Below are 42076 nucleotides of genomic sequence, written 5' to 3'. Positions count from 1 at the left end.
TCCGCAGGCCAACCAAGGTTGGCCACTACCGGTTCATGCGGGGCCGGAGAGTGCTTTGGTAGATGCCAACCTTGGTTGGCACACGGGAATTCCGCAGGCCAACCAAGGTTGGCCACTACCGGTTCATGCGGGGCCGGAGAGTGCTTTGGTGGATGCCAACCTTGGTTGGCACACGGGCACTCCGCAGGCCAACCAAGGTTGGCCACTACCGGTTCATGCGGGGCCGGAGAGTGCCTTGGTAGATGCCAACCTTGGTTGGCACACGGGTAGTCCGCAGGCCAACCAAGGTTGGCCACTACCGAGTACGATCGCTCAGCGCAGCGCGCCCAACCATGCCACGCACGCTTCGCTCGGGCTCTGCTTGGCCTTCACCGTCATCCCGCTTACGCGCACGAAGGTCTGCGCGGCCTGCGCCACCACCTGGCGTGCGATCAGCGCCGCCTGCTTGGTCGCGGCCTGCTGCTTGCGCAACTGCACGATGTTGATCGAAGGCCGGCCCACCGGCGCGTACTTCTGGTCGCGGCGCAGCACATCGGCCACCTGCGCCACTTCGAACTCGGCCTGCAGGTAGCGGTGCTGTGCCTCCACCAGCTCACGCAGTGGCGTGCGCAGTGCAGCGGTGTCGGCGAAGGCGGCCAAGGCCGCATCGCAGGCGGCGTCATCGGCAAAGCGGGTACGCAGCGCATCCACGCTGGCCAGGGTCAGTTTGGCCATGTGGGCCTCGTTGCTGCAGGAAAGGAGCGCGATTGTCGCATTGCTTGCCGGGTAAAGCGTTGAACCGGGTGTCGAAATCCCTGTAGAGCCGAGCCCATGCTCGGCTCATCGCGCGCAGCGCGAGGGTTCTCCGATGGCGGAACGAAGAGCAGCCGAGCGTGGGCTCGGCTCTACAATGGCCCGCCTTATCACCCACGGAAGGAAGACCCATGCAGGACGCGCAGTACTGGTTGAACGAATTCTGGTCGGGCCTGAGCGTGCTCGATCTGCTGGGCGGCAGCGTGCTCGGCACGTTGCTTGGCCTGGTGCTGGGCATCCTCAGCTGGCGCTGGCTGCACCGCCGCGGCTGGCTGCAGCGGCGCAAGCGCTGGCATCACTGGCTGCTGGCCAGCTACGTGGTGCTGCTGCCGTTGGCCACCGCCTTCTTCGGCCTGCAGCTGGGCTTCACTGCTGGTGCACATCGCGCGCTGTTCAAGCAGCTCGATCATTTCCAGCCGCACCTGCAGACCCTGGTGGAAGGCTGGAGCGAAGGTTTCACCGATTCGCTGGACGACCCGCGCATGCGCGAGGCGTTGCGCAGTCAGGGCACGGTGGGCGACGTCGCCGACACCATTGCCTCTGCCTATCTGAGCGAACATCCGTTGCCCGGCCTGGATCGTCTTGGCAACGGCCCGTTGGCGCGCGGCACCGGCTGGGTGATCGGCAAGGTGCGCGAAGGCCTGCTGCGCGGCATGGTGGAAGACACGCTGGTGGACAAGGCCGGCACGGTCGGGCTGGAGCCCAAGGTGGTACGTGAGGCGCTGACCATGCATGTGGATGAGCTGCTGCACACCCGTGGTGTGCTGCGGCTGGTGAAGGCGCAGATCAACGGCATGATGCCCGGCGTGTACTTCGGGCTGCTGCTGCCGCTGCTGGTCATCGCGCTGCTGGTGGCGCTGGAGATCTGGGCCGCGCAGCGGTTCGGGTGGACGCGGCAGGGTGTAGTGCCGGCCGCTGGCCGGCAGTTGCAGGTTCCTGTCGAAGGTTCATGAGGTTGCCGGCCAGCGGCCGGCACTACCTGTTGCAGGGCGTGCGGACCAATGGTCCGCACCCACCGTCTTTGGATCAATCGCCGTCGGTTTCGTCCGGGTGGGCCTTCCAGTAGCCGGTCGAGCGGATCCAGTCGCGCGGCACGCCCAGGTGGCCTTCGATGAACTTGCGCATCATCCGTGCGCGGCGCGATTCGGTGGCGATCCAGTAGAAGGCATCGCCGTCCGGTGCCTCGAAGTCGGTCAACATGTCTTCCAGCAGCGTGCTGCTGGCCGCCGGGAAGCCATTGCGCTCCAGCCAGTGGATACGCACGTTCTCGTACTGCGGCAGGTCCTGGCGTTCGGCTTCATCGCTCACTTCGATGAAGGCCTGCACCTCGGCACCGTCCGGCAGCACGTCCAGCCAGCGGGCGATGGCCGGCAGCGCGGTTTCATCGCCGATCAGCACATAGGCATCAAAGCTGTCGGCCACCACGAACGAGCCGCGCGGGCCGCCGATCACCAGCGTGTCGCCGGCCTTGGCCTGTTCGGCCCACGGCCCGGCAATGCCCTGGTCGTGCAGCACGAAGTCGATGGCCAGCTCGCCGGTTTCGTGGTCCCACCAGCGCGGGGTGTAGTCGCGGGCCGGCGAGGGCTCCTTTCCGGCCGGATAGCTGCGGCCTTCGGCGGTCAGCACCGGCAGCACCATCTCGCCGCTGGCGTTGGGGAAGAACAGCTTGATGTGGTCGTCGGCGCCGGGCGAATCGAAACCGGCCAGATCGTCGCCACCCAGCACCACGCGGCGCATGTGCGGGGTGACTTCTTCGGTGCGCAGCACGGTCAGTTCACGGAAGCGCACATCCAGGCGCAGGCGCGTGTTGTTGTGTTCGGTCATGGGGTTACCTGCAAAGGTGTCGCGCAGTGCTGCGCGGCGTAGGGGGGACCTGGCTGGAGTCAGTCTGGCTGGGTCGTTGAAATGGGTGGGCTCTCGCTACCGGCCGTACCGTTGAGCAGCGCAGATGCCCGTGTCAGCAGCGCCGCCACTTCTTCCGCTTCGCCCTCGGCCCAGCGGCCGTGGTGGTGCACCAGCGCCCGCTTGAACTCGCGCAGGGCACCGGCCAGCGGCGGCGGCAGCGAGGCCTTGGTGATCTCGCGGGCACGGTCGAAGGCACGCCGCTGCGCCAGGCGCACCTGGGTGCGCTGCACCTTCAGCTCGAACTCGCCGGCGGCGGTGATGCGGAAGATCCGCTTGCCGTCCACTTCCTCGGCCTCGATCCAGCCGGCCTGCTCGAAGCTGGCCAGCAGCGGGTACATGGTGCCGGCGCTGGGCGTATAGGCCTGCATGAACTGGTTGCTGATCAGCTGCATCAGCTCGTAGCCATGGCGCGGTTGCTCGCCGATCAGGGCCAGCACCAGCAGGCGCAGGTCGCCGCGGCTCAGCACGCGCGGCTGGCCGTTGCGGCGCGGAACTTCGGGATGGGTGGAACGGGCTCTGGGAGAAGCGGTACGGCTCATTTCGATATATCGGTAAACGAGTGTGCAAACGATATATCGATATATCGAAGACGACAATCACCGATCCGGCCACAAGCGGGTCAGTTTTGGGCCACGGCCGGCCGCGGGCCCACAGCAAAAGGGGCGCCCTTTGCAGGGCGCCCCGGCGGTACTGTGGAAGGGAGCAGGGCCGACAGGCCCATCACTCGCGGCCCACGCTGGACCCGCTGCCGGCACCGATCCAGAGGCAGGTGCGACACGTTGTCGCCGGTTCAGTACCGCTGCCCGAACCGCCCCCATAGCGGCGCCGGAGTTGCCCTACAACCGTCATCGGCAGCGGTAACACTGCGTCCTGCACATGGGCGCAGCGGCCCGCAAGCGACAGCCCGCGCAGCCACCAAGGCCCGCCGCAGGGCCTTCAGCGGGCCCGGCAAGCCCCTTGCGGACACTGGCCGGTTGCATCCATACGCCTGCGTAGCCAAGTGACGAAAGCCCTTGGTGCGCTACACTTTGCGGTCTAGAAATCTATACAACAGTCGCGCGCGTGCGTGCGGTTATGGGAGCGCTAATGAACTGGTTGAACGAGGTGCTGAACAACGACCCGAATCCTGTGGAAACCCAGGAGTGGATCGAGTCGTTGAAGGCCGTTATTGATGTCGAGGGCTCCGAGCGCGCGCATCAGCTGCTGGAAGGCATGGTGGAACTGACCCGTCGTTCGGGCGCCTACCTGCCGTTCTCTCCCACCACCGAGTACGTCAACACCATCGAGCCGCAGCTCGAGGCCAAGAGCCCGGGCAATGCCGAGCTGGAATGGCGCATCCGTTCGATCATCCGCTGGAACGCGATGGCCACCGTGGTGCGCGCCAACCGCAAGCCGGGTGACCTGGGCGGCCACATCGCCTCGTTCGCCTCCGGCGCCACCCTGTACGACGTGGGCTTCAACCACTTCTGGCGCGCCCCGAGCGAAAACCACCCGGGCGACCTGCTGTTCATCCAGGGCCACAGCGCCCCGGGCATCTACGCGCGTTCCTTCCTGGAAGGCCGCATCAGCGAAGAGCAGCTGGACAAGTTCCGCATGGAAGTGGACGGCGGTGGCCTGTCCTCCTACCCGCACCCGTGGCTGATGCCGGAATACTGGCAGACCCCGACCGTGTCGATGGGCCTGGGCCCGCTGGCCGCCATCTACCAGGCGCAGTTCATGCGCTACCTGGAAAACCGTGGCCTGATCGAGAAGTCCGACCGCAAGGTGTGGTGCTTCATCGGCGACGGCGAGAGCGACGAGCCGGAAACCCTGGGTGCCATCGCCCTGGCCGGCCGTGAAGGCCTGGACAACCTGATCTTCGTGGTGAACTGCAACCTGCAGCGCCTGGACGGCCCGGTGCGCGGCAACGGCAAGATCATCCAGGAACTGGAAGGCGTGTTCCGTGGCGGCGGCTGGAACGTGATCAAGCTGCTGTGGGGCGGTTACTGGGATGCCCTGCTGGCCAAGGACAGCGACGGCGTCCTGAAGAAGCTGATGATGGAAACCGTCGACGGCGAATACCAGAACTGCAAGGCCTTCGGCGGCGCGTACACCCGCGAGCATTTCTTCGGCAAGTACCCGGAAACCGCAGCGATGGTGGCCGGCCTGAGCGACGACGACATCTGGCGCCTGAACCGTGGTGGCCACGACCCGCACAAGGTGTACGCCGCCTACCACCAGGCCGTGAACACCAAGGGCATGCCGACCGTCATCCTGGCCAAGACCGTGAAGGGTTACGGCATGGGCAGCGCCGGTGAGGCACTGAACCCGACCCACCAGACCAAGAAGCTGGACGACGAAGCGGTGCGCCACTTCCGCGACCGCTTCAACATTCCGGTGACCGACGCGCAGCTGGCCGACGGCCAGGTGCCGTTCTACCACCCGGGCCCGGATTCGCCGGAAGTGCAGTACCTGCAGGAACGCCGTGCTGCGCTGGGCGGTTACCTGCCGCAGCGCCGCCGCAAGGCCGACAAGACCTTCGTGGCGCCGAAGCTGGAAGCCTACGAGCGCCTGCTGAAGAGCAGCGGCGAGCGCAGCTACTCCACCACCATGGCGTTCGTGCAGAGCCTGAACATCACCCTGCGCGACAAGGAACTGGGCCCGCACATCGTGCCGATCGTGGCCGACGAAGCCCGTACCTTCGGTATGGAAGGCCTGTTCCGCCAGATCGGCATCTATGCGCCGTTCGGCCAGAAGTACAAGCCGGTCGATGCCGACCAGCTGATGTTCTACCGCGAAGACCAGAGCGGCCAGGTGCTGCAGCAGGGCATCAGCGAGCCGGGTGCGATCAGCTCGTGGATGGCCGCCGGTACCAGCTACTCGGTCAGCAACGTGCCGATGCTGCCGTTCTACATCTACTACTCGATGTTCGGCTTCCAGCGCGTGGGCGACATCGCCTGGCAGGCAGCGGACATGCGTACCCGTGGCTTCCTGCTGGGTGGCACCGCCGGCCGCACCACGCTGAACGGTGAAGGCCTGCAGCACGAAGATGGCTTCAGCCATCTGGTGGCCGGTGGCATCCCGAACGTGCGCAGCTACGACCCGACCTTCGGCTTCGAAGTGACGGTGGTTCTGCAGCACGGCACCAAGCGCATGATGGAAGATCAGATTGACGAGTATTACTACGTCACCCTGATGAACGAAAACTACACCCACCCGGAAATGCCGGAAGGCGCGGCCGAAGGCATCGTCAAGGGCATGTACCTGCTGACCGACGCCGGCAAGCCGAAGAAGGGCGAGCTGCGCGTGCAGCTGCTGGGTTCGGGCACCATCCTGCGCGAAGCCATTGCCGCGGCCGAGCTGCTGGACAAGGACTTCGGCGTGACCGCCGATATCTGGAGCTGCCCGAGCTTCAACGAACTGCGTCGCGATGGTTTCGACGTGGAGCGTGCCAACCGCCTGCATCCGGAAGGTGAGCAGCGCAAGGCCTACGTGACCGAGCTGCTGGAAGGTCGCCAGGGCCCGGCGATTGCCGCCACCGACTACGTGCGTGCGTATGCGGACCAGATCCGTGCGTTCGTGCCGATGTCGTACACCGTGCTGGGTACGGATGGGTTTGGTCGTTCGGATACGCGTGCGAACCTGCGCCGGTTCTTTGAGGTGGATCGCTACTACATCGCGCATGCCGCGATTGCGGCGCTGGCGAAGGAAGGGAAGATGACCGCGAAGGATGTGGCCCGGGCGATCAAGCAGTACAAGATTGATCCGGAGAAGGCTAATCCTGTTGGGGTTTGATGTGAGCCGAAAGATGTGAAAAGAGGCGACTTTAGGTCGCCTTTTTTCTGCCCATAATTGGAACTTTTATATTGCGGAGGTGGAAATGCTGCCTGACTTCTACGACGAGGCGGTTGCGGACGTCGAGAGTGAAGAGGATTCGAACTTCACTGCTGCTCAACTCCTTGAGGGGGTTAGTGTCACCGACTCTGATTGGACGGCCGAAACAGTGCTTAGCCAATTGCAGAAGGAGAATATCCTTCTTAATCCCAGATTCCAACGACGAGAGGCCTGGGATTCGCACCGGAAAAGCAAGTTCATTGAATCGTTGATGCTTGGTTTACCTGTGCCTCAGCTGGTCCTTGCTGAACTTGCGGGTGTCCGTGGTCGCTATGTAGTGATTGATGGAAAGCAGAGGCTGCTTGCTTTGCAGAACTTTGCATCTAAAGGTACTAATGGCCTAAAGCTGAGCGGATTGGAAATTCGAAGCGACCTGAATGGAATGAGTTGGGCAGATATGCAGGGCGATGTGGCGCGCCGGGATGATGTTGCGTCATTTGAAAATTCAGCCATCAGGACAACGATTATTAAGGGTTGGCGTGATGAGAAGATTTTATATCTTATTTTCCATCGTCTGAATTCGGGAAGTGTTCCGCTGTCACCCCAGGAGTTGCGTCATGTTCTGCACCCAGGGCCATTTATTGACTTTGCTTTTGACTATTCTGAGCAGAGCGACGAGCTGATCGCTCTTTTTGGAAACAAGGGCCTGCCTGATTTTAGAATGCGAGATGTGGAGCTTCTTATCAGGTTCATGGGATTTAGGTATTTCCTTGCTGATTACAGGGGTGATCTAAAGTCATTTCTTGATGGAACGGTCAAGGCGATGAACGAGAACTGGGGTAAAGTGTCTGGGAGCGTAATGTCTTCCGCCAAAGAGTGTGAAAATGCAATCAAGTTTGTACGAGAAATCTTTGGTCGCGACTCTTTCGTTAAATGGAATGCCGAAGGCGCAGAGAGAAGATTCAATCGTGCTGTTTTTGACGTGATGACGTTTTATTTTGCCGATGAAGACGTTCGTGAATCAATTATTTCAAATGAGCTGCAGGGGGATGTGAGGTCCGCATTCATTCAATTGTGTGTTGAAAATGCTGATTTCAAAAGTGCATTGGAGTCTACGACCAAGTCGAAGTCGGCTGTATTTACTCGATTGCGAGTTTGGGGGCAGTCGTTGGAAGAAGTGCTCGGTCGAGAAGTTAAGCGGACTTCACTGGTGCCATAACGGGGCGGGGCTGTGTCATCCACTTATTATCAAGAGTTACTTGAAAGAGTTCGCGTGCTGAAGGGTAACTTTCTGCCGCCGCTCAGTCCTGTTGCTAGCTACACGCAGATTGAACAAGACAGGATGAGGGCCTTTAGATTGCTAGTTCACGCAGAGATTGAGGCCTACCTTGAAGCCATATGTATTCGGCTGGTGGAGGATCTGGAGATGGAGTTAAAAGGAGGGCACGACAGCCAGCCAATCCATAGATGGGCCACCAGGGCTTGCCGAGATGCTAGGCAAGCGGCTAGCTCCAATAATGGGATCAAGCAAGAAAACATAATTAAGATGTTTTCTCATCTGGGCTTCAAGATGGAGTGTTTCATCACGGTCTCTAGTCTCTTCCTGGATAAGATGACTGAGCTCGGGAAGAAGCGTGGGGCCGTTGCCCATACTTCTGTGAAAATTGCAAAGGAGATTACTCGGCAAGGCGAGGAAAAGCTTGTTGACGAAGTTATTTCCCATTTGGATGGGTTTGATAAGTTAATGGCTAAGCGTCGACTTAGGGGCTTCTTCTAGTTCAATGTAAAAGTCTTTTGGCGGCGGCAATCGATTTTTTTAGTATTCCTGATAAGGCGTATCTGATTCCTGGCGAAAAATTATAGTTGATTGCAGGCGGGTTGGTTGGGTTGTATGGCCTGCATTGGCGGCGCAGCATTGTCAGCTGCTAGATGTGAATGCTGTTGATCGTGGAAAGGGATTCAGTTATCGGTCGTTCGCGGCGAATGGGTTTGGCTTTCGAATCGATGGGGGCACGCACTGCTCCTTCTGTGGTCGGATGGTTCGTTCATCCTTTCCGCCCCATACGCGGGACAGGTCGGTAACCCAACGCTGATCCAGAGCCTCGGCGCGGGAAAGCTTCGCTTAGCGGGCGCTGGCCGAACGGACTCTCGCGTACCTGCTAGCCCCTGAGTTGGAAGATCCGCTGTACAGTGTTCTTGTTCTTGCCAAGCAACGCAGCCACAGTGCGGTAACCGAACGATGGTTCGGCCTCAATCATCTACTAGATCGGCTCAACGAGCTGCGATCCGACAATGGCTTGGAGTTCACCGGTCGCGCAGCCCTGGAAGCTCAGGCGCAGCGCCTGCATGCCGCGACTACGCGCGACTGGTATACAGCTATTGCCTGAAGCAGGAGTTCATCACGCTACACTGCCCGCAGCAGAACGGCGTGGTGGAGCGCGTGATCCGGGCGCTGAAGGAGCAATGCGTACACCTGCATGGTTTCGAAAGCGGGTGCGCGCTACGAGGTTGATCGTTGGCTGGATCACCTTCTTCAGCCAGCAGCGCCCTCATCAGGCGCTGAGGACGACGACCCAAGTTGCGGCCTATGCCGCCACATTAAACGCATGGCCTGAGGAAAGGCGGGTAGGTCATTGTTGTTCGGTTAAAATGTAGGGTCTACTTAAAGGGCATCTTCTGTTGAGGATGGATCTTTCTAAATAACAAACCCGTGGTCGTAGTGCTCGTTTTCTTTATAGACAATTACGTACCCGGGAAGAGCCGTTATTTGCCAATCAGGGCCGAGTGCGCGGGAGATGGATTTTAGTATGGATCTAACGGTCTGCGATCCGCGATGAAGTTCGACGACAGCATCGGAGAGGTCTGCATGCGGCCGTTTTGAACCCGGAGATGTTGTCTCAAATCTGATTGTGTATGGCAAATTTTCCTTGAGCTCCGTCAGTATGGCAGCTGCTGCCATATAGTGTTGCGAGCCAACGGACACCCTAAAGTCCAAATTGATCGGGTGGCAATAATCGAAGTGATCATTCTTAAGTTTAGAGTGATCGCGTTTTCTTCCGGGGTCATTTGAGCCGAATCCACTATTATTCCAGGCGAGCGCGCCTTGCTCAGTCCGATAGTGCCTAATTAAGGATCCCTCCAAGTCCATTGCGGTGAAGACATAGATCCTCACGGCCTTGAAAGAAACGTCTCTTGGATCCAGATTCAATCGAGAAATAATTTTCTCGCAGTGTCTAAGAAGTCGCTTGCGCAGTCCGGCTTCGTTGTCTGTCTTCCCAACATAGACGAGCTTTTTTCGGTGATAGAGCTGATACACGCCCTGTCCGTCGGCAAGGGCGGTTACGTACTCTGGGCTGAGCGGTGCCGCGCTCATTCGTGCAAATAGCTCAACCAGCTCCTTTAAAAGGGCTGCTGGTAGGTCGAATTCGAGGTCTTGGAAGTACTGCATGCAATTGGACGTAGCATCGGAGACCAAAGGTTAACTCTGATGCCAAGTCAATTGCGACATGTCAATTTATTGACGTAGCGTCTTTCTTACTCGCCTTCCGCTTCAATGAACTTGTCCGAAAGGCACGCTGGCAGTACGCGGAGATAGGTCGCGGCGTCTTCGGCAACTCTAAGTTGTGATTCAGGCCGCTCTGCTAGACGCTGGGCCCACTCGCGTCCAGGGTGGAGTACATCCCAACGAGGTCTCATGCCTGCATGGCGCCCCTTCCCAGGGTTGTGATTCCCGAATCCGTCAATCAGCGAATTCCACACAGGCGTGAAACGGGAGATGATGAGCGACTCGCCGAGCGGAATCCAGATGTCATCGACAACGAGGAATCGGCAGAAGAAGTCCCCGATGCTCAGGTTCGTTGCGGCCTTGATGCTGTCCGCGTGCTCCTTAAGCCTTTTAAAGAGGACCTTGCCAGGTGGCACATCGGTGCCTGCCCCCATGCGAGCGCCGGCGGGAACAGCCTTCCCCACATAGATGGGTAACATGAACTTGCCGTCGTTGTTGAGCCGAGTAATCTGTTCGTAAGCCTTGAAGTCGCCCGTGTAGTAGATGGCATAAATACCCGCGCCATCGAACGGCGATAGCTCGCCGAGGGGGTGCACTTCCTTAGTCAGCAATGCCTCGGCAACGCTCGCGCCAAGGTTCTTCTTATCCAGTGGATTGAACGGAATTACTTTGGCAGTCATGCGCGCTTTCTTTTGGTGTTTGCTTCATTCTTGGCGATTTGCGACAGTCCCGCAATCGCGAGCTGCTCCGCAACACTTGCCGCCACCCGTTGTCCCAGCAATACGGGTACTGCATTCCCAAGCTGTCGCATGGTTTCCGACCAGCTGCCGTGGAACTGGAATCCATCGGGGAACGTTTGAATTCGAGCGCTCTCCCGAATGGTGAAGTAGCGAACCGAGCCGTCATCCTTCACCAGCATGTTCTCTCCGCCAGGTACGCCATGGCCGCCGGCCTTGAGCGTCTTTGCGGGAAGATCGAGAGGGCTACCAGTATGCCCAGGATAGGAGCGTGCGCCTGCCTGATAGATGTGGTTCGCAAACTTCTTCGCTTCGCGACCCTCTGGATCTGGAAGCCCTTGCAATGCGTCTCGAACCGTCCGCCATGCCTGCGTCGGCAGCATCGTACGGAACTGCTGCAACTTAGCGACCCGAGCCGCCAGCTTTGCGGGCATCTTGGGCTGACGTATACCGTGACGCTTCCAGTAGATTCCGGTCACCCATTGGTCATGCAGGAGAGCATCGTAGCTATGGGTTTCATGCGGGAACGACCATTCCACGCCGAGATCGTCTCTGAAGCCCACCAAGAACACACGCTCACGCTTCTGTGGAACGCCGAAATTCGCAGCATTCACCAGCGTAGGGATGACGTTGTAGGTATGACCCTTGCCCTTCCGCTTGCCCGATGTCTTCTCGACCTGAAGGCGCGCGAGGTGATCTGACCAGTCCTCATCCTTGCGGGGAGGGACATCCGGGAACTCCAACTGCAGTTGAATGTAATGGAAGTAGTTCGCGAACTTGGCGCGAGTCAGCCCCTTCACGTTCTCAACAATGAAGGCCTTCGGTCGCAGTTGCCTGATGATCTCGACAGTCGCCGGGAACATATCCCGTCCGTCTTCATGCGCCTTGTGTTTGCCGCCGATGGAGAATGGCTGGCAGGGTGGTCCTCCAGCCAGAAGCTCAATGTCCTGCGGGATGGAAGACCAGTCGAACGAGCGGACATCGCCTTCGTGAAGGGTCCAGCCCCGAACAAGAGGGTAGTCGCGTCGCTGATTTTCGCGGACCGTGTCACACGCCCATTTGTCCCACTCGACCACGGCCAAGTGCTCGAAACCGGCAATTTCGCATCCCATGGCCAAACCACCGGCTCCTGCGAAAAGCTCAACCGATCTCATTCCAATACTCCAGTGAATTTTGCTTGGTTGGACCAATGGTCCACATAAATTTGGACGCGATCATCCCTCTTCCGAAATGAAGGATGGCGTCGTGCTGAGTGAGATTTCCATACCCAAAGCCGACAACACCGCAATCAGCTTTCTGCTGCCGAGCTCAGAAAGGTGACCCCTTTCGAATCGCGAAAGTAGTTCAGCAGTCACGCCGCTGGTCTTTGCTACGTCAATCTGCTTCAAGCCCAGCTGCTTACGCCTAGCGGCTACCTGACAGCCTAGTTCTTGGAGGGTGATCACGCCCGGCTTCCGTATTCGAGACGCCCCAATTATTGATCTATACGTCAAGTGAGGCAAGTGGAATCAGGATGCAAAGGATCTCCGTCTGTTGTCTCAGGAGCTGAGACAAGCAGGCGGGGAAGCCCTACGCCCAGGCACACTGCGACCGGTGCCAGGCTAGCGAATCAGGACTGGCCGAAAGCGTAGCCGATGCTGGGGACGCCAGTTCCTTGCCGACAAGGTCGCTATAGCTTGACTGATGCAATGCAGGCGCCAGAGACACTCGCAAGGACATCGGGTCTACGGCGATAAGGTAGAGGTCAAAAAGGGTATGAACGTCTGCGCGCAACAGCAGGCCGTTGCTGACCACGCTACTCGACTGGCCGGAATAGGGGCGGATGTGGGCCGCCTCAAGCGCATCGACCACATTGCATCCCGTCATAGCACAGCGGCCACCGTATGCGTCCAGCAGTGCCTTACGGAAGGCGGGCTGCCCGCGGCGCCGAACGATAGCTGCCAGCACACGTTGCCGCTCGTCCACCTCGTCCGCTGGGGAGAAACTTCCAGATACCTCCGCCGCTTTGGCCTCCTGCTCCAACAGTCTCCTTGTAGGACCAGAGACCGACGTGAGCGCCTCACCGGAAAGCCCGAGGAGCTTGGCAAGTTTCGGCTCAACCTTTGCGCCCACGTTCGATGCTGGAAGAAGCCCGGGTAGCCAGGGCTTACCTGCCTGATCTAGAACATGGGAGATGTTCTGCATTCGGTACTCCCAGGCTTTGGACGTGCGTCCGTGGCGGGCCGCCAGTTCCCGATAGACCCTTGCCTTCTCAAGGGCTGATCCATTGGCAAGACGGGCCTCCATTTGGCGATACGCCTCAACGGCAGCAGCCAGTTCGTCTTCAGTCCACCTACTCACAGCCTTCCCCTGTCCGCGACCGCAAGTGGCGTCCTGGGGAAAGTATGCCGTAAACGACGCAATGAGCCGCTAATGGCTTGGAACGGAAGGGCGTCGCGTGTCAGCGCAAACCGCACGCTGTTCAGGCCCGTCGGTACGCCTCGTATGTGAAGTCCAGCTGCAAAGCCTTAGTCGGCGGGAAGTAGTCGGCTACTCCAGCGCTGGAGTAGAGGTTGAACGCAAGGCGCCTCATTGGCTCGGCCTATGAAGCCTAGGATGAGCAACTGTGATGAGGAGTTGTCCACCAGCAGAGCGGGCTCACCTCGGCAAGTGAGCTCGAAGTACCTTGCTTCAAAGCGTCCGGCACCGAGCGTTGCATCTTCAGCCGCTAGGCTTAGGGCTTCCTCGCGCATGACAGCAAATTCGGTAGCCGAGACCTTGGGGTAAGTCTTCAGCTCCAAATCGCCTTTTGGCAAGTGGAAGTGGGCGAGCGCTGAACCAATCAGCGCTGCTAAGCACAGTACTGCGTACGTCAGAGACTTCATTGGAAGTCCTGCAGATCAGAGGCGAACGGATAATGGGGCCGCGACGATAGCCTGCAGCCCATTGCTTAAGGCTCAAGCCTTGGGCGCTACTCCCGCACCTGCAACCGCTCAGCCACCTGCGCAGCCAACGCCACACATGCCATCTTCAACCCTTCCATCACCCGATCGCCCAGGTACTCCTCGGGCGCGCCATTCTGCCGAGTCCGCTCCGCAGCCAGCATCAGTTCCGCCACCACGCGCAGCCCCGCCAGCGCGCAATCCGCATCCGCCAGCTGGAGACACCGCCCGGGCAGTTGATGCCGCTCCGGCCAAGGCTGGCCATCCGCAGCCGCACCGGTTCCGATGCGGTGCAGCGTGGCGACGAAGGCGTTGGGGTCGGCAGACGGTTCGCGCTCGGGTTCGGCGTTGTCCGGATCGTACTGCGCGTGCAGGGAACGGAAGTCCGATGTGTTCATGGCAATGCTCCGTACAGGACAGATAGCAGCGCCACTGATAAAAGTGGCGGACGGTGCGTGGCTCGAAAACCGGTCAATAGCCAATCCGGCGGGTCCGAAGACCCCCACGCACCGCCCGCCATGGACCGCGAACGGATTGCCAGCCGGCGCCACGCAGAGGTGGCGCCGGCTGACAAGCGCAAACACATTGGCTAATGACCGGGTTTTCGACGCCCGCGCCACCCTGTGTGAGGTGGCATGCCAAGGTGTACTCGCATGACTGCGAGATGCCAAGAATTCGTAGGCCGCAAAGGCCGCAAATGCTGACGCTTACGGCATTGTTGCATGGCGCGCGCGTGGCAGAACCCTTGCGGTGCAGTGGTTTCGGCCGGTGTTAAGTTACCGCCCGAATGCGCATCAAAAAGCACGGTTTTCAGCCGTTCGGGATCCCAAAAGCGACACATAGTCCATCGGGCTGATACGCACAGCGTGCCGATTGCGACACAGCTTAACTTTGCAGCGCCATGCCCGGCCGTGGCCACAGCGCGTCGTCGCGCTCCAGGTCGTAGTCGCTGCCGAAGGCAAGCGCGGCCTCGCGTGGTGGAAGGTCTGCGTAGCAGCGCAGCAGGTACTCATCCATGCCGGCGTCGCCATGGTCGATGGCGAACAGGTGGAGCAGCTCCTTGTCGAAGGCTTCCAGCCATGCGGGGTCGATCTTGGTCACGGTCATCCTCCCGAAGCAGGGGAGGATGACCTGGGAAGGTCTCAGGGACTGAGATCTCTGGCGCCGAGGGAGGCCGCCTCAACCTGGGGCGCTCAGCCCATGCGCATGGCGTGGCTCTGCTGTTCCTGCGTACGTGCATCCAGCGCCTGCTGTTCATTTTGACGGGCGAGCTCGCGCTGATCGCCAACCACAGCCAGTTGCTGCAGCGACTCAGCCACCGGCGTTTGTGCAGCCACGGCAGTGGGCATTCCTGCACGCAGGTGCGCAGGGTCAGATAGGTCGCCTTGTACAACAAAGATGGTGTGACCCGCCGCCTGATTGGCTGTGGCGTTGCTCAGCACCACATGGTCCACCTGTTCCAGACCCTGCTCGCGTGCCCTCACTGTCAGGCTGGCGGCGAGGTTCTCACTGGTCGCGTCGAAGGGGCGGCCGTGCTTCTCGTCCAGTGTAGCGACGCCCTGGCGAATCTGCTGATGGAGGGCATAGTCCGGGCTGCCTGGCTCTATCGCCGCGATTCGGCGTCCTTCCGTAAAGAGAGGCTCGGGCTCCTGCGTAGACACCACGCGCGGGCTCTTGGCGATCTCTCTGTAGGGATCTTCAGGATGAAACTGCTTCGCCTTGACCTCGCGTTCCAGGCGAACCTCGCGGGTCTCGTTCAACGCGGAAATCTCGGCGGGATCGGTCTCTTTGGTTGTTCTATCGAGCGGGGGAACGCCCACTGTGCGGTTCCAGCTGCCGTCTTTGGCGTCGTAGCTGTGATAGTCGAACTTGGTACCAATCACGTTCGGATCTACGGCGTCGCGCTGCAGGAGCGCTGCGCCCTCGAACTTGCTCAGCTCAACGAAGTAGAAATGCCCAGCGGGCTGCGGCATATCCAGGTGCACGCTGACGGCCGTCTTGCCAGCACGGAATGCGCCGGCAGCGCTGTTGTCGAGCATGTTCTGCCAGACCTTTTCGGCTGCCTGCTCGCCGCGTTTGTGCTCCGTGGACACCAGCAGCAAGCGTGGCGTCCAGCAGTTCACATTGAGGTCGTTCTTTTCGAACGAAACATCGTGGGATTTGAGCGTGCTGGTGTAGGGCAGGTTGAGTGCCAGATCGGGCCTGCCGGCCTCCATCCAACTTCTGCGCTCCGCCAGGTCGTTCCTGATCAGATCCTGGCCGAAGGTCTCTTGCCTGCGTTCGGTGAACGCGACGTTCTTCTCGTTGCCGAACAGCGTGGCCTGTTGCTCGGCAACGGCGGTTGCAAAGCTGTTGGCCACCCGGCCGGGGAGGCTGTCGTTGCGCACAACACCCAACGCCAGCAGGCCGTAGCCATCATTGTCGGGAAGTTGCGCGAGATAGTTCCAATACAGCTCGCGATTTCCCTCCTTCGCGTAGGAGGACAGGACACGAATGTCCTTATCGGTAAGTCCGCTCATGATTCATCCTTGAGATGCGGTTTACGGCTGAACGCGATAGCGGCTCAGAAGATCACGCACGCTGGTTTCCAGACGCTGCCAGTCGCTCAGCATTACGCGTGCATAGTTCATCTCGATGGCGATGCTGTCGCCCACATCCACGATGGAATGGCGGCACATTGCGATCTGGCCTTCTCCGACGCGTTCAAGTGTCTTTCCCTGAGCTACAAGTCCGTCAGGAATGCGATCTGCCGGGTCGCAGCTGATGAACGTTGTCAGTTGCCCCTCCGCCGAGCGGGCCACATACCAGTCTGGCTCCATCCCCGGGTTGTGCACGTAAGGCCTGCCCAGCGCAGCCTCTGACTCCTTTGCATAGGCTTCCATCAACGATGGGTCGATCGAATAGGGCGTCAGGCCCCATCGCTCGGGTTGTGCAACGCGTAGCGCAAGATTCTCTACCGGGTCTCTTCGCTCCAGCGACCCCGGCGCGCTGGTGGCCTCACTGCTGGACCGACGTGCCAGATAGTTCTGGATGGGAACGCGATCGATGTACCTAAGCTCGACCAGTACCTGCCGCCGGCTGTCCTGCGTGCTGCGCACCGGGCGATCACCAGGAGGCGCTGCATCGAAATCAGGCCAGAACACAGTGAGCATGACGCCCCCATCGGCCAAGGGGCCCGTCTGGTTGTAGTAGAGGTTGGCCGGGAACATGAAGCGGTGCGGGCCAAGCCGAGCCTCTACCGGGTGCGTCGTGTAGGTCTGTCCGCCCACCGTACGTGGGCTGGTTGTGCTTTCGGACATGGGGGTTCCGTTCGGGTCCTTTTCCGTGGATGGGGCCTTCGCGCAGGCGGTGGTGCTCAGCACTGCCACCAGGGCGAAGGAGGCAAGCCGGCAAGCCGGTGCTCTGCTCATGGGCGATTCCCTTGCATGATCGAAACGACTATAGAACGGTGGAATGGCAAGCTCCAGTCGCAGCCGGGACCGCAGCCACCGCGGGGTCATTGCTGCATGCTGGCTCACATATTCAGCAAGCCGCGATCGGTCGCCTCTATTCCTCCACCTGCCCGCATCCCACCTATGCCATCAGCCAGCCAGGACCGTAGTACCCATTAACACGCGCTTGCTGCCCGCACCTGGATGTCCTGCTGCGCTCGCTCGTCCTGCAGTTGCTGCTCCTGCTGATTGGCCAGTGCGCGCTGCTGTGCCTCCCTGCTGACCGAATCGAACTGCAGCAGTGAATCCTCCACAGGCGTCTGCGCGGCTTCTGCCGTTGGCATGGAAGCGCGCAGATGGGCAGGATCGTTCGCCTCGCCCTGAACCACGAAGAGGGTATGGCCGGCAGGATGCGTTGCAGTGGCGTTGCTTACGAGTACATGATCAACGTGGGACAGATCATTGTCCTTGGCCAGAACCAGCAGGCTGGCGGTCATTCTCTCGCTTGCCGCATCGAAGCTCCGGCCGTGCTTGGCGTCAAGCTCTTCCACCCCCTCGCGGATCTGCTGATAGAGCGGGTGATCGGGATGGCCGGGCTGCATTGGATTGCTTTCCGCCGTCGTGGCCGACGGCGGCGCTACATGCTCAGGGAGGTCGCGCTCCTCATCTGAAGGGGAAGAGGGAAGCGCTGCCTGACGGGTGGCGTCTCCGCTAACGTCAGCCGTTCTGGGGCCTGCTGGTTCCAGCCCTGGATCGTCCCGGGCCGATGGTGGCGGGGCTGGGAGATCCAACGGGACTTCCTGAGCGGTCATTGGCGCCTGCTCGCTCTCAGAAGGTTGCTTCTCTGCTTTGTCCTGAGCTGTAGCGACGGCGGGCTGCGCCGGCAGTGCGTCCGCAAGCTTCTGCGGCTCAGCACTGCCCTGGTGCGCGGGATCCTCGGCCTTATGCTCCTGCATGTGAACTGGCTGGGTTGAGCCTGCACTGGCCGCAGTACTTACGACCGAGGCATTCCGCTCCTCACGTGCTGGCTCTACAGTCGGTTCATGCTGCGAGGCACTTTGTGGGCCCACTGCTGGTGCGGTCGGTGCTGGCTCCTCCTTCCGAACGTCCTGCCGGGCGGCATCCTCTGCACGCTGCGCCGAATCGGCTTGTCGTTCAGGGCGACTTTCCACTGGCTGCTCACTCTCACGCGAGGGACGCCTGCGCTCTGGCTCAGCAATCGACGCCGAGGGCGCCGCGATGACAGGAGCGGGCGACGGAGCGGGCTGGCGAGCGGACTCAACGGCGGCGTTGGTTGCCGCACCTGGCTGCAGGTCACTGTCGACCTTCAGTGCCTCAACCGGGTCAACCTGCACCCCTCGCGCCTCCAGCACGGCCGCAGACGCTGCCTGCTGTGCATCCACCGCCGCACTGCCTTGGCGATTGGCCTCCTGCAGGGCTTGCCGGTGTGCGTCCCGCTCCTTTGCAGTCAACGCAGCAATGCGTAGCTCGGGTACGTCGGGCGTCGTTGCCTGATCTGCAGGCGTAACGCCTTGTGCAGCCAGTAGCGCTTCGGGCCGAAGCTGCGATTGAGCACGCGCAATGTCTTCAACGGTGGTGGTGCCGGTGAGCGTCATCCGATTGCCGCCCGCATCACCGAACGTGGCGATGGCGCTATCTGCGCTGGGCGCGTGGGTACGTGGGTCCGGCATCAGTTCCAGAACCACGTCGCCCGTTCTGCCCTGCAGATTCAGCGTCTGCTCCACAGCGACGGCTGTAGCTGCAAGCTGCTGTTCGGTGCGCTCGATGCCATGGCGCGCGTAGAGCGCATCCACCTGGCCGCGAATACCTTCGTGTGCAACCTGTGCGGTGTCCTTGAGCTGCCTGGCGATGTCGTGCAGCCCGGCGATACCGTCATTCTGGCTTTGCCAGGTGATCTCCAGTTCGTCGCTCAGGTTCCGGTTGGCGGCGCTGTTAAAGATCACACCCTTGCTGACCCATTGGCCGTCCGCCTGCCTTGTATAGGCATTGCCATCACTCGCCTTCAACGTGTCGGCGCTGGCTTGCGCGTCCTGAACGGCACGGGGAATGGATGGATTGTTCGCGTCGCCGAAGTCGCTCCAACGTCCTTGCTCGTGAGCAACCATGTAGCGCGCAGCCATCGCGGCTTTGGTGTTTGACGCGTTCTGGGCAATGACTGCGCGCGACTGTTCATCCAGCGCCTGCGCCTGCTCCGCCGAGACTGGCAGGTGGCGGCTGTTGGGCACTCGACCATCCACCATTTCCTTGATTTCAAGTTCCCATTTCCCCGAGCTGGCATCGCGTACAAAGGCGCGATCGGTCTCGAAGGCGCCTCGTGCCGGCTGGGCCAAGCCATTGGCATTCAGCCGGTAGGGATTCTGTGGTGGTGGCGGGTTCGACAGGCCCAACTCATACGAGGCCCGAGCCGCCTGCCAGTTCAACTGGCGCTCCAATGTGCCGGTGGCGACGTAGCTGGTGCGGAAGGTGACGTCGTCACCCTGTGCCGTCTGCACCGGGTGGACTTCGACGCCGGTGCCCAGATCGGTGCTCTGGACCTGCTGCTGTTCGCCGGCTCGCAGCCAGCGCCCATTGGGATCAGCGGGGTCGCGCGTCCAGGTGCGCCCCATCGGGTCAACCTGCGAGTAGATGCGTTCGATGTCCTTCTGCTCGGCCCAGCGTTCGCCAAGGTATGCACCGAGGACGCCCCCACCGATACCGGTTGCAATGGCGCCAGGGCCCGTCCACGAGCCCGAAGCGAGGCCGACACCGGCGCCGCCAAGAAAGCCCCCCACTGCACCGCCGACGTTGCGGCCGACGAAGTGGGCAGCGGTGGAATCTGCGCCTGCGGCATTGCCCTGCGAGTTCAGCTCAATCCACTTGTGCCCAGAGGTGGCGAAGTCGTGCGCAAGCAGGGCGACGCCTGCAACGCCGGCAACCTTGATAGCGGGATTGATTCCGGCATGTACGCCATGCGGTGCAACGTCGGCCACTGTCTCGGCAATGGTTGCCGCATGCGGAGGGCCGCGGGGAGCGCCCGGCTGCAGGGGCGCGTGCGATGGTGGTTCGGGCAGGTCAGCGAACAGGCGCGGTCCTGTGCCCAGGCTGGCATGCGCGGCGACCCAGTTCGCGCGGGTGATCGACATCTCGCTCAGGTTCAACGCGCTGTAGTCGTGCAGGGGTCGTTCGAAGAGCGTCTTGCTGACAGCGTCATAGCCATCGATGGGCTTGAGATGCAGGCGCACCTGCGCGACGTCGACGGGGTGCGCGCTGTTGGTGATGGCATGCTGCGCGAGGCTGCGCTCAAGCGCCTGGTACTCGGCGGCGGACTGGCTTGCGAAGGCCAGCGGCTCGGGCCCGAAGGCGCTTATGGGGTAGCCGTTGATGCGGACGGTGGGGTGGTCGAGGGCGGTGGCTAGCTCAAATTTGTGGAAGCCACGCTCGAGCTTGGCATTCTCGACAAATGCAACCAAGGGCTTGCCTGTGGCGATGGCGTTCTCGAAAAACTTGGGGCTGCCAGCGTTCCACATCATGTCCTGGAGCGCGCCAACACCGTTGCCCATCGGCTTGAAGCCCCGAGCATCCATGAATGCCTGGAACTTGTCGGCAACCGTGTGAAAGTCCGGATGGGCTTCAGGTTTGTCTACAATCTCTTCAATGTACTTTCCCCACGGGGTATCCCCGATGATACCTGTCCTTCCCTGTAAATTCTTACCGTAGTCCGTTGCATTGAAATAGTTTCCCTTGTCGAAGCTGTCAGTACCCGAGAACGCTACATAGTCAACGCCGGGCGGAAGTTCAGCGGGGAAGGTGCGCAGCTTTGAGTTGACGAACTCTTCGTAGCTCGTTACTCCGTCGGGCCCGGAGCCTGGGGATTTCAGGTAGCTGACCACCTCTGCCTTCTGCTGGTCGGTAAGCAGTGCCCCACTGGCCGCATCTGTGGCAGGCGTCAGGGTCGTCAGTGCGAAATTTTCAAATGAGAACTGGGGCATATCACCCTGCCTCAGCCTGCTTCTGCGGAACAAACAAGCTGCCTAGAACTACTTCTTCGTTCTGTAGCTGAATTCTGTCCGCTGGCATTGCGATGCCAAGTTGAAGCAATGAATTAATCCGAGCGACTGCGATGTAGCGAATGCTCTCAAAAATGCTGGGTTGATTGGAAAATACATTAACCAGTCCCTGCGCGACGGCGCGGATGAATGCAGAAGCTTCATCGGGATTTCCTATTTCCTCTTTGAAATCGATGATCGATTTCAGTACTTCACTGGTACTAAGGTCCAACGTGTAAATTCGCTCACGGCCGTTCTCGTCAATCGCAAGCGTTTCTGTTCCAAAGATGCCAAGCGACGCTACCCGCTCACCGTCACGACGGAAAGTGTATTGATACTCAGTGACTTCGCGTCCATCGGACAGCGTGGCAGGTAGAACCCGCGGGTAAGAAATTCTCACCGCGCTGGGTGCATCGAATGCAGAGTTGGAGTCGGGCCTGAATTCAATGGGCATCGTCTTTTCCTGGGATTGGTACTGATTGGTGCTGGTGATGAATTTGGCGCGCCTGCGCGCTGCTAGTTTCCGCCTACAGGCGCTGTAGCTGCGCAGTGCCAGGAATCACGACATGCGCCCATACACGAACTCCGGCCGAAACCGTTGCAAGGAGGTGGAGTAGGTGTCGCGTCTGTGGCCAAGGTTTGTACCCACAAAGATCCTCCTGACCACACACGACAGAGCGCATTCTGCCCGCTATCCCGTTGGGGGGCTCATCATGCTCAGATTGCGGCACGCGGACTTGCAAAGATGTGTTCATCGGCAATTCCATTGCTCTGTTTCTGAAGAATATACGACTCCCTTCCGCCGCACTTCACATCCTCGGCCTTACGCTGCCGGAATGCACGCTGGTTCACACATTCAGAAAGCCGATCCCGCAGCTTGGGCCTCTCCACCTGCCTCCCATCCCACCTATGCCATCATCCGGCCAGGACCGCAGCACCCATCAAGGCTGAACAGGCATGGAGCAGGCAACACGCTACACCGCAACGCTGTACCTGGCCGCACCCGGCACCCCGCTGAAAAGTGGGGGCATCTCGCCGCGCGGCCACATGTACCTGCAGGTGGCCGCGGGCGACGAGGCCCACAGCTACGGCTTCGCGCCACCGCGCCAGGTGCCGGGCGAAACCCGCACCGGCGTGGAGTACGCGCAGGTGCGCCACGACGATGCCGATGAGCATCTGGACCCGTATTACAGCCGCACCCTGGAAATTACCGAGGAGCACTACGGCTGCCTGCGTGATTTCGCCGAGGAACCGGCCGAGTTCGAGTTCGATGTGGATCGCCCGGCCACCATCAACCGCTGCAGTGATTTCGTATGGGCCGCGCTGCACTATGCCGGCCTGCATCCGCTGCCGGCGCCGCTGGATGGCGGCAGCAACCTGGGCGAGTTCGCGGTGTTGTTCAACCTGCCGGAAATCCAGTGTATTGCCGCGCCGTTCCCTGGTAGCGATCTGAATGCAGAAGCCCACCATGCGATGCCCGAGCGCGAGGCCGAACATCATCGCCAGGGCGACCGCGCCAGCGATGAGCCGCCGCCGACGCCGATTGAAGTGGCCGGCACGCTGTTGGACCCCTCGCACCCGGACCATCGCCTGTTCTCGCAGCTGATCCAGAAAGTGGCCGAACTGGACGCCGCGCATGGCCGCCCGTTCGATGCTGCCAGCCAGCGCATCAGCGCCAGCCTGTTGGTGCTGGCCAAGCAGAACAATCTCTCGCGGGTGGATCACGTGCTGCTCAGCCAGCCGACCCAAAGCAGCCATGCCGCCGAGAGCATCTTCATCGTGCAGGGCGATCGCAATGACCCGGGGCACCGCCGCGCCAGCATCGCCACCGAGGTGGCGGCCACGACCGATGTGGCCGATTCGCTGCGCTTGAAAGAGCAGTAATCCGCGCGCCTGCCATACGCGCGCAGACGCACGCCACGCCCCCCACCTGCTACCATTCCCCCGCTACCCAGCCAGCCCACCCCGCGCAGACAGATGCAGGTCGGGCCGTCGTAGAACGGCCCAGCGAGCCAGGACACCCTCCCGTGCCCATTCAAGGACGCTCGCATGTTCCGTAATCCTCTCTTCCGCTCGGCCGCCCTGGCCGTTGCCGTTTCGCTCAGCCTCGGCGTGCCCTCGGCCTTCGCCGACAACGCACCCGCCGCCAGCGCCGTCGCCGCCGTACAGCGCCAGGCCGTGGCCAAGGGCCTGTACGAGCTGGCCTACAGCCCGAAGCAGAACGCCGTGTTCGTGGCCTCCTCCGGCGGCTTCGGCGATGACGCCGGCCCGGCCCAGGTGCTGCGCCTGAACCCGACCACGCTGGCCGTGGAAACCCGCATCCCGCTGGAGCGCAAAGCCTTCGGCGTGGTGCTGGATGACGCCCACGACCGCCTGTACGTGGGCAACACCGTGGATCTGTCGGTGACCGTGGTCGACACCGCACAGAACAAGGCCGTCGGCACCATCCAGCTGATGGAGAAGAAGACCGGCAAGGACGGCAAGGCTGCCTACACCCACGACCTGCGCGAGCTGGTGGTCGACAGCGCGGCCAACCGCCTGTACGTGACCGGCCACAGCAGCCAGCCGGAGGTGAGCAGCGTGCTGTTCGTGATCGATACGAACACGCTGAAGGTGATCAACACCATTGACGGCCTGGGCAATGCGAAGGCACCGGGCCTGGCGCTGGATGCGGCCAACAAGCGTGTCTACACCAGCAACCTGCTGGCCGATCTGGTGGTGGTGGGCACCGATTCGAACAAGGTGGTGGCGCAGCACAAGATCGCCGCCGAGCAGCCGATGAACATCGCGCTGGACCCGGCCGGCAAGCGCCTGTTCGTGACCGACCAGGGCTCGGAATTCCTGCGTGGCTACCAGGCCAAGAGCAGCGGCCTGGTCAGCAAGCACCCGGGCCAGCGCGTACTGGTGCTCGACCGCAGCACCGGCAAGGAACTGGCCAGCATCCCAACCGATGCCGGCCCGCTGGGCATCCTGCTGGATGCACCGCGCAAGCGCCTGTACGTGACCAACCGCGAAGCGGGCACGGTGACCGCGTACAACAGTGACAGCTACCAGAAGGTGGCCACCTACAAGGTGCCGACCCACCCGAACAGCCTGGCGCTGGATGCTAAGAACAACGTGTTGTTCGTGAGCATCAAGAACGGCGAGAAGGATGACAAGAGCGCTGACGAGAGCGTGGCGCGGATTCAGCTCTGATGCGATGACGCCGGGCCACTCCCGGAGGTTTACCGCGTGAAGAAGGCAGGGTGCAGGCCCTGCCTTTTTCATTGCCCGGTTGCAGTGCCCAACGCCAACCCGCTAGGGTTGAACCCCATGGCAGGGAGCCAAAGGGTCTGAATCATGCTGGGTATCCACCGCTGGCTGCGTGCCGGCCTGATCTTCACGCTGGCGAGCGCACTCGGCGCCTGCAGCAGCCGCGTACCGGATGCGCCGGAGCCGCTGGATCTGGTCAAGCCGATCAACCTTGCCGAGTCCGGGCAAGCGGTGCGGTTCGAGTTCGAGACGAATGCCCGCAACTTCTATTCGGGTCGACCCTATGTGCTGGATCTCGAGGTTCAGCGACATGGGCCCGGGCCTGGCAGTGAGCCTGACATGGACAATGTCCATGTTCCCTTCCAGCTGTCCCTGCAGCGCTGGGTCGCAGATGCCTGGCAGGACGTTGCAACTTCTGATGTCTATCAGGCAAGGGCGCGCAATCTGGGGGAGCCGCTCCCCGAATGGCATGCATCGGCGAATTGGCGCTACGCGCATGAGGTATCGATGGACACCAGCCGATACAGGTTGAGCATCGTCGCCCTGCCGATGGAAACCGATGCCCGCTACCGCCTGGATGTGCGCACGGTGAAGCCCACCGCTGCGCTCCAGCATTACCCGGCGCAGCTGCGGGTTCATGCCGACCCGCTCTCTGGAAAATAGTCGCCACCCCACTGCTGGAAGGAACTGAAGGATTTCTCTTATGGATAAGCCGCGCTACACCGTAGAAATCGTCATTGCCGCACCTGGAACGCCGTTGGTGGACGAGAGAGGGGTACAGAAAGTTGTGGACGGGGTTCCGCAGACATCCGGGCCCGGGCACATGTTCTACGTGCTGCATGGGCCGGACAAGACGACGCGGAGTTTCGGCTTCGCGCCTTCCGAGCATGGAAGCATGAACGGGCCGGGCGAGGTCATGAAGACCGATGCGGGCGAGTACAAGAACCCCCATTACAGCCGCACCCTCGAGATCAGCGAGCAACAGTACAGAAAACTCGAAGCCTTCGGCTCGCACCCGGACAAGTACGGTTTCGATCTTCAATACAAGGATGTGCGCCACAACTGCGTGGACTTCACTTGGGAAGCGCTGAACCACGCGGGCATCGAGCGGAAAAGAAGCATCGACGTGAACGCGCTGGGCGGCGGTATTGGCCAATTGCTTCCCGATGTCCGCATTCCCTTGGAGAGCAAGGGCGCAGGCAAGGATGGCTTCCGGCCGCTGCGCAACATCCACGGCGTGGACAGCATTGATCCGCCGTTTCCAGACAGCGAACTCAATCAGAAGAAAACCAACCCCATGCCCGCGCGCAGCTTCCAGCAGCGCATCCTGAGCGACGCCGAGGGCACCGGCGAGCGTAGCGGTGATCATCTGGCCCGGCACAGCAATGACCCGCTGCTCTCGCAGATCCATCAGGGCGTGGCTCAGCTCGATGCAGAGCGTGGCCGTGCCTTCGACGCCACCAGCGAGAACATCAGTGCCAGCCTGTACGCGCTGGCCAAGGCCAACGGTCTGACCCAGGTCAACCATGTGCTGTTGAGCGATCGCACAGCGCAGGCGGATGTGGCGCAGAGCATCTTCATCGTCCAGGGGGAGCGCAACGACCCGGCACAGTTGCGGGCCAGCATGCTAACGGCGGTAGCCGCGCAGACACCCGCAGAAATCTCCTTCGAGCGCGCTGAGCAGCTGTCGCAGTCTGGGCAGGCGCGCTCGCAGGATGAGCTGCAGCATCGCCAGGTGCAGGAGCAGTCCGGGCCTCGCATGGCGTAGGGCGGCAAGCGTACGGCGAGCCGACGTTCTCGCGCTGGGCCGCCAGTAACACTGGAGCCGGCTCAGCCCAGGCGGTGTGCCGGGTTCTGCTGCTGCTCCTGCTCACGGGCCTGTTGTTCGGGCAGCTGCCCCTTGGCGGGCTGCTGCGGGGCAATGCCCAGCGTCTGCATCGATTCCTCGACCGGCGTCTGTGCGGCCACTGCGGTCGGCATCATCGCCCGCAGATGCGCCGGATTGGCCGGGTCGCCCTGTACCACGAAGATGTTGTGTCCCGCCGGCTGGTTGGCCGTGGCATGGCTGACCAGCACGTGGTCGACCTGCTGCAGGCCCTGTTCGCGCGCGAGCACGGTCAAGCTGGCAGTCAGACGTTCGCTGGTCTGGTCGAACGGGCGGCCATGTTGCGCGTCCAGAGCGGCCACCCCCTGGCGGATCTGCTGGTTGAGGCCGTATTCGGGATGGTTGGGGGTGATCTCTGCCATGGGTCGATCTGCAGCGGTGGGTGGTGATGGACCTGGGCAGTATAGAACCGGCCCGTGAACCACCGCTTCGCGGCGCTCAGTCCGCCGGCCGATGGTCGTAGCTGATCACCCGCTCGGCCAGCCAGCGCCCGTCCACGCGGCGCCAGACCTGGATGAAGCGCGCCTGGCCGGTCCAGTGCTCGACACCCTTTGCATCGCGCTCGTGGAAGCGGTGGTCGCCGATCTCCAGGGCGCGATCGTCGTGCAGCGGAAACACCTGCAGCGAGGTCTCCACCAGTTCGCGGCGCAGGTGGGTGTGGTTGGCGCGCGTGCTCTCGCACAGGGCGGCCACGCTGCGGCGGAAGTCGTCGCGCTTGCTGGCGGACTTGCCCGCCTTGTCATGGAAGAACTCCAAGTCTTCAGTGGTCATGGCCGCGGCCTTGTCGGCGTCACAGTCGTCGAACGCGGCGGCGAACAGCTGCGCGTCGGCCTGACGGATCTGCTCACGCAGTGTTTCGGCAGCATTCGGCGTGGCGGCCAGACCGACAACAAGCAGGGGCAGGGTGAGCAGCAGCATGGCGAGGCTCCAGGGCGGGATTCGCGCAGGCTCGCACGCCGCTCTGGGGGCCGCAGCCGCTCTGCGACGAAACGGGATTTCCAGGGAGTGAATGCCCGCATTGGTGGATCGGCCGGGTGGCGTGGGCTGTGCAGAGGGTGTCATGGCCGCCGGCGATTCCATCACGACCGCGATAGGGCCCGGTCTCTAGCCTGAAATCCTCCCCTTCCACAGGAGCTCCCATGCCCGCCTCCCGCATCCGCCTGCACGTTGAAGATACCGGTGGCGACGGCCGCCCGGTGATCCTGATCCATGGTTGGCCGTTGTCTGCCGATGCGTGGAAACAACAGGTGTCGATCCTGCGCGACGCCCAGCACCGGGTGATCAGCTACGACCGCCGCGGCTTCGGTCGTTCCGACAAGCCGGCCGAGGGCTATGACTACGACACGCTGGCGGCGGATCTGGCCGGGCTGATCGAGGAACGTGATCTGCGCGATGTCACCCTGGTCGGGTTCTCGATGGGCGGCGGTGAGGTGGCGCGCTATGTGGCCAACCACGGCCAGGACCGTCTGCATAGCGTGGTGTTTGCTGCGGCGGTGCCGCCGTTCCTGCTGCGCAGCGACGACAACCCGGAAGGCCCGTTGACCGGGGACAAGGCTGCCGAAATGCGCAGCGGTCTGGAGCAGGATCGCGAGGCCTTCTTCGATGGTTTCACCCGCGATTTCTTCAGTGCCAACGGCCAGTTGATGGTGACCGAAGAAACGCGCCAGGCGGCGATCGCGCTGTGCCATCAATCCGACCAGACGGCGGCGCTGGGTTGCATGCAGGCGTTTGCCACTACCGACTTCCGCGAAGACCTGAAGAAGATCACGGTGCCAACCTTGATCCTGCACGGTGACAGCGACGCGATCGTGCCGTTCGAAGGTTCCGGGCAGCGGACGCATCAGGCGATTGCGGGCAGCGAGGTGGTGATTCTGGAAGGTGCGCCGCATGGCTGCAGTACGAGCCATGCAGACCACTTCAATCTGGCGCTGCTGAACTTCCTGAAGCGGTAAGCTGCGGCCATGCGCGAACCGAAGATGCCCCCGTGGAAGAAGCCCAATCCCAAGGGCCAGACTTCGCAGCCGTTGTCGCCTGCGCAGAAGGCGGCGGCACGGCAGCGTGCGGAAGAGAACGGGCGACGCTACCCGAACCTGGTGGACAACATGTGGGCGGCGAAGCTGCCGCGGGGATCCTGATCTGTAGAGCCGAGCCATGCTCGGCTCCGCACTGCGTCCATCCACGCATGGCGTGGATCTACTGCAACAGCAGCCTGGCCTGGTTCCGGTGCTGCGTGTAGTGCCGAGCCATGCTCGGCTTGCGCGCTCGGCTTTACCGTTCGGCCAGCGGCTTCCAGCCGGGTTCCCGCCAGGGTGAGATCTCGCTCTGGCGGACGGTGATTGCCTCCGTCGGCAGCCCAGCCAGGCGCGCAAGCTCCGCACGCATCACGTCGCCGTCCACAGGCACGGCCGTAGCCACCTGCAGCCGATCACCCTGATGTCTAACCTGTACCGGTAGCGTGGCGTGCGCGTCATGCTCGCCGCCGGTGCGACCGATCGGGTAGCGCATCGTTACCGGCTGTGAGAGCTGCACCAGCGTGGGCTGCAGGCCTGCAGCACAAGCGTTTGCCTTGCTGCGGGAACATGTACTTCAGCAATGGTGGCCGGGTAGCCGGTGATGCTCTCGACCATGACCTGGAAACGCGCGCCATCTGGCATGACAAGTACGGCGGCAACCAGCGCGCAGAGCGAAACGAACACCGCCGCGAGGTTCCAGCTGCGCGGCGCGGTGGCCGGGCGAGTTGCGGTGCGCAGGCTGGGTTTGCGCCGCAGCTTGCGCGCGTAGATGCGCCGGTCCTTCCTGCGTGGGCTGCTGCTGTGTTCCGGCAGGTTCAAAGGAACCCGTGGAAGGCGCGCCACGCGGGCCTTGATCAGGCGCGACAGCAGCATCCACGCGATCACGAACGCCAGCAGCGGGAGCAGCGTTCGCACCCACAGATACAGCGTGACCATCCACAACACCTCTACATACGGCCATCCATGCTTATCCACATCCTACCGGGACCACGCGGCGGTTGTCGTATCCGCCAGCCGACAAGCACAGGGCGCTTGGTTAGGATGGTCCTTTGTTGTCATGGATGAACCGATGGCCTCTGCTGCGTCCCGCTTCTGCCGTATCTGTGGTCCTGGCCCGATCCTGCTGGTACTGCAGGTGGTGGCACTGCTGGCGGTGGCGCTGGCCGCCGGCTTCTTCCACTACCGCGTGGGACTGCTGCTGGAGCCGGTGGATGATTCATGCGGTGGCCCCGACCCGGTCGCGCGCATGCAGGTGGCCGAACAGCTGCTGGCGCGTTCCACGGCCTTGGCGCCGTGGCAGCCGCTGCAGTGGATTCCGATGGCGGGCGTGGTACTGGCGCTGCTGGGCGCGATGTCGATCTGCGTCTACCGGCTGGGGCGCCTGTCGGAGCGCCTGCGACGCGCCAACTGGGGGTTGATGGCGCTGCACGCCGCGATCCTGGCGCTGGCCCTCAGGGCATTGCACCTGTACGACATGGCGTGGACCAGCGTAGCCAAGCTGTCCCCGGCGGCATGCCTGGTGGAACTGGGCGAGCAGGGCCGGCTGCCGCTGGCACAGGCGCAGCAGGTGGTGTTCGAGATCCTCACCCATGAGCACGCGCCACTGCTGCGTAATCCCGATGATTTGGCGCTGGTGCTGGCCGCGTTGATGCTGATGGCGATGGCCGCGGGATTCATGCTGTGGCGGGCGATCGTGCGCGAGCGCCGGGCACAGCCGTCCAGCCCATAGTGGGTGTGTGACCGGCCACGCATCCGCAATCGCGCTAAAGTCCGCACTTCGCCCCTGCAAGGAAGTGCTGATGCGTTGGTTGCTGCGTGCTGTGCCGTTGCTGCTGTGCTCGTTGGCGGTACACGCCGCCGAGGTGGACCGCCGGATTGCGGTGACCATCGACGACCTGCCATGGGCGCGGGTGGACGAGATCGTGCCGCCGGACCTGCAGGCACGACATGAGGCATTGATGGGCCAGCTGCGCCAGGCGGGCGTGCCGGTGGTCGGCTTCGTCAACGAGAACAAGCTTGAAATCGACGGGCAGGTGCAGCCGGCGCGGGTGCAGATGCTGCGCGATTGGCTGGACGCCGGCTATGAGCTGGGCAACCACACGTATTCGCACATGGATCTGAACGCCAAGGGTGTGCCTGCATTCCAGCAGGATTTCCTGCGCGGTGAGACGGTGCTGCGGCCGCTGCTGGCCGAGCGCGGTCTGAAACCGCAGTGGATGCGCCATCCCTACCTGCGGGCTGGGCGCACGCCGGAAGAGCGCGCGCAGATGGACGTGTTCTTCAAGGAGCACGGCTACCGCGTGGCGCCGGTGACCGTCGACAACGGCGAGTGGGTCTGGGCGTTCGCCTACGCCAACGTCATGAACGAGCAGCCCGATTCTCCGGTGCGTGAGGCGACGCTGGCGCAGCTGCGCAAGGGCTATGTGCCCTACATGCTGAACAAGCTGGACTACTACGAGAAGCAGTCGCAGGCACTGCTGGGCCATGCGCTGCCGCAGGTCTGGCTGATGCACGCGAACGAACTCAATGCAGCGACGTTTGCCGAACTGGTGGCGGCGACGAAGCGCCGGGGTTATCGCTTCATTTCGTTGGATGAGGCAATGCGTGACCCGGCCTATGCACGTGGTGCCGAAGGCTACAGCGGCCGCTACGGCCCGAGCTGGCTGCACCGCTGGGCGATGGCGGAGAAGAAACCGAAGGACTTCTACGCCGGTGAACCGGTGGTGCCGGCGTGGGTGATGAAGCTGGCGAAGGTAGACTCGGAATGAAGCTCAGCGCTTGACGGCCAGCACGCCGTCAAGCGCCAGCTCGGCCTTGAAGCCGGCCTTTTCCAGGCGCTTGGCCACTTCGCGCGGCACGTCGCGGCCGCTGGTCAGCTTGTTCGGCGCGCCGGTGTAATGGAACAGCCGGCCGCCCTTGCGGATGACGCGGGCGAGGTGGTCGTAGAACACCTGCGAGTACAGTTCGCCGGCGATGCCGAAGCGCGGCGGGTCGTGCAGGATCGCGTCGACACTGTTGCTGGCCACCTGTTCGATCTGCTGCGAGACGTCGCCGTGGCTGAACTGCAGGCGGCCACCGGCCGCGGCCGAGTCCGGATCCGGCGACCACGGGTTGAGCGTGCGCAGCCACATCACGTCGGCATTCTTCTCGAACGAGCGGATCTGGCCGACACCGGCCTCCAGTGCGCAGGCGGCGAAGTAGCCCAGGCCGCCGCAGGTATCGAGGATGACCTTGCCGGCCGGGGCGACCAGCTCCACCTTGCGGCGTGCATCCTCGAACGGTGACAGTTTGGAGGTCGGCAGCATCTTGATGCCGTCGATCTCGAAGGTCGGAGCGCCCCATTCGGTGGGCACCAGCTTGATCAGCGAGCCGCTGTAGCGCGAGATCGGCGCGAACTCCTCGCCGTCCCAGTAGTACAGCGTGCGGTCCTTCAGCTTGCCCGGCCACGGGTAGGCCTGGCCACGGAAGTGGAAGCCGTCGCCATCCAGCGCCACGCTGTCCTCGCTGCGGCCGAGGTCGAGCGAGCCCTGCCAGTCGGCAGCGCCCTTGTCATGGGCACGGCGCAGGGTGTCGGCGCTGTCGCGGGTCAGCAGGGGGCCGGTGTAATGGGGCACGGCGGGTACCGGGGCGGTTCGGGGGAGGGCATGGTACCGCAGCTGTTGCAGGGGCCACGTGTGGCTGCTGCAGTAGATCCACGCCATGCGTGGATGTAGACGGGGGGAGCCGAGCGTGGGCTCGGCGCTACCGCTGGCGGGTGCAGCTGAAGCCGTGCGTGGTTCCTTCCCCCGAGAGCATGCCGACGCCACGCGACGGCTGCATGCCTACGCGGGCGCACGACCGACGATGGACGTCCTGGGTTTCCGGTGGCTGCCGATCAAAGTCGTAGCGCAGGCTGCCGTCTTCCTGCAGCAGCCAATGCACGGTAACGCGCTCGTGGCGACCATCACCGAGATCCCAGTCCAGGGTGCGCATGATCAGGGTCTGGTCATCGGGCAGCTGCCGGACTTCATCATAGGCACCCTGGGTCTTCGGTGCGCTTACCGCAAGCAGCAGAAACAGCAGCATTGGCATCGCTCCTCAAAGAAGACAGGATGCGCCCATATTGCCCTGAGCCGCCATCAGAATCATGTCGTCTTACGGGCACTTCACCGCATACACCGGCCCAGCCCCGATCAGCATCAACGCCATGTAGTCACTGTCGCTGGCCTTGCCCTTCAGCGATGCGCCCCTGTTGAAGTGGAAGATGCCGAAGCCACCGGCCATGCGGACCAGCGCGCTGTCGATCTGCTCGGCGTCATCGCGGAAATAGCGGCTGATCTCGCTGCGGGAGGCCTTGTGCAGGGCATTGGGTTCGCGCTGCCACTGGTCGCCGCGACTGAAGGAAACGAAGTACTGGCCACCTTCCTTGTCGATGCGGAAGTCGGCCGGCTTGCGCGCGCTGGTGGCGAAACAGCCCTGCAGCGGATCGGCGGAGAACGGGAGCCCGCCGTCACCCCCACAGGCGGTGAGCAGCAGGAGGGCACCGGGCAGCAGCAGGCGGAGCGTGCGCATGGGATGTCCCTACAGGGGCAGGTGCGGCTAGTGTAGGCAGCATGCGGGCACAGCCCGTACAGAAATTCGGCAAGAACAAAGGGGTTTTCGGATGGCGCAGGGCAAGGCACCGTGGTGCGGCATGGCCAGTTGGCTGGGGATCGCTGTGGGTTGGGGGGCTGGCACATTGGCGGCGCAGGCCGCGGTGGCCGCAGGCGGCAATGGCATGGCCGCAGGGCTGGGCGTGGGCGTGCTGGGTGCGGCACTGGTCGGCGGCGGCCTGGCGGTGGCCTCGCGCGTGCGGGGTGAGCGTTGGCCGGGGATCGGCATTGCTGGCGCAGTGATCAGCGCGCTGCCGCTGCTGATGTACCTGCTGCGGATGATGTTGAAGCTCTAGGCGGTAGAGCCGAGCGATGCTCGGCTGATGGCCTGCGACAGCCGAGCATGGCTCGGCTCTACAGATTCGACTGCAGTCACGCAGGATCAGCTGCGGTGAATCTCCACCGTCACGTGCACCAGCTCCTCATGGATGGCCAGTGCGGTGCGCACGGTATCCGCATCAAGGCTGGCATCGCTGGTGACCACGCTGGCACTGACTGCGTACTTGCCACGGCCCACCTGCCAGACGTGCAGGTCGGCCAAGCGTGCCGGCCAGGGGCCCTGTTCGATCACTTCGCGCACTTCGGCCACCACCGGCGCATCCATCTGCGCGTCGAGCAGGATGCGGCCGCTGTCGCGCAGCAGGCCCACCGCCCACACCGTGACCAGTATGGCGCCGACCAGGCCCATCACCGGGTCCAGCCAGGTCAGGCCCAGCAGCTTGCCGCCGAGCAGGGCGACGATGGCCAGCACCGATGTGGCGGCGTCGGCCAGTACGTGCACGTAGGCCGAGCGCAGATTCAGGTCGTGACCGTGCGCATGGCCGTGATCGTGGTGTTCGTGGTGTTCGTGGTCATGCCCGTGATGATGGCCATGGTCATGCCCGTGGTGATGATGCGCGTGGCCCGGGCTGTCGTGCAGCCACCATGCACAGAGCAGGTTCACGCCCAGGCCCACCGCAGCGATGGCGATGGCTTCGTTGTAGTGGATCGGCGCCGGTACCCACAGCCGCTGCAGTGACTGTACCGCCATCAGCGCAGCGACGCCGAGCAGGGCGATGGCACTGGTATAGCCGGCCAGGATTTCGATTTTCCAGGTGCCGAAGGCGAAGCGCGGATCGTGCGCGTAGCGGCGTGCACAGCGGTAGGCGAACACCGAGAGGCCCAGCGCCAGCGCGTGCGAACTCATGTGCCAACCGTCGGCGAGCACGGCTATGGAGTTGAACCACCAGCCGCCGACGATCTCCACCAGCATCATGCCGACGGTGAGCCACAGCGCGCGGCGGGTATTGCGTTCGGCCAGCGGGTTGCCGTCGTCGAAGCGGTGTTCGTGGCGGCGGGCGGCGGCGAGGGCGTCCAGATGCATGGGCAGACCATGGGATGGAAAGATACCCCCATAGGGTATACGATCCCGCCATGGCCCATGTACACAAGAATCGAAAGCAGCTGCTGACCCGGGTACGCCGTATCGGCGGCCAGGTGGCGGCGTTGGAACAGGCGCTGGACAAGCCCGAGGGCGAAGCGGGCGACTGCGCGGACGTGCTGGTGCAGGTCGCGGCGGTGCGCGGTGCCGCACACAGCCTGCTGATGGAGCTGCTGCACGAGCACCTGCAGGAGCACGTGGTGGGTGCCGATGACCCGCAGCAGCGGGCGGACGAGGCCGCGGTGCTGGTCGAGCTGCTGCGCCGCTACGGCAAATAGCAAGGGTAGTGCCGGCCGCTGGCCGGCAACCCCATGAATTCCGCAATCAACCTGCAGTTGCCGGCCAGTGGCCGGCACTACCCGTGCCGGTGCCGCGCATTCCAGATATGCGTCGCCGCCAGCAGCAGGCTGCCGGTGACGGTCATCGGCGTTTCCCAGTCATGCGAAGGTAGCGCCAGCGCGCCGGCCAGCAGCAGCCCGAGTCCGGCGCCAGCGGTGGCCCAGGCCAGCACGGGCAGCGGATGACGGCGCTCGGCCCGCCACAGCGCATAGCCGGTCAGCGGCAGGGCGATGGCCACGAACAGCAGGTGGACCCATTCCGCTTCGGCCCAGGTGCCGAACAGGGGGAGCGCAGCGGCCAGCAGTGGCAGCGCCAGGCAGTGCAGCAGGCACAGGCTGGACAGGGCGACCGCGCCGGCATCAAGCAGGGCGGCAGAAGGCGACTTCATCGGGGGAGGTTCCTTGCACAACAAGTGTTATATAGTAACATTTCCGTTCCGCAGCCAACCCGCTCCGACATGAACACTGTTTCCCGCGCCGACCGTCGCCTTCCGGTCACCGTGCTGTCCGGCTTCCTCGGGGCCGGCAAGACCACCCTGCTCAACCAGATCCTGCGTAACCGCGAGGGCCTGCGCGTGGCGGTCATCGTCAACGACATGAGCGAGGTCAACATCGACGCACAGCTGGTGCGTGAAGGCGGCGCCGAACTGCGCCGCACCGAAGAGACGCTGGTGGAGTTCAGCAACGGCTGCATCTGCTGCACGCTGCGCGATGACCTGCTGCAGGAAGTGCGGCGCCTGGCCGATGCGGGTCGCTATGACTACCTGCTGATCGAATCGACAGGCATCGGCGAACCGATGCCAGTGGCGGCCACGTTCGCGGTGCGCGACGAGCAGGGCTTCAGCCTGAGTGACATCGCGCGCTTGGACACGATGGTGACCGTGGTCGATGGCAGCGCCTTCCTTGCCGATTTCGGTTCGACGCTGCGCCTGGCCGAGCGCGGCCAGCAGGCTGGCCCGGAGGACGATCGCGGTGTGGTCGACCTGCTGTGCGAGCAGGTCGAGTTCGCCGACGTGATCGTGGTCAGCAAGGTGGACCAGGTGGACGACGAAGTGTTGCAGGACACGCTGGCCGTGCTGCGCGGGTTGAACCGCGACGCGAAGCTGCTGCTGTCCCGCTTCGGCGATGTGCCGCTGGCCGAGCTGCTGGATACCGGTCGCTTCGACATGGAGCGTGCGCAACGTGCGCCGGGCTGGGTGAAGGAACTGCGCGGCGAGCACACACCGGAAACCGAGGAGTACGGCATCGGTAGCTTCGTCTACCGCTCGCGACGTCCGTTCCATCCCGCGCGATTCGCGCGCGCGCTGCAGTCGGGCATGCCAGGCGTGATCCGCAGCAAGGGCTGGTTCTGGCTGGCCAACCGCATGGACTGGGTGGGTGAGCTGAACACGGTGGGCGCAGCGACGCGCACGCAGGCGGCAGGCTTCTGGTACGCCGCGCGCGATCGTGTGCGTGCGGGCATCGAGGACACCACACCGCTGCTGCCGCCCACGCCGCTGCCCTACAGCGACCTGGGCTGGGCCCGGCAGCAGGCCGACTGCTGGAGCGCGCCGTTGCCGGGCCTGGAGGAGTTCCCGGATTCGGCCGCGCACGCGGCGATGCAGCGGCTGTGGCACCCGTTGTGGGGCGATCGTCGCCAGGAGCTGGTGGTGATTGGCGTGCACATGGACGAGCGCGCCGTGCGTGCAGAGCTGGATGCCTGCCTGCTCAACGACCAGGAGCTGCGTGCGGGGCCCTTGCTGTGGCAGCAGTTGCCGCAGGCGTTCCCGGTGTGGAAGCGCTGAGCCAACGGCTCCTGTAGAGCCGAGCCCATGCTCGGCTGCTGCAGTAGATCCACGCCATGCGTGGATGGCCGACATGGCGGAGTCGAGCATGGCTCGACTCTACAGAATCGAATTCACCCATGGCGCAGATCTACAAAGCGTCACGCCACTGCCAGCCCTCGGTGCTCACCTGCAGCACGTGGGTCGGTCGCAACGCCTGCAGCAGGTGCCGGTCGTGGCTGACCATCATCAGTGCACCCGGCCACGCCGCAAGCAGTTCCTCCAACGCCTGCAACGCGCTCAGATCCAGCGCATTGCCCGGCTCGTCCAGCAGCAACAGCTGGGGTGCGGGATCGGCATACAGGACGCTGGCCAGCGCACCCTTTACGCGTTCGCCATCGCTGAGGCTGTGGGCTGCCCGCTGGATGCGCTGTGCGTCCAGCCCGAGCAGCGCAAGCCGCGTGCGCAGATCGCCCGCATCGGCACCCGGGTTTGCCGCTTGCACGGTCTCCAGGATGCTGCACCCGCCGGACAATCCCAGTAGTTGCTGGTCAAGCAGTGCCAATGGCGCATGCCGTTGCACGGTGCCACTGCGTGCAGGCAGCTGCCCTGCCAGCACACGCAGCAAGGTAGATTTTCCAGCACCATTGTCACCGACCACAGCGATGCGCTGCCCCCGGCGGATCTCCAGCTGCAAGGGGGCGGCGCAGCCGTGCGGCAGCACCAGCGACTCTGCCTGCAGCAGGCGCGCGCTGCCGCGTTCGCCCGCACCGGCAAACAGCGCCAGTTCCGGCGCAGCGTGAACCGCTGATGCCGCAACGCGCAGCTGGTCGGCGCTGACCTGCAGGCGCTCGGCCTGGACCTGCTGCGATCGACCATGGCTGGCCTCGGCGCGCTGCTTCTGCCGGCCCAGCAGGATCGGCGCCTGGTTGGCCTGCTTCGCATCGCGGTTGCCGCGCGACTGGCGTTGCTGCTGCCGTTCGTGCTGTTCACGCGCGCTGCGCTGCTGCTGCCGGTGCTGGGTGCGGGCGTGGTCGAGCTGGGCAACGGCGGCTTCACGCTCGGCCGCGCGCGCGTCGGCGTAGTGTTGCCACGGTCCGCCGTAACGATGCAGCCCGCGCCCATCGAGTTCGACGATCTGCTGCATGTGTGCCAGCAGTTCGCGATCATGGCTGATCGCCAGCAGGCCGCCACGCCATTGCTGCAGCTGTTCGTACAGCTGCTGCCGATGCCGTACGTCAAGATGGTTGCTGGGTTCGTCCAGGATCAGCCAATCAGCGCCGCTGGCCCAGGCGCCGGACAGCGCCACCTGCATCGCCTGGCCACCGCTGAGACGCGCGGCAGGCTGGGCGGGATCGAGATCATCGGGCAGGCGCAATGCCTGCCATTGCTGTTGCAGGCGATCACGCAGATCCCAGTGGTCGCCGACGCAGGCAAAGTCGGCCTCGTCCACGCTGCCGGCTTCGATGCGTTGCAGTGCGGCCAGTTCCGCGCCGACGCCGGCCAGTTCACCGACGGTACCGGCAGGTGGATAGCCGGGCGTGGGCAACAGGAATACGCGGCTGCTGCCGCGTACCTGGCCGCTGTCGGGTGGCAGGCGGCCGGCCAACAGGCGTGCCAGCACGCTTTTGCCGGCGCCGTTGGCACCGACCAGGCCGGTGGCGACCGGATCGAAGGAAAACGACAGATCGGAAAACAGCGGGCGGCCGTCGGCCAGCCGATACGACACGCGATCGAGCGTGAGGGAATGTGTGGTCATGCGACCTCCATGGATGCCGGGTTCTCCCCTGCGCGCAGGGGCGGGAAGAGTCAGGCCGTCTATCGGGAAGACGGCGGCATCAATGGCGCATTGGTCGCGAGCCTCTGGGAGGAATGAGCGGCCAGTATAGCGGGGTTGGCTGAATGGTCGGGTTGGCAACGGGTGACTCGAGCGTGGCTCGACTCTACACGGGCATCCACGCATGGCGTGGATCTACTGTGGGGCGGGCATGGCGCGGAGTGGTTGGGCCTACGGCACGGTTTCCAGGCGCGCGCTGACGAAGTCGATGAATACCCGCAGCTTCGGAAGCACGTGGCGGCCCGAGGGCCACAGCAGGTGGAAGATGCCGCAGGAGTGCACGTGATCGTCGAGCACGGTCACCAGCCGGCCGTCGGCCAGTGCATCGCGCACCGAGTGCACCGGCACGAAGGCCAGGCCGATATCGCGCAGCGCCAGTGCCACCCGCGCTTCGATGGTGTTGGCCACCATGTGCACCGGAAGCTCCTGCGGTGTTTCATGGTCGGGCCAGTGGATCGGCCACAGTTCCAGCTTGCCGGTGCTGGGGAAGCGGTAGTGCAGCAGCGTGTGCTGCATCAGCTCCGCTGGCATGCGCGGAATGCCGCGGCGCTGCAGGTAGGCGGGCGAGGCGACGATGCGGCGCGGGAACACGCCCAGCCGCCGCGCGTTCATGCGCGAGTCGCTGGGCTCACCGACGCGCAGCACCGCATCGAAACCTTCCTCGATGACATCGACCAGGCGGTCGCTGAAATCCAGGTCGAGGCGGATGTCTGGATACGCCGCCATGAATTCGGCCATCAACGGCAGGGTGAGGTCGCCGACCAGGGGCAGGCTGATGCGCAGCGTGCCCTTGGGTGAGGCATGTGGCTGCGCCAGTTCGGTGCGGGCAGCGTCGCGCTCGTCGAGGATGCGGCGGCAGCGCGCCAGGAACAGCTGGCCCTCGGCGGTGAGGGTGATGCTGCGCGTGCTGCGATGGAACAGGCGCACGCCCAGTGCGTGCTCCAGCCGCGCTACACACTTGCCCGCTGCCGAGGCGGAAATGCCCTGCAGGCGCCCGGTCTCGACAAAGCTGCGGGTGTCGGCGGCATGCACGAAGGTCTGCAGGTTGGCGAGGTTGTCCAGGACTGACATGGGCGTGCAGGTGGTGAAAGCGGCAGGGTAGGTCGGCGCGACCGCTGCGGGTGGCTCCGCCATCGCAACACTGTGGTGCGGGCGGAGCGGGGACCGTTGCGGCCTTGAAGGTCCGGTCATCATGCCGATTGCGGACTACGGGGTCCATGATGCCCGGAGCGGCAACCGGCTTTTTGCGCGGACGCCCGCTGCCTAACGTGGCGGCTTCTCCCCCACGGATCACCGCGATGAATGCCACTCCTTCCTTCGAACCTGAGCCGACACTGCCGTCGGTGCAGCGGCTGCTGCAGCAGGTCCACCCGCAGCGCCTGGTCGGTGCGGTGGTGCTGGTGCGCGAGCACGGCGTGCTGCGCCATGCCAGCGCCACGGGCCTGGCGGATCGCGGGTCGGCCACGCCGATGCAACGCGACCAGCTGTTCCGGCTGGCCTCGGTGAGCAAGCCGCTGCTGACCACGGTGATCCTGCGCCTGGTGGCCCAGGGCGTGCTCGACCTCGATACGCCGGTACAGCGCTGGCTGCCGGACTTCCGCCCGGCGATGGCCGATGGCAGCACGCCGCCCATCAGCCTGCGCCAGCTGCTCAGCCACAGCAGCGGGTTGGGCTATCGCTTCCTCGAAGCCGATGCGGACGGCCCCTACGCGCGGGCCGGTGTCAGCGATGGCATGGACGCCAGGCCGTTGACCCTGGCCGAGAACGTGCGCCGCATCGCGCAGGCGCCACTGCTGTTCGCACCGGGCAGCCAGTGGATGTATTCGCTGGGCGTGGACGTGGCCGGTGCCGTGGCCGAAGCGGCGACCGGGGAAACGTTGCAGGCATTGTTCGCACGCTTGCTGGCTGCGCCCCTGGGCCTGCGCGATACCGCCTTCGCTACCCACGATGCGTCACGGTTGGCCACGCCCTATGTCACCGACACACCGCAGCCACACCGCCTGCGCGAAGGCGAGGTGGTCGCCCCGTTCGAGGGCACGGTGGGCATCGAGTACAGCCTTGCCCGCGCAACCGATGGCAGCCGGTTCCCTTCGGCCGGCGCGGGCCTGGTGGGTACCGCCGATGAAGTGGTGCTGGTGCTGGAGGCGTTGCGCGACGGGCAGCACGCCGGCCTGTTGCCGCCCCACCTCGTGGCAGAGATGGCCACCCCGCAGGTCGGCGAGCAGGGACCACCGGAGCCGGCTGGCTGGGGCTTCGGTCTTGGCTTTGCGGTGCTGCGCGATGCGGCCGCCAGCGGCACGCCGCAGAACACAGGTACATGGCGCTGGGGCGGTGCCTACGGCCATAGCTGGTTTGTCGACCCTGCGCGCGGCCTGAGCGTGGTGGCGCTGACCAACACGCTGTACGAAGGCATGGACGGTGCCTTTGTCGATCAACTGCGCGATGCGGTGTATGCCGATCTGGGGACTGCACGATGAGCGGCCATGCCATCGATGCGGCCAGCCCGGCCGGTGAAGCCACGCGTCTGCCATGGGCCGGCCTGCTGGCACTGGCCGGCGGTGGCTTCATCACCCTGCTGACCGAGACCTTGCCGGCCGGTGTATTGCGGCCCATGGGCGACAGCCTGGGTGTGAGTGATGCGGCGGTGGGGCAGTTGGTGAGCGTGTATGCGTTGGGCTCGGTGATGGCCGCGTTGCCGATGACCGCGCTGACCCAGCGCCTGCCACGACGCCCGCTGCTGCTGGCAGCCATCGCTGGCTTCGTGGTGGTCAATACATTGACCGCGTTGAGCGGCAGCTATCCACTGATCCTCGCCGCACGTTTCCTGGCGGGCGTGAGCGGCGGGCTGCTGTGGTCACTGGTGGCTGGCTACGCGGCGCGCATGGTGGTGCCCTCGCTGCAGGGCCGGGCGATTGCGGTGGCGATGGTCGGATCGCCGTTGGCGCTGTCGCTGGGCGTACCGGCCGGCACGTTGCTGGGCCAGCAGATCGGCTGGCGCTGGGCGTTCGCAGTGATGAGCGTGCTGGGCGTGGGGCTGCTGACGTATGCGCGTTGGGCACTGCCGGCCTTGCCCGCCGCCGGTGCCGGCCAGCGCACCTCGCTGGGCACGGTGTGGCGCACGCCCGGCGTGCGCAGCGCACTGCTGGTGATGGTGCTGTACGTGCTCGCGCACAATGTGCTCTACACCTACATCGAACCGCTTGCAGTGGAGGCGGGGGCGGGCCCGTGGCTGGATCGCCTGCTGCTGGCCTTCGGCCTGGCGGCGATCGCGGGTATCGGTATTGCCGGCTGGGGCGTGGATCGCCACCTGCACACGCTGGTGTGGGCAGCGGTGATCGGTTTCATCCTGCCGGTGCTGGCGCTGCTGATGTGGCCGGGCAACGCGACCGCGCTGCTGCTGGCGACGGTCCTGTGGGGCGTGGCCTTCGGCGCGGTGCCGACCCTGTTCCAGACCGCACTCGCACGCCGAGCCGGGGCCGCAGCGGATCTGGCGCAGTCGATGCTGGTGACCGGCTGGAACCTGGCCATTGCGGCGGGAGGTGTGGCGGGTGGTGTGCTGCTGCAGACCAGTGGGCCCACCCAGTTGGGATGGTTGCCGTTGCTGCTGCTGGCGGTGACTGCTGCATGGTTGCTGGCACGGCCGAAGGCGTGGGCGTAGGCGCAGACCAGACGTTACGGTAGTGCCGGCCAGCGGCCGGCACTACCGTGGTCCACGCCATCCACGCATGGCGTGGATCTACCGGGCGCAGCGACCCGCGTTTGCCTTTGCTTTTGCCTTCTTCCGTTGA

Annotated in this window: 41 protein-coding genes and 1 pseudogene; 18 read left to right on the top strand and 24 right to left on the bottom strand. The window is 63.6% G+C overall.

The features are described 5' to 3' along the window. Positions 1-312: 312 nt before the first annotated feature. Positions 313-714 (bottom strand): hypothetical protein, encoded by a 402-nt coding sequence (locus tag AC5P57_RS20925; protein ID WP_262235211.1) that lies wholly within the window; start codon positions 712-714, stop codon positions 313-315. Positions 715-923: 209 nt separating this feature from the next. Between AC5P57_RS20925 and AC5P57_RS20920 the strand changes: the two genes are divergently transcribed. Next, positions 924-1745, top strand: coding sequence for a hypothetical protein (locus AC5P57_RS20920; RefSeq protein ID WP_262235212.1), 822 nt, complete (start codon positions 924-926; stop codon positions 1743-1745). Positions 1746-1818: 73 nt separating this feature from the next. On the opposite strand, the gene AC5P57_RS20915 is transcribed toward AC5P57_RS20920, so the two are convergent. Together AC5P57_RS20915 and AC5P57_RS20910 are read right to left on the bottom strand one after the other, a co-directional pair. Continuing rightward, positions 1819-2616 carry a siderophore-interacting protein gene (locus AC5P57_RS20915; protein ID WP_262235213.1) on the bottom strand — a complete coding sequence of 266 codons (798 nt, stop codon included), beginning with the start codon at positions 2614-2616 and terminating at the stop codon, positions 1819-1821. 59 nt (positions 2617-2675) lie between these two features. After that, on the bottom strand, positions 2676-3236 hold the full coding sequence (locus AC5P57_RS20910) for a PadR family transcriptional regulator (protein ID WP_043033973.1): 561 nt from the start codon (positions 3234-3236) through the stop codon (positions 2676-2678). A gap of 547 nt (positions 3237-3783) precedes the next feature. Here AC5P57_RS20910 and aceE point away from each other — a divergent pair. The 4 genes from aceE to AC5P57_RS20890 all read left to right on the top strand — a co-directional run bounded on the left by aceE (position 3784) and on the right by AC5P57_RS20890 (position 8897). Further along, positions 3784-6471, top strand: coding sequence for a pyruvate dehydrogenase (acetyl-transferring), homodimeric type (aceE, locus tag AC5P57_RS20905; RefSeq protein WP_262235214.1), 2688 nt, complete (start codon positions 3784-3786; stop codon positions 6469-6471). Between the two features lie 85 nt (positions 6472-6556). Further along, the gene (locus tag AC5P57_RS20900; RefSeq protein WP_262235215.1) at positions 6557-7729 is read left to right on the top strand and encodes a GmrSD restriction endonuclease domain-containing protein; all 1173 of its coding nucleotides are present in this window, start codon (positions 6557-6559) and stop codon (positions 7727-7729) included. 54 nt (positions 7730-7783) lie between these two features. Beyond that, entirely contained in the window at positions 7784-8287 is a 504-nt protein-coding gene (locus AC5P57_RS20895) for a hypothetical protein (RefSeq protein WP_262235216.1), read from the top strand. Between the two features lie 394 nt (positions 8288-8681). Then, a complete protein-coding gene (locus tag AC5P57_RS20890; protein ID WP_262235217.1) occupies positions 8682-8897 on the top strand; it encodes a hypothetical protein in 216 nt (71 codons plus the stop codon). A gap of 308 nt (positions 8898-9205) precedes the next feature. On the opposite strand, the gene AC5P57_RS20885 is transcribed toward AC5P57_RS20890, so the two are convergent. From AC5P57_RS20885 to AC5P57_RS20835, 11 genes are all read right to left on the bottom strand, one after another. Then, entirely contained in the window at positions 9206-9958 is a 753-nt protein-coding gene (locus tag AC5P57_RS20885) for a GIY-YIG nuclease family protein (protein ID WP_262235218.1), read from the bottom strand. Between the two features lie 86 nt (positions 9959-10044). Then, positions 10045-10695, bottom strand: a complete 651-nt coding sequence (locus AC5P57_RS20880) for an Eco29kI family restriction endonuclease (protein ID WP_495219771.1) — start codon at positions 10693-10695, stop codon at positions 10045-10047. Next, on the bottom strand, positions 10692-11906 hold the full coding sequence (locus AC5P57_RS20875; RefSeq protein WP_262235220.1) for a DNA cytosine methyltransferase: 1215 nt from the start codon (positions 11904-11906) through the stop codon (positions 10692-10694). The genes AC5P57_RS20880 and AC5P57_RS20875 overlap by 4 nt, the downstream gene beginning before the upstream one ends. Before the next feature lie 60 nt (positions 11907-11966). Beyond that, entirely contained in the window at positions 11967-12197 is a 231-nt protein-coding gene (locus AC5P57_RS20870; protein WP_262235221.1) for a helix-turn-helix domain-containing protein, read from the bottom strand. 124 nt (positions 12198-12321) lie between these two features. Continuing rightward, on the bottom strand, positions 12322-12936 hold the full coding sequence (locus tag AC5P57_RS20865) for an HNH endonuclease (RefSeq protein WP_262235222.1): 615 nt from the start codon (positions 12934-12936) through the stop codon (positions 12322-12324). Between the two features lie 766 nt (positions 12937-13702). Beyond that, positions 13703-14071 (bottom strand): hypothetical protein, encoded by a 369-nt coding sequence (locus tag AC5P57_RS20860; protein WP_262235223.1) that lies wholly within the window; start codon positions 14069-14071, stop codon positions 13703-13705. A gap of 487 nt (positions 14072-14558) precedes the next feature. Further along, positions 14559-14780: a hypothetical protein gene (locus AC5P57_RS20855; RefSeq protein ID WP_262235224.1), complete on the bottom strand. Its 222-nt coding sequence runs from the start codon at positions 14778-14780 to the stop codon at positions 14559-14561. Positions 14781-14866: 86 nt separating this feature from the next. Next, positions 14867-16192, bottom strand: coding sequence for an XVIPCD domain-containing protein (locus tag AC5P57_RS20850; RefSeq protein ID WP_262235225.1), 1326 nt, complete (start codon positions 16190-16192; stop codon positions 14867-14869). Between the two features lie 21 nt (positions 16193-16213). After that, positions 16214-17083: a hypothetical protein gene (locus tag AC5P57_RS20845; protein WP_262235226.1), complete on the bottom strand. Its 870-nt coding sequence runs from the start codon at positions 17081-17083 to the stop codon at positions 16214-16216. A gap of 197 nt (positions 17084-17280) precedes the next feature. Next, positions 17281-21093 (bottom strand): XVIPCD domain-containing protein, encoded by a 3813-nt coding sequence (locus AC5P57_RS20840; RefSeq protein WP_262235227.1) that lies wholly within the window; start codon positions 21091-21093, stop codon positions 17281-17283. A 1-nt stretch (position 21094) separates the two neighbouring features. Beyond that, positions 21095-21604, bottom strand: a complete 510-nt coding sequence (locus AC5P57_RS20835) for a hypothetical protein (protein WP_099551305.1) — start codon at positions 21602-21604, stop codon at positions 21095-21097. Between the two features lie 503 nt (positions 21605-22107). On the opposite strand from AC5P57_RS20835, the gene AC5P57_RS20830 reads away from it, so the two are divergent. From AC5P57_RS20830 to AC5P57_RS20815, 4 genes are all read left to right on the top strand, one after another. Next, the gene (locus AC5P57_RS20830; RefSeq protein WP_262235228.1) at positions 22108-23034 is read left to right on the top strand and encodes an XVIPCD domain-containing protein; all 927 of its coding nucleotides are present in this window, start codon (positions 22108-22110) and stop codon (positions 23032-23034) included. Between the two features lie 165 nt (positions 23035-23199). Further along, a complete protein-coding gene (locus AC5P57_RS20825) occupies positions 23200-24345 on the top strand; it encodes a YncE family protein (protein WP_262235229.1) in 1146 nt (381 codons plus the stop codon). Positions 24346-24489: 144 nt separating this feature from the next. Then, complete coding sequence (locus AC5P57_RS20820; protein ID WP_142807129.1) at positions 24490-25065, top strand: hypothetical protein; 576 nt, start codon at positions 24490-24492, stop codon at positions 25063-25065. Positions 25066-25105: 40 nt separating this feature from the next. Next, positions 25106-26170, top strand: coding sequence for an XVIPCD domain-containing protein (locus tag AC5P57_RS20815; RefSeq protein ID WP_262235230.1), 1065 nt, complete (start codon positions 25106-25108; stop codon positions 26168-26170). Between the two features lie 62 nt (positions 26171-26232). On the opposite strand, the gene AC5P57_RS20810 is transcribed toward AC5P57_RS20815, so the two are convergent. Both AC5P57_RS20810 and AC5P57_RS20805 read right to left on the bottom strand, forming a co-directional pair. Continuing rightward, the gene (locus tag AC5P57_RS20810) at positions 26233-26649 is read right to left on the bottom strand and encodes an XVIPCD domain-containing protein (RefSeq protein WP_262235231.1); all 417 of its coding nucleotides are present in this window, start codon (positions 26647-26649) and stop codon (positions 26233-26235) included. A 76-nt stretch (positions 26650-26725) separates the two neighbouring features. After that, complete coding sequence (locus tag AC5P57_RS20805; protein WP_447385336.1) at positions 26726-27205, bottom strand: DUF4440 domain-containing protein; 480 nt, start codon at positions 27203-27205, stop codon at positions 26726-26728. Positions 27206-27426: 221 nt separating this feature from the next. Between AC5P57_RS20805 and AC5P57_RS20800 the strand changes: the two genes are divergently transcribed. Together AC5P57_RS20800 and AC5P57_RS20795 are read left to right on the top strand one after the other, a co-directional pair. Then, a complete protein-coding gene (locus AC5P57_RS20800; RefSeq protein ID WP_262235233.1) occupies positions 27427-28239 on the top strand; it encodes an alpha/beta fold hydrolase in 813 nt (270 codons plus the stop codon). Between the two features lie 9 nt (positions 28240-28248). After that, entirely contained in the window at positions 28249-28422 is a 174-nt protein-coding gene (locus AC5P57_RS20795) for a hypothetical protein (protein WP_180853052.1), read from the top strand. Positions 28423-28555: 133 nt separating this feature from the next. On the opposite strand, the pseudogene AC5P57_RS20790 reads toward AC5P57_RS20795, so the two are convergent. Further along, positions 28556-29235, bottom strand: a pseudogene (locus AC5P57_RS20790) (hypothetical protein). Between the two features lie 133 nt (positions 29236-29368). Between AC5P57_RS20790 and AC5P57_RS20785 the strand changes: the two are divergent. After that, positions 29369-30028: a hypothetical protein gene (locus tag AC5P57_RS20785; RefSeq protein WP_262235234.1), complete on the top strand. Its 660-nt coding sequence runs from the start codon at positions 29369-29371 to the stop codon at positions 30026-30028. 70 nt (positions 30029-30098) lie between these two features. After that, entirely contained in the window at positions 30099-31067 is a 969-nt protein-coding gene (locus AC5P57_RS20780) for a polysaccharide deacetylase family protein (protein ID WP_134528603.1), read from the top strand. Positions 31068-31070: 3 nt separating this feature from the next. Here the strand turns inward: AC5P57_RS20780 and AC5P57_RS20775 are convergent, their stop codons facing one another. The 3 genes from AC5P57_RS20775 to AC5P57_RS20765 form a co-directional block, all read right to left on the bottom strand. Continuing rightward, complete coding sequence (locus AC5P57_RS20775) at positions 31071-31913, bottom strand: class I SAM-dependent methyltransferase (RefSeq protein WP_049428664.1); 843 nt, start codon at positions 31911-31913, stop codon at positions 31071-31073. A gap of 127 nt (positions 31914-32040) precedes the next feature. Beyond that, positions 32041-32364 (bottom strand): hypothetical protein, encoded by a 324-nt coding sequence (locus AC5P57_RS20770; RefSeq protein ID WP_099552531.1) that lies wholly within the window; start codon positions 32362-32364, stop codon positions 32041-32043. A 69-nt stretch (positions 32365-32433) separates the two neighbouring features. Continuing rightward, on the bottom strand, positions 32434-32850 hold the full coding sequence (locus AC5P57_RS20765; protein ID WP_262235235.1) for a hypothetical protein: 417 nt from the start codon (positions 32848-32850) through the stop codon (positions 32434-32436). Positions 32851-32941: 91 nt separating this feature from the next. Between AC5P57_RS20765 and AC5P57_RS20760 the strand changes: the two genes are divergently transcribed. Continuing rightward, on the top strand, positions 32942-33226 hold the full coding sequence (locus AC5P57_RS20760; RefSeq protein WP_142807136.1) for a hypothetical protein: 285 nt from the start codon (positions 32942-32944) through the stop codon (positions 33224-33226). Between the two features lie 86 nt (positions 33227-33312). Here AC5P57_RS20760 and dmeF read toward each other — a convergent pair whose 3' ends face one another. Further along, positions 33313-34293 (bottom strand): CDF family Co(II)/Ni(II) efflux transporter DmeF, encoded by a 981-nt coding sequence (gene dmeF, locus AC5P57_RS20755; RefSeq protein WP_262235236.1) that lies wholly within the window; start codon positions 34291-34293, stop codon positions 33313-33315. Positions 34294-34343: 50 nt separating this feature from the next. On the opposite strand from dmeF, the gene AC5P57_RS20750 reads away from it, so the two are divergent. Continuing rightward, positions 34344-34628 (top strand): metal-sensing transcriptional repressor, encoded by a 285-nt coding sequence (locus AC5P57_RS20750; protein WP_099485296.1) that lies wholly within the window; start codon positions 34344-34346, stop codon positions 34626-34628. 77 nt (positions 34629-34705) lie between these two features. On the opposite strand, the gene AC5P57_RS20745 is transcribed toward AC5P57_RS20750, so the two are convergent. After that, positions 34706-35077, bottom strand: coding sequence for a MerC domain-containing protein (locus AC5P57_RS20745; protein WP_014645760.1), 372 nt, complete (start codon positions 35075-35077; stop codon positions 34706-34708). Between the two features lie 69 nt (positions 35078-35146). On the opposite strand from AC5P57_RS20745, the gene AC5P57_RS20740 reads away from it, so the two are divergent. Next, positions 35147-36472: a GTP-binding protein gene (locus AC5P57_RS20740; RefSeq protein WP_262235237.1), complete on the top strand. Its 1326-nt coding sequence runs from the start codon at positions 35147-35149 to the stop codon at positions 36470-36472. Positions 36473-36602: 130 nt separating this feature from the next. On the opposite strand, the gene AC5P57_RS20735 is transcribed toward AC5P57_RS20740, so the two are convergent. Next, positions 36603-38210: an ATP-binding cassette domain-containing protein gene (locus AC5P57_RS20735; protein WP_262235238.1), complete on the bottom strand. Its 1608-nt coding sequence runs from the start codon at positions 38208-38210 to the stop codon at positions 36603-36605. A gap of 249 nt (positions 38211-38459) precedes the next feature. Next, positions 38460-39359, bottom strand: a complete 900-nt coding sequence (locus AC5P57_RS20730) for a LysR family transcriptional regulator (RefSeq protein ID WP_262235239.1) — start codon at positions 39357-39359, stop codon at positions 38460-38462. Positions 39360-39586: 227 nt separating this feature from the next. Between AC5P57_RS20730 and AC5P57_RS20725 the strand changes: the two genes are divergently transcribed. Beyond that, a complete protein-coding gene (locus AC5P57_RS20725; protein ID WP_262235240.1) occupies positions 39587-40765 on the top strand; it encodes a serine hydrolase domain-containing protein in 1179 nt (392 codons plus the stop codon). Next, the gene (locus tag AC5P57_RS20720; protein ID WP_099552539.1) at positions 40762-41946 is read left to right on the top strand and encodes an MFS transporter; all 1185 of its coding nucleotides are present in this window, start codon (positions 40762-40764) and stop codon (positions 41944-41946) included. Before AC5P57_RS20725 ends, AC5P57_RS20720 begins: the two co-directional genes overlap by 4 nt. The last annotated feature ends 130 nt before the right edge of the window (positions 41947-42076 follow it).

The sequence above is a fragment of the Stenotrophomonas sp. YJH_SMC_79 genome, assembly GCF_059367995.1.
This window is presented reverse-complemented; position numbering and strand designations above follow the sequence as displayed.

Bases quoted from the DNA above. Each gene is read 5' to 3' on its own strand.
- AC5P57_RS20915 (WP_262235213.1), bottom strand. From the start codon at position 2,616: ATGACCGAACACAACAACACGCGCCTGCGCCTGGATGTGCGCTTCCGT.
- AC5P57_RS20745 (WP_014645760.1), bottom strand. From the start codon at position 35,077: ATGAAGTCGCCTTCTGCCGCCCTGCTTGATGCCGGCGCGGTCGCCCTG.
- AC5P57_RS20735 (WP_262235238.1), bottom strand. From the start codon at position 38,210: ATGACCACACATTCCCTCACGCTCGATCGCGTGTCGTATCGGCTGGCC.
- aceE (WP_262235214.1), top strand. From the start codon at position 3,784: ATGAACTGGTTGAACGAGGTGCTGAACAACGACCCGAATCCTGTGGAA.
- AC5P57_RS20925 (WP_262235211.1), bottom strand. From the start codon at position 714: ATGGCCAAACTGACCCTGGCCAGCGTGGATGCGCTGCGTACCCGCTTT.
- AC5P57_RS20885 (WP_262235218.1), bottom strand. From the start codon at position 9,958: ATGCAGTACTTCCAAGACCTCGAATTCGACCTACCAGCAGCCCTTTTA.
- AC5P57_RS20760 (WP_142807136.1), top strand. From the start codon at position 32,942: ATGGCGCAGGGCAAGGCACCGTGGTGCGGCATGGCCAGTTGGCTGGGG.
- AC5P57_RS20725 (WP_262235240.1), top strand. From the start codon at position 39,587: ATGAATGCCACTCCTTCCTTCGAACCTGAGCCGACACTGCCGTCGGTG.
- AC5P57_RS20830 (WP_262235228.1), top strand. From the start codon at position 22,108: ATGGAGCAGGCAACACGCTACACCGCAACGCTGTACCTGGCCGCACCC.
- AC5P57_RS20765 (WP_262235235.1), bottom strand. From the start codon at position 32,850: ATGCGCACGCTCCGCCTGCTGCTGCCCGGTGCCCTCCTGCTGCTCACC.
- AC5P57_RS20855 (WP_262235224.1), bottom strand. From the start codon at position 14,780: ATGACCGTGACCAAGATCGACCCCGCATGGCTGGAAGCCTTCGACAAG.
- AC5P57_RS20785 (WP_262235234.1), top strand. From the start codon at position 29,369: ATGGCCTCTGCTGCGTCCCGCTTCTGCCGTATCTGTGGTCCTGGCCCG.
- AC5P57_RS20850 (WP_262235225.1), bottom strand. From the start codon at position 16,192: ATGAGCGGACTTACCGATAAGGACATTCGTGTCCTGTCCTCCTACGCG.
- AC5P57_RS20875 (WP_262235220.1), bottom strand. From the start codon at position 11,906: ATGAGATCGGTTGAGCTTTTCGCAGGAGCCGGTGGTTTGGCCATGGGA.
- AC5P57_RS20810 (WP_262235231.1), bottom strand. From the start codon at position 26,649: ATGGCAGAGATCACCCCCAACCATCCCGAATACGGCCTCAACCAGCAG.
- AC5P57_RS20835 (WP_099551305.1), bottom strand. From the start codon at position 21,604: ATGCCCATTGAATTCAGGCCCGACTCCAACTCTGCATTCGATGCACCC.
- AC5P57_RS20740 (WP_262235237.1), top strand. From the start codon at position 35,147: ATGAACACTGTTTCCCGCGCCGACCGTCGCCTTCCGGTCACCGTGCTG.
- AC5P57_RS20840 (WP_262235227.1), bottom strand. From the start codon at position 21,093: ATGCCCCAGTTCTCATTTGAAAATTTCGCACTGACGACCCTGACGCCT.
- AC5P57_RS20920 (WP_262235212.1), top strand. From the start codon at position 924: ATGCAGGACGCGCAGTACTGGTTGAACGAATTCTGGTCGGGCCTGAGC.
- AC5P57_RS20805 (WP_447385336.1), bottom strand. From the start codon at position 27,205: ATGCTGCTGCTCACCCTGCCCCTGCTTGTTGTCGGTCTGGCCGCCACG.
- AC5P57_RS20800 (WP_262235233.1), top strand. From the start codon at position 27,427: ATGCCCGCCTCCCGCATCCGCCTGCACGTTGAAGATACCGGTGGCGAC.
- AC5P57_RS20900 (WP_262235215.1), top strand. From the start codon at position 6,557: ATGCTGCCTGACTTCTACGACGAGGCGGTTGCGGACGTCGAGAGTGAA.
- AC5P57_RS20795 (WP_180853052.1), top strand. From the start codon at position 28,249: ATGCGCGAACCGAAGATGCCCCCGTGGAAGAAGCCCAATCCCAAGGGC.
- dmeF (WP_262235236.1), bottom strand. From the start codon at position 34,293: ATGCATCTGGACGCCCTCGCCGCCGCCCGCCGCCACGAACACCGCTTC.
- AC5P57_RS20730 (WP_262235239.1), bottom strand. From the start codon at position 39,359: ATGTCAGTCCTGGACAACCTCGCCAACCTGCAGACCTTCGTGCATGCC.
- AC5P57_RS20780 (WP_134528603.1), top strand. From the start codon at position 30,099: ATGCGTTGGTTGCTGCGTGCTGTGCCGTTGCTGCTGTGCTCGTTGGCG.
- AC5P57_RS20865 (WP_262235222.1), bottom strand. From the start codon at position 12,936: ATGCAGAACATCTCCCATGTTCTAGATCAGGCAGGTAAGCCCTGGCTA.
- AC5P57_RS20820 (WP_142807129.1), top strand. From the start codon at position 24,490: ATGCTGGGTATCCACCGCTGGCTGCGTGCCGGCCTGATCTTCACGCTG.
- AC5P57_RS20750 (WP_099485296.1), top strand. From the start codon at position 34,344: ATGGCCCATGTACACAAGAATCGAAAGCAGCTGCTGACCCGGGTACGC.
- AC5P57_RS20815 (WP_262235230.1), top strand. From the start codon at position 25,106: ATGGATAAGCCGCGCTACACCGTAGAAATCGTCATTGCCGCACCTGGA.
- AC5P57_RS20720 (WP_099552539.1), top strand. From the start codon at position 40,762: ATGAGCGGCCATGCCATCGATGCGGCCAGCCCGGCCGGTGAAGCCACG.
- AC5P57_RS20770 (WP_099552531.1), bottom strand. From the start codon at position 32,364: ATGCTGCTGTTTCTGCTGCTTGCGGTAAGCGCACCGAAGACCCAGGGT.
- AC5P57_RS20910 (WP_043033973.1), bottom strand. From the start codon at position 3,236: ATGAGCCGTACCGCTTCTCCCAGAGCCCGTTCCACCCATCCCGAAGTT.
- AC5P57_RS20825 (WP_262235229.1), top strand. From the start codon at position 23,200: ATGTTCCGTAATCCTCTCTTCCGCTCGGCCGCCCTGGCCGTTGCCGTT.
- AC5P57_RS20860 (WP_262235223.1), bottom strand. From the start codon at position 14,071: ATGAACACATCGGACTTCCGTTCCCTGCACGCGCAGTACGATCCGGAC.
- AC5P57_RS20845 (WP_262235226.1), bottom strand. From the start codon at position 17,083: ATGAGCAGAGCACCGGCTTGCCGGCTTGCCTCCTTCGCCCTGGTGGCA.
- AC5P57_RS20880 (WP_495219771.1), bottom strand. From the start codon at position 10,695: ATGACTGCCAAAGTAATTCCGTTCAATCCACTGGATAAGAAGAACCTT.